Here is a 57,671-nt window from a genome sequence, read left to right as displayed (position 1 = left end):
CGAGGTCACCCGCAGCTTCCGCGACCGGATCGGGCACGTCATCGCGCTCGGGCGGGACGCCGCGGAGGCGGCCGACCGGGCACGGGAGGCCGCGGGAGCCCTGGCCGTGCTCACCGCCGGACCGGAGCCGGTGGCGGTGCCCGCCGACTGAGCCGGGCCCGGAACCGCCACGCAGGTGCCGCCGATCTTCCGCCCGACACTTCCGGCCCGCGACCCGGGCCGGACGTAGTTTTCCGACAGCCGTTGAGAACAATCCCCCCGACACCCCTGGCGGTACGTCATGAGATCCCTCATCACGGGAGACATCCCGGCACCCGAACGAGCGGAGATCCTGCTCTCGGGAACCTCGTCCGACGCGCACACGTGGAACCTCGTCTTCCTCCAGCTGCTGCTGGAGGAGGCGGGGCACCGCGTCGCCAACCTCGGCCCCTGCGTGCCCGCCCCGCTCCTCGTCGAGGAGGCCCTGGAGCTGGCGCCCCGGCTCATCGTCCTGGGCAGCGTCAACGGACACGGCCACCAGGACGGGCTCCAGGCCGTCAGGGCCCTGCGCGCCCGTCCGGAACTGGCCCTGGTCCCCGTGGTGATCGGGGGCAAGCTCGGGGTGAACGGACCCCTCACCGCGGACCGGGTCCGGGAGCTGACGGACGCCGGCTTCGACGAGGTCTTCGGCGACGCCGACATCGGCGCCTTCGTCTCCTACCTGTCCCGCTTCGAGCTCCGGGTCGCGTCGTGACCGCCTCCGCGCCCTTCGGCGCCCGCATCGCGTCCGCCCGCGCCGCCGGAGAGCTCGTGGTCCAGCCCCGCATGGGGTTCGGCGACCCCGGCCTGATGCGGCGGGGCCTGGAGGCCACCCGCGCGGCCCGCGCCGCAACGGTCGGCACGCTCACCCTGGACAGCTACACCCGTGTCGGCGACCACGCGTCCGCCCGGCGGGCCATCGCCGAGGGCGGCGGCGGCCTCAACGGGTACCCGATCGTGGCCCGCGACCGCGACGACACCCGCGCGCTGCTGGGCGGCCTGCACGCCCCGGACTTCCCCGTCCAGGTCAGGCACGGGTCCGCCGCCCCGCAGGACATCTTCCGCGCGCTCATCGAGGTCGGCCTGGACGCCACCGAGGGCGGCCCGGTCTCCTACTGCCTGCCCTACGGCCGGGTCCCGCTGGAGCGGTCCCTGGAGAACTGGCGGGAGAGCACAGAGATCCTCGCCTCCTGCGCCGGCCCCGGCCGCGTCCCGCACCTGGAGAGCTTCGGCGGGTGCATGCTGGGCCAGCTCTGCCCCCCGAGCATGCTCGTGGCCGTCTCCCTCCTGGAAGGGCTCTTCTTCGCCGCCCACGGCATCACCAGCCTGTCCCTGAGCTACGCCCAGCAGACCAGCGCCGAGCAGGACCGCGAAGCCGTCCGCGCGCTGCGCCTCCTGGCCGGCGAGCTGCTGCCCGGGGTGGACTGGCACGTCGTCCTCTACACCTACATGGGCGTGTTCCCCCGGACCGCCGCCGGGGCGTCCGCCCTGCTCGCCCGGTCCGCGCGCACCGCCGTCGCCGCCGGAGCCGAGCGGGTCATCGTCAAGACCGAGGCCGAGGCGCACCGGATCCCCACGATCGAGGAGAACGTGCGCGCCCTGGAGAACGCGGCCCGCGCGGCGCGGGACACCCGGCCGGAGCCGCCCGGAGACGGCGGGGAGACGTACCGCGAGGCGCGCGTCCTGGTCGAGGCGGTCCTGGAGCTGTCCGACGACGTGGGCACCGCCCTGCTCCGCGCCTTCCGCAGGGGCCTGCTGGACATCCCCTACTGCCTGCACCCCGACAACGCCGGGCGGGTCCGCTCCCACATCGACGACACGGGCCGGCTGCGCTGGTCGGACACCGGCTCCCTCCCGCTGCCCGCCGTCGGCGCACCCTCCCGGCGTTCCTCGGTGACCTCCGCGAACCTCCTGGAGACCCTGTCCTACGTCGAGCGCCGCTACGACTCCGCCGTCCGCTGACCCGGGGCCGGCCCACCGAGGCCGCCCGGCACCCACACGAGCACCCCCGACACGAGGAGACCCCGATGGGCCTCGGCGGCACCGCCTACGGAAACGCCTTCACCCCGCACATGGTCACCGCCCGCTGGACCCCCGAGACCGGGTGGACGGAACCCGGGCTCACCCCCTTCGCCCCCATCCCCATGCACCCCGCCATGGTCGGCCTCCACTACGGGCAGGTCGTCTTCGAGGGGCTCAAGGCCCACCGGATGCGGGACGGGTCGGTCGCGCTCTTCCGGCCCCGGGAGAACGCCCGCCGCTTCGGCCACTCGGCCGCCCGGCTGGCCATGCCCGCGCTCCCCGACGACCTCTTCCTGGCCGCCGCCGAGGCCCTGGTGGCCGCCGACGGCGCCCACGTGCCCGAGGACGGCGGCAGCCTCTACCTGAGGCCCCTGATGTTCGCCAGCGAACCCGACCTCATGCTGCGGCCCGCCCGCGAGTACACCTTCCTGCTCATGGCCTTCGCCACCGGCGGCCTGTTCGGCGACGCCGACTCGATCGGCGTGTGGGTCTGCCACGACCAGAGCCGGGCCGTGCCCGGCGGCACCGGCGCCGTCAAGTGCGCGGGCAACTACGCGCCGACTTACCAGGCCCAGCTCCGGGCCCGCGAGCACGGGTGCGACCAGGTGGTCTGGCTCGACCCGGTGGAGCGCCGCTGGGTGGAGGAGGCCGGGGCGATGAGCCTCTTCTTCGTGCGCGGCGGCCCCGGGGCCGCGCGGGTGGTGACCCCCGGGCTCACCGACACGATCCTGCCGTCCGTCACCCGGGCCAGCCTGCTCGACCTGGCCGGCGACCTGGGATACGAGCCCGTCGTGGAACGGGTGTCCCTGGAGCAGTGGCGGAAGGAGTGCGCGTCGGGCGAGATGACCGAGGCGTTCTCCTGCGGCACGGCGGCCGTCGTCACCCCGGTCACCCGGGTGTGCGACCGCGACGGCGACTGGGTGGTCGGCGACGGCACCCCCGGGCCGGTGACCCTGGCCCTGCGCGACGCCCTGCTGGGCGTCCAGACGGGGCGCGCCCCCGACCCCCGCGGATGGACCCGGCCGGTGCCCGCCGCCTGAGGGCCCTCCCCGGCGCCCGGGCACGGCCCGCCCGGCGCCCCCCGACGCACGACCCCGACGCACGACCCCCCAGAACCGGAGGACACCGCCATGACCGTGATCGACGAGACCCGTTCCGCCCACGCCGCCCCCGCCGACGTGCACGACCGCGTGCGCCAGGTCTACGCCCGCGTCGACGCGGGGGACGTCGAGGGCCTGCTCGACCTCTTCAGCGACGACGTCGTCTACGACCGCCCCGGTTACCCCTCCCTGGTGGGGCGGGACGCCTTCGAGCGCTTCTACCGCACCGCCCGGGTGATCAGGGAGGGCGTCCACGTCCCCGACTCGGTCGTGGTGGACGGTGACGGCCGGGTCGCCGTCCAGGGCCGCTTCACCGGCGTGCTCAAGGACGGCCGCGCCGTCGACCTGCGCTACGCGGACTTCTTCCGCGCCGGCGCCGACGGCCGCTTCGACCGGCGCGACACCTACTTCTTCTCGCCGATGGTCTGACCCCCGGGTTCCCCCCGAACTGCCGCCGGGCTGCCGCGACCGCGTGCCGGTCCGGCGGCCCGCGCGTTCCTAGGCTCTCCACGAACCCGTATGAGGTGACCCCCGATGGCGAGGAGCCGTGCGATGTCCCCCGACCGTGCCCAGACCTGGCCGCTGAGCGAATCACAGAAGGGGATCTGGTTCGCCCAGCAGGCGGACCCGCAGACCCCCATGTTCGTCAACGCCGAGTACTACGAGATCGACGGGCCGCTGGACGCCGCGCTCCTCGCCCGGACCGTCGACCGGGTCGTGGCGGAGGCGGACACCCTGCGCCTGCGGTTCACCGAGACCGGGGACGGGCCCGTGCAGCTCCCCGACCCCGCGGCCGGGCCCTCCCTGCGCCTCATCGACCTGCGCGGCGAGGACGACCCGCGCGCCGCGGCCCTGGAGTGGATGCGGCGGGACGTGGCCCGCGCCCCGGACCCGCGCTCCGACGCGCTGTGCGCCTTCGTCCTGTTCCGCACCGGCGAGGAGGGCCACCTCTGGTACACCCGGGCGCACCACCTCATCGTCGACGGCTACACCTTCATGCTCCTGGCCCGGCGGATCGCCGCCGTCTACACGGCGCTGGCGGCCGGGGAGGAGGCCGCCCCGGCCTTCGGCTCCCTGCGCGACCTGGTGGAGGAGGACGTGCGCTACCTGGAGGGCGGGGAGGCCGAGGCCGACCGCGCCCACTGGGCGGAGCGGCTGGCGGGGGCGCCCGCCTCCACCTCGCTGACCGGCCGCACGGCTCCGCCGTCCCACCGGCACCTGCGCTCCAGCTTCGTCGTCCCGCCGGAGGAGTTCGCCCGCATCGAGGCCGCCGCCGCGCGGATCGGCACCGGGTGGAAGCAGGTCCTCATGGCCGTGGCCGCGGTCTTCACCCGCCAGTGGTCCGGCGAGGACGACCTCCTGCTCAGCCTCCCGGTCGCGGCCCGCACCACCCCGCTGAGCCGCCGGACGCCCGGCATGCAGTCCAATGTGGTGCCGCTGCGCTGCCGGACCGCCCCCGACCTCGCCTTCTCCGAGCTGGCCCGGTCCGTGGCCGCCGAGCTGCGCGCCGCCCTGCCCCACCAGCGCCACCCGATCGCCTCGACCCTGCGCCTGCTCGGACAGACCGCGGACGCCCGCCACGAGTGCGGCCCGATCGTCAACATCATGGCGTTCGACGACGACCTCGCCTTCGCCGGGCTGCCGGCCCGGCACCACAACATCTTCCAGGGGCCGATCGAGGAACTGCGGATCGACGTCCTCCAGCGCGGGCGCGGGGGAGCCCTCACCGTCGACTTCGACGCCAACCCGGACGTCTACTCCGAGCGGGAGCTGGAGCGCCACCGCCGGAGCTTCCAGTCCCTGCTCGCCCTGCTGTGCGCCGAGCCCGACACGCTGCTGCGCGACGCCGACGGCATGGACCCGCGGGACCGCTTCCGCCAGATCACGGAGTTCAACGCCACCGGTCCGGGCGTGGTGGACCGGACGGTGGGGGAGGTGTTCGAGGAGCACGTGCGGCGCGACCCGGACGCGGTGGCGGTGGTGACCGGCGACGAGCGGCTGACCTACGCCGAACTGGACGCGCGCGCCAACCGGCTCGCCCACCACCTGGCCGGGGCGGGGGTGCGCCGGGGCGAGGCGGTCGGCGTGCTGCTGGAGCGCGGCGCGGAGCTGGCGGTGGCGGTGGTCGCGGCGGTCAAGGCCGGGTCGCCCTACCTGCTGCTGGACCCCGGTTCCCCGGACGAGCGGCTGCGCGCGCTGGCCGGGAGCGCCGGTGTGCGCACCGTGGTGACCCACGGCCCGTGGGCGGGGCGGGTGCCCGCGCCGGTGCCGCCGGTGCTGGTGGACGACCACGCCGGGGCGGTCGCGGAGCGGCCCGGCGCCGCGCCGCGCGCGGGCGTGGCGCCCGGGGACGGCATGTCCGTGATCTTCACGTCGGGGTCCACCGGCACCCCCAAGGGGGTGGTGGCCTCGCACCGCGCGGTGGTGGCGACGTTCCTGGGCCAGGACTACGCGGACTTCGGCCCCGACCACGTGTGGTTGCAGTGCGCGCCGGTGTCGTGGGACGGGTTCGTGCTGGAGTTCTGGGGCGCGCTGCTGTCCGGCGCCTCCTGCGTGCTCCAGCCGGAGCGCTCGCCCGAGCCGGACCGCATCGCCGAACTCGTGGCGCGCGAGTCCGTGACCACGCTGTGGCTCTCGGCGGGGCTGTTCAACCTGCTCCTGGACGAGCACCCCGGTGTCTACGCGTCGGTGCGCCAGGTCATGACCGGTGGCGAGGCCCCGTCGCCGGAGCACCTGCGCCGTTTCCGGAGCCGGTTCCCGCGGGTGCGGCTGGTCCACGGCTACGGTCCGGCCGAGGCCATGATTTTCACCAACGCCGTGACGGTGGACGGGGTCGGCGAGGGCCGCGTCCCGGTCGGCCCCCCCTTGGCGGGCAAGCGCGTCTACGTGCTGGACGACCTGCTGCGCCCCGTGCCGCCGGGTGTGGCGGGCGAGGTGTACGCGGCCGGGGCGGGGCTGGCCCAGGGGTACCTGGGGCTGCCCGGACTGACCGCGGAGCGGTTCCTGCCCGACCCGTTCGGCGCCGCGGGGGAGCGGATGTACCGGACCGGGGACCTGGCGCGGTGGACCGAGGACGGCGCGCTGGTGGTCGTGGGCCGCGCGGACGGCCAGGTGAAGGTCCGGGGTTTCCGGATCGAGCCCGGCGAGGTGGAGGCGGCCTTCACCGCCCTGCCGCAGGTGGCCGCCGCCGTGGCGGCGGCACGGGGCGCGAAGGTCGGGGAGGCGCTCCTGGTCGCCTACGTGGTCCCGGCCGCGGGCGCGGAGCCGGACCCGGCCGGGCTGCGCTCGGCGGTGGCCGCCGTCCTGCCGGACCACATGGTGCCCGCGGCGGTGGTGGTGCTGGACGCGCTGCCGCTGAACGCCAACGGCAAGGTGGACCGGCGGGCGCTGCCGGAGCCGGACTTCGGCGCGCTGTCGGCGGGGCGCGCCCCGCGCGACGCCCGCGAGGAGATCCTGTGCGGCCTGTTCGCTCAGGTGCTCGGGCTGGAGTCGGTCACCGTCGACGACTCGTTCTTCGACCTGGGCGGGCACTCCCTGCTCGCCGCCCGGCTGCTCGGCCGGATCGAGGCGGTCTTCGGCACCGGGCTCACCCTGCGCGACCTCTTCGCCCTGCCGACGGCGGCCCGGCTGGCCGACCGCCTGGCCGCCGGCGGCGGCACGGGCACGGCCGCGGTGCGCCCGGTCCGGGCGGTCGCGGAGCGCCCGGAGCGGGTACCCCTCTCCAACGCCCAGCGGGGGCTGTGGTTCCTGGACCGGTTGCAGGGCCCGAACACCGCCTACAACATCCCGCTCTCGGTCCGCCTGGACGCGGGGGTGGACGCCGACGCGCTGGCCGAGGCGCTCGCCGACGTGGTGGAACGGCACGAGGCGCTGCGGACGGTGTTCCCCGCCGAGGGCGGTGAGCCGTGGCAGTCGGTGGTGGACCCGGACCCGGCGCGGGCGGCGCTGGTGGTGGAGCGGGTGCGCGCGGGGCAGGGCGAGGGAGTCCCCCTGGCGGAGCACCGGTTCGACCTGACCCGGGAGCTGCCGGTGCGGGCCCGCCTGGTCCAGGACGCCTCCGGCGGCGGGACGCTGCACCTGGTGGTGCACCACATCGCGGGCGACGGGGCGTCGATGGCCCCGCTGCTGCGCGACCTCTCCGAGGCCTACGAGGCGCGGTCGGGCGGCCGGGCCCCCGGGTGGGCGCCCCTGGCGGTCCAGTACGCCGACCACACCCTGTGGCAGCGGGACCTGCTGGAGGGCGGGGACGGGGCGATCGCCCGGCAGGCCGCCTACTGGAGCGGGGCCCTGGCGGGGCTGCCCGACGAGCTGCCCCTGCCCTACGACCGCCTGCGGCCCGCGCGGCCGGACTCCGGCGGCGGGGCCGTCGAGCTGACGGTGGACGCCCCGACGCACGCGGCGCTCCTGGGGCTGGCCCGCGAACACCACGTCACCCTGTTCATGGTGCTCCAGGCCGCGCTGGCCGCGACGCTGACCCGGATGGGCGCGGGCACCGACATCCCGCTGGGCGCCCCCGTGTCCGGGCGCGGCGACGAGGTGCTGGAGGACCTGGTCGGGTTCTTCGTGAACACGCTGGTGATGCGCACCGACACCTCCGGCGACCCCACCTTCGCCGAGCTGCTGGCACGGGTGCGCGAACGCACCCTGACCGACCTCGAACACCGGGACGTCCCCTTCGACCACCTCGTCGAGGTGCTCAGGCCCGCCCGCGCCGCGGGCCGCAACCCCCTCTTCCAGGTGGTGCTCGGGCTGGAGCACGACCTCCTCCACGGGGCCGGGCGGTTCGGCGCCGGGGCGGGGACGGCGCTGGGGGCGGGCTTCGCGTCGGCCAAGTTCGACCTCGACGTGACGTTCGCGCGCCGCTCCGACGACGGGGACCTGCGCGGCCGCATCGGCTACGCCACCGCGCTCTTCGACGAGGAGACGGTGCGCGGCATCGGCGACGCCCTGCTCCGGGTGCTGCGGCGGATGGCCGCCGAGCCCCGGACGGCGCTCTCCGCCGTGGAACTGCTCGACGGGCGGGACCTGCGCCTGCAGGTCGAGGAGTGGAACGCGACCGACCGCGAGGTGCCCGACCTCACCGTCCCGGAGGCCTTCGCCGCCCACGCCGAGCGCGCCCCCGGCGCGGTGGCCGTGGTGTTCGGCGACGAACGGGTCACCTACGGGGAGCTGGAGGCGCGGGCCAACCGGCTGGCCCGGCACCTGGCGGCCTCGGGAGTGGCGCCCGGCGACGTCGTGGGCGTGCTGCTGGACCGGGGCGTGGAGCTGGCGGTGGCGGTGCTGGCCGTGGTGAAGGCCGGCTGCGCCCACCTGCTGCTGGACCCCGGATTCCCCGACGACCGGCTCGCCACCCTGGTGGGGGAGGCGTCCGCGGGCGCGCTGGTCACCACCGAGGACCGGGCGGACCGGATCGCGCTCGCCGGTCCCGTGGTGTGCGTGGACGCCGAGGCGGAGGACGTGGCGGCCCGGTCCGCCGCGCCCCCGGAGGTCGCGGTCGACCCGGGCGACGTGGCGTGCGTGATGTTCACGTCGGGGTCCACCGGCACCCCCAAGGGCGTGCTGGCCCCGCACCGCGCGGTGGTGGGGACCTTCCTGGGCCAGGACTACGTGGACCTGGGGCCGGACCACGTGTGGTTGCAGTGCGCGCCGGTGTCGTGGGACGGGTTCGTGCTGGAGTTCTGGGGGGCGCTGCTGTCCGGCGCGGCCTGCGTGCTCCAGCCGGAGCGCTCGCCCGAGCCCGCGCGCATCGCGGAGCTGGTGGCCGCGCAGGGGGTGACCACGCTGTGGCTCTCGGCCGGGCTGTTCAACTTCCTGGTGGACGAGCACCCCGGGGTGTTCACCGCGGTCCGCCAGGTGATGACGGGCGGCGAGGCCCCCTCGGTGGTGCACCTGGAGCGCTTCCGCGAGCGGTTCCCGCGGGTCCGGCTGGTACACGGGTACGGTCCGGCCGAGTCCATGATCTTCACCAACGCCCGGACCCTCGCCTCGGTCCCCGACGGCCGCATCCCGGTCGGCGGGCCCCTGGCCAACAAGCGCTGCTTCGTCCTGGACGAGCGGCTGCGCCCCGTGCCCGTGGGTATGAGCGGCGAACTGTACGTGGCCGGCGTGGGCCTGGGCCACGGCTACGCGGGCCGGCCGGGCGCCACGGCAGAGAGGTTCGTCGCGGGCCCCTTCGGCGGGCCGGGCGAGCGGATGTACCGGACCGGCGACCTGGCGCGGTGGACCCGCGACGGGGAGCTGGTGCTGGTCGGCCGGGCCGACGACCAGGTCAAGATCCGGGGGTTCCGGATCGAGCCGGGGGAGGTGGAGAAGGCGCTCACCCGGCTGCCGGAGGTCGCGGCCGGGACCGTCGCGGTCCGGGAGGACCGCCCCGGCGACCGGAGGCTGGTCGCCTACGCGGTCCCCGCCGGCGGGGAGCCGGCCGAGCCCGCCGTGCTGCGCGCGGCCCTGGCCGCCGTCCTGCCCGAGCACATGGTGCCGTCGGCGGTGGTGGTCATGGACGCTCTGCCGCTGAACGCCAACGGCAAGGTGGACCGGCGGGCGCTGCCGGAGCCGGACTTCGGCGCGCTGTCGGCGGGGCGCGCCCCGCGCGACGCCCGCGAGGAGACCCTGTGCGGCCTGTTCGCCGAGGTCCTGGGTCTGGAGTCGGTCACCGTCGACGACTCGTTCTTCGACCTGGGCGGGCACTCCCTGCTCGCCGCCCGGCTCACGGCGCGCGTCCGCACGGCGCTGGGGGTCGAGCCGACCCTCAAGGACCTGTTCCGCGCCCCCACCGTCGCGGAGCTGGCCCTCCTGGTCGCCGCCGCGGCGCCGGCCCGCCGGTCCCGGCCCAAGCTCGTCCGGCGGACCCGGGAGGGGACGCTGACCTGACCCCGTCCCCGCCCCGGACCCGGGCGCCCGCACCCCTGCCGGTGCGGGCGCCCTTCCGCGTCCGGACGGCTGCCGCCCAGGCCCGCGGAACTGCCGGAGAGGGTGCCGCTTCACCTGCCTTATGTCCGCTTTGACCGGCTCTAATGTCCTTCTTGACGGAGAAAAAGGACGGACGCCGAAGCGGCGGGATATCAGGTGAAACGGAAAATGATCCCCCTTTCTTACGCACAGCGGAGGTTGTGGTTCCTGGACCGCCTGGAGGGTCCCGGTGCCACCTACAACATCCCGGTGGCCCTGCGTCTGGAGGGCGGCCTGGACCCGGCCGCGCTGGAGTCCGCCCTGGGCGATGTCGTGGAGCGCCACGAGTCGCTGCGCACCGTCTTCCCGTCCGACGAGGGCGACCCGTACCAGCGGATCCTGCCGGCGGAGTCGGCCCGCCCGGTCCTGCGGGTGGAGGAGGTCGCCGGTGACGGCGTCGCCGACCGGGTGGACGGCCTGGCGCGGGAGGCCTTCGACCTGGAGTCGGAGATCCCGCTGCACGCCACCCTGCTGAGGCTGGGGCCGGACGAGCACGTGCTCGTACTGGTGGTCCACCACATCGCCGGCGACGGGTGGTCGATGGCGCCGCTGCTGCGCGACCTGTCCGAGGCCTACCGGGCCCGGCTGGACGGCGGGGCGCCGGGCTGGGAGCCGCTGGCGGTCCAGTACGCCGACTACGCGCTCTGGCAGCAGGACCTCCTCGACGGCGAGGAGGACGGCGAGAGCCTGGCGGCCGAACAGCTCGCCCACTGGAGCGGGGTGCTCGCCGGCCTCCCCGACGTGATCGAGCTGCCGGTCGACCGGGCTCGCCCGGCGCGGCCCTCGCACCGCGGCGGCATGGCGCCGATCTCCCTCCCGGCCGACCTGCACCGCGACCTGCTGGCGCTCGCCCAGGAGCACGACGCCACCCTGTTCATGGTCCTCCAGGCCGCGCTGGCGGCGACGCTGACCCGGATGGGCGCGGGCACCGACGTCCCGCTGGGCACCCCGGTGGCCGGGCGGGGGGACGAGGAGCTGGAGGACCTGGTCGGGTTCTTCGTGAACACGCTGGTGCTGCGCACCGACACCTCCGGCGACCCGACCTTCACGGAGCTGCTGGAGCGCGTCCGCGAGCGCACGCTCGCGGACCTGGAGCACCAGGACGTGCCCTTCGACCGCCTGGTGGAGGTGCTCAACCCGACCCGCTCCACCGCCCACCAGCCCCTGTTCCAGGTGATGGTGGCGCTCCAGAACAACGCCCGCGCCGACCTGGACCTGCCGGGGCTCACCGCCTCCGAGGTGCCCTTCTCCACCGGCACCGCCAAGTTCGACCTCACCTTCATCCTCACCGAGGACTACGGCCCCGACGGCGGGCCCGCGGGCCTGGGCGGCGCCCTGGAGTACGCCGCCGACCTGTTCGACGCCGAGACCGCCGCCGCCCTCGTGGAGCGGCTCGGCCGGGTGCTCACGGCGGTCGCGCACCGCCCCTCGACCCCCATCGGCGACATCGACCTCCTCTCGGAGCAGGAGCGGCACCGGGTCCTGGTGGAGTGGAACGACACCGCGGCGCCGCTGCCGGAGGGGTCGGTCGTGGACCTGTTCCTGGCACAGGCCGCGGCGGCCCCCGACGCCGTCGCGGTGGAGGGCGAGGCCGGATCGCTGACCTACGCGGAGCTGGAGCGCACCTCGGCGGCGGTCGCCGCCGCACTCGCCGACGCCGGGGTGCGCCCCGGCGACCCCGTCGCCCTGGCGATGGAGCGCTCGGTCGACCTGGTGTCGGTGACCCTGGGCGTGCTGCGCGCCGGTGCGCTCTACGCTCCGCTGCACGCCTCGCACCCGGCCGAGCGGCTGGCGCTCATCCTCGACGACTGCGGGGCGCGCGTTCTGGTCGCCGACGCCGCCATGGCCGGCGCCGTCGAGGCCGTCACGGCGGCGGGCGCGGACCTGCCGGTGCTGTGGGCGGCCGAGCTCGTCGCGGGGGACCGGACGGCCCCCGACACGGCCCCCGCGCCCCGGGACTCCGCCTACGTGATGTTCACGTCGGGGTCCACCGGCCGGCCCAAGGGCGTGGTGGTGGGCCACCGCGACGTGGTGGCGCTGGCAGCGGACCGCCGCTGGCGCGGTGGCGCGCACGAGCGGGTGCTCTTCCGCTCGCCGCACGCCTTCGACGCGGCCACCTATGAACTGTGGGTCCCGCTGCTCAACGGGGGCCGGGTGGTCGTGGCCCCCGGCGAGACCGACGTCGCGACGGTGCGGCGGGTGCTGGACCGCCACCGGGTCACGGCCGTGTTCCTGACGACGGCGCTGTTCAACCTGATCTCCGAGGAGGACCCCGCCCTCCTCGCCGGAGTGCGGGCGGTGCTGACCGGCGGCGAGTTCGTGTCGCCGGCCGCCGTGGCGCGGGTGGTCCGGGCCTGCCCGGACACGGCGGTCTCGCACGTCTACGGGCCGACCGAGACGACGACCTTCGCGACCGCCTTCGAGGTGCCCGCCGACCTCGCGGAGGAGGACCGGGTCCCCATCGGCCGCCCGCTGGACAACACGCGCGTCTACGTGCTGGACGAGCGCCTGCGGCCGGTGCCGGTCGGGGTGCCGGGCGAGCTGTACATCGCGGGCCGGGGTGTGGCGCGCGGCTACCTGGGCCGTCCCGACCTGACCGCGGAGCGGTTCCTGCCCGACCCGTTCGGCGCCGCGGGGGACCGGATGTACCGGACCGGCGACCTGGTCTCCTGGGACCGGCAGGGCCGGATCGTGTTCCAGGGCCGGGTGGACGACCAGGTCAAGGTCCGGGGCTTTCGCATCGAGCTCGGCGAGATCGAGGCCGTCACGGCGGCCGCGGACGAGGTCGCCCAGGCCGTCGTCCTCGTCCACCGGGACCCCGCGGGGGAACGCCGCCTGGTCGCCTACGCGGTCCCGGCCGCGGGCGCGGTGATCGACCCCCTCGCGCTGCGCGCCCGCCTGGGGGCGGTGCTGCCCGACTACATGGTGCCCGCGGCGGTGGTGGTGCTGGAGGCGCTGCCGCTGAACGCCAACGCGAAGGTGGACCGGCGGGCGCTGCCGGAGCCGGACTTCGGCGCGCTGTCGGCGGGGCGCGCCCCGCGCGACGCCCGCGAGGAGATCCTGTGCGGCCTGTTCGCTCAGGTGCTCGGGCTGGAGTCGGTCACCATCGACGACTCGTTCTTCGACCTGGGCGGGCACTCCCTGCTCGCCGCCCGGCTCACGGCGCGCGTCCGCACCGCGCTGGGGGCGGAGTTCACCCTCAAGGACCTGTTCCGCGCCCCCACCGTCGCCGAGGCGGCGGCCCTGCTCGCCGCGGCCGAGGGCACGAACGCCGCCGTGGTCCGCCCGCTCGCGGCGGTCGCGGAGCGGCCGGAGCGCGTCCCGCTGTCCTACGCGCAGCGCAGACTGTGGTTCCTGGACCGCCTGGAGGGCCCCGGCGCCACCTACAACATCCCGGTGGCCCTGCGCCTGGAGGGGGACCTGGACCCGGACGCGCTCCGGGCCGCGCTGGACGACGTGGTGGAGCGCCACGAGTCCCTGCGCACCGTCTTCGAGCAGGTCGACGGCGAACCGTATCAGCGGATCCTCCCCGCCCGGGAGTCCGCGGCGGTCCTGGAGACGGCCGCGGTGGACCCGGAGGGGTTCCCCGGTGCCCTGGACCGCGTCGTCACCCGCACCTTCGACCTGGAGTCGGAGCCCCCGCTGCACACGACCCTGCTGAGGCTGGGGCCGGACGAGCACGTGCTGGTCCTGGTCCTGCACCACATCGCCGGCGACGGCTGGTCGATGGCACCGCTGCTGCGCGACCTCTCCGAGGCCTACGCCGCCCGGCTGGGCGGCGGGGCGCCGCGGTGGAGCCCCCTGGCCGTCCAGTACGCCGACTACGCGCTCTGGCAGCGCGACCTCCTGGAGGACGAGCAGGGCCCGGCGGCGGCCCAGGCCGACCACTGGCGCACCTCCCTGGCCGGGATACCGGACGTGGTCGAACTCCCCGTGGACCGGGCGCGCCCGGCCCGGGCCTCGCACCGCGGCGGCATCGCCCCGGTGGAGCTGCCCGCCGGCCTGCACCGCGACCTGCTGGCACTGGCCCGGCGCCACCACGTCACCCTGTTCATGGTGGTGCAGGCGGCGCTGGCCGCCCTCCTGGACCGGATGGGCGCCGGAGACGACGTCCCGCTGGGCACCCCGGTGGCCGGCCGCGGCGACGAGGCGCTGGACGACCTGGTCGGCTTCTTCGTCAACACCCTCGTCCTGCGCACCGACACCTCCGGGGACCCGACCTTCGCCGAGCTGCTGGCGCGGGTCCGGGAGGCCGACCTGGCCGCGTTCGCGCACCAGGACCTGCCCTTCGACCGCCTGGTGGAGGTGCTGAACCCGGTCCGATCGACCGCGCACCAGCCCCTGTTCCAGGTCATGGTGGCACTCCAGAACAACGCCCGCGCCGACCTGGCACTACCCGGGCTGACCGCCTCCGAGGTGCCGTTCTCGACCGGAACGGCCAAGTTCGACCTCACCTTCGTCCTCGCGGAGGAGTACGGGCCCGGCGGAGAACCCGCGGGCCTGGGAGGCGGGCTGGAGTACGCCACCGACCTCTTCGACGCCGGGACCGCCGCCGCCCTGGTGGAGCGGCTCGGCCGGGTGCTGGCCGCCGCGGCGGCCGACCCCGACGCCCGTGTCCGGGACATCCCGCTGCTGTCGGACGACGAACGGGAGGACATCCGCGCCTACAACGACACCGCCTCGCCGCACCGGCCCGGGGCACTGGTCCACGAGCTGTTCGAGGAGCGCGTCCGGGAGACCCCCGACGCGGTCGCCCTGGTCGCCGGCGACGAACGGCTCACCTACGCCGAGCTGGACGGCCGGGCCGACCGGCTGGCCCGACACCTGGTCGCCGCCGGGGCCCTGCCGGAGTCCGCCGTCGCGGTCCTGGTGGACCGCTCCGTGCACCAGCTGGTCGCCACCCTCGCCGTGGTCAAGTGCGGCGCCGCCTACGTGCCCCTGGCCGGGTCGTTCCCGCCCGCCCGGGTGCGGACCATCATGGCCGAGACCGGGGCCGCCGTCCTGGTCACCGACACGGGCTGGAGCACCGGGGAGGTGGCCGCCGGGGAGGCGGCGCACGGCACCGCGGTCGTCGTCGCCGACGACCTGCCCGCCGACCCGCCCGACCACGTCCGCCCCCGCGGAGGGGTCGGGGACCTGGCCCTGCTGTACGTGATGTTCACGTCCGGCTCCACCGGCCGGCCCAAGGGGGTGGCGGTGGACCACCGCAACGTGGTCCACCTCGCCGCCGACCGCTGCTGGGACGGAGACCGCCACGACCGGGTCATGGTCCACTCCGCCTACGGGTTCGACGCCTCCACCTACGAGATCTGGGTGCCGCTGCTGCGCGGCCGCACCCTGGTCCTGGCCCCCAGGACCGACGGCGACGCCCGGGTGCTGGCCGACACCATCCGCGACCACGGCGTGACGGCGGCCTACTTCACCACCGGCCTGTTCAACGTCATGGCCGACGAGTGCGTCGAGGCGCTGGCCCTGCTCAAGGAGGTGTGGACCAGCGGTGACGTCGCCTCCCCGGCCGCGGTGGACCGGGTGCTGCGCCACTGCCCCGGCACCGCGGTCGTCCACGGCTACGGACCGACCGAGACGACCGTCTGGTCCAGCTACCAGACCTTCCCCGTCGTCCCGGGGGACCGGGGAGGCGCCCGCACCCTGGGCGACCTGACCCTGGGCGACCCCATGGACGACACCGCCATGTACGTCCTGGACGACCGGCTGCGGCCGGTCCCCCCGGGCGCCACCGGGGAGCTGTACGTGGGCGGATCCCACGTCGCCCGGGGATACGCGGGCCGCTCGGACCTGACCTCCGAGAGGTTCGTCGCCGACCCCTACGGAGCCGAGGGGAGCCGGATGTACCGCACCGGCGACCTGGTGAGGTGGACCCCCCACAAGGAGGTCCGCTTCCTCGGCCGGGTCGACGGCCAGCTGAAGATCCGGGGCTTTCGCATCGAGCCCGTCGAGGTCGAGGCGGCCCTGGCCGCCAGGCCCGGCATCGGCCGGTGCGCGGTCGTCGTCCGCGAGGACCGCCCCGGCGACAAGCGCCTGGTCGCCTACGTCGTCCCCGAACCCGGGCACGCGCCCGACCCGGCCGCCCTGCGCGAGTCCATGGCGGAGTCCCTGCCCGACTACATGATCCCCTCCCTGTTCGTCACCATGGACGACCTGCCCCTGACCGGCAACGGCAAGCTGGACCGCCGGGCCCTGCCGGCCCCCGACTACGGGGCGCTGGCCCGGAGCCGGGACGCGGTCACCCCGCGCGAGGAGCTCGTGTGCCGCGTCTTCGCCGAGGTGCTGGGACTGGAGCGGGTCGGGGTCGACGACTCCTTCTTCGACCTGGGCGGCCACTCGCTGCTCGCCACCCGCCTGATCGGGCGGATCAACGACGCCACCGGGATGGAGTTGCAGGTCAAGGACCTGTTCCGGGCGCCGACCGTGGCGGGCCTGCTCGGCGGGGAGAGCCGGGTCGGGGCCTGGGACCCGCTGCTGCCGATCCAGCCGGACGGGGACGCGCCGCCCCTGTTCTGCATTCACCCGGCCAGCGGCATGGCGTGGTCCTTCTCCGGACTGCCCCGCCTGCTGGGGCCCGGCCAGCCCGTCCACGGGATGCAGAGCCCCGTCCTGACCGGCGCCGAGCCCGCCGCCGACGTCGAGGCGCTGGCCGCCGACTACCTGGAGCGGATCAGGTCGGTGCGGCCCCGCGGGCCCTACCGGCTCCTGGGCTACTCCTTCGGCGGCATGGTCGCGCACGCCGTGGCGAGCCTGCTCCAGGAGGACGGTGAGGAGGTCGAGTTCCTGGCCCTGGTCGACTCCTACCCCGCCCAGGCGCTGGGACCGGTCACCGCGCCCGACCACGACCAGTTCATGGCGATGCTGCTCGGCCGGGTGCCCGACCCCGGCGCGCCGGGGACCGGCCGGCCGTTCGACCCCGCCGCGGCCGTCCGCGAGCTGCGCGCCGCCGACCCGGTCATGGCCGGGTTCGCCGAGGAGGAGGTCGCCGCCCTGGTGACCGCGGCCGTCGGCCACGTGGACATCGCACAACGCTTCGTCCCGCGCCGCCACGAAGGTGACGTCACCTTTTTCCAGGCGACGCTCGGACGTCCCGAGGGAGCGCCCGAACCGGGTGCGTGGAGCGCGCACGTGGGAGGTGACATCGACGTACACCGGATCGAGGCGACCCACGCCCAGATGACCGAGCCCGGGCCGATCGCGCTGATCGGCCGGGTCCTGGCAGAGAAGTTCGACACGACACGAGACGCCGCACGAGGCGCGATGAGGAGCGAACGATGACCAACCCCTTCGAAGACGACGGCGCCCGTTTCCAGGTCCTGGTCAACGCCGAGGGACAGCACTCCCTGTGGCCCGTCTTCGCCGCCGTTCCGGCGGGCTGGACGGTGGCCAAGGAGGAGGACTCCCGGCAGGCCTGCCTGGAGTACGTCGAGCGGAACTGGACCGACATCCGCCCGCTCAGCCTGGTGCGCTGACACCCGGCCGCTGAACACCGCCCCGGCCCGGCCACGAGCCGGCCCGGGGCAGGACCCGACACGAACGGGTCCGACGCACGACGCACCCGCCACGAGCGGCGGCGCCCCACGGGAACCCCGGCACCGGAGAAGATCCTCCCGGCCGGGGTTCCCGCGCGTGTGCGGGGCGGTTCCCGGACGGGGCCGTGTCCCCTGGCGCGGTACGGCCCCGCGCCCGTCTCCTCGCGGTGGTCGCCCGGCGCCGGGCGACCACCGCGCACCGGCGAGGCGCCGACCGGGATGGACGAGCCGTCGCATGCGGCGTTATGCCGACCCTGGGGATACCGCCGACGCGCACCCGCCAGGGCAGCGAGAGCCACACCACTCGGTGATGCGCCGCCCCGGCCGGCGCCGCCGGGCCCTGCCGTGCGCGCGGCTCCGGGCGGTCGCCCGGCCCTCTTGCATGTGCGGGGCGGTACCCGGGTTCCCGGACGGCTGCCCGGCCCTGCCGTGCGGCCGGTCGCCCGACCCCGATGCGCGCGGCCCAGGGCCCTCGGAACCGCCCACCGGCGGCCCCGGCCCCTCCCGTGCGCGCGGCTCCGGGACGGCCCTCACGACCCGCGCCCGGGCGCCGGGGTCCGCGCCCACCCGCGGGCACGGCCGGCCCGGAGACCGCCGCCGCGACTGCCGGAACGCTGCCGGTGGACCGCCCCCGGGACCGCCGGTGGGACGCCGGTGCCGACCACCGGGCGGCGGTGCCCGCGCTGCCTAGGCTCGGTTCCGTTCACATCCGCGAGGACCCGCCCACCGGGCCTCTGGAAGAGACGGGCAGTCAGATGCAGATGGCGGAAGCCGGCGGCGCCCCCCAGGGCGCACCGCTCCTCACGGACACCGGAGGCGCGGCCACCCTCGGGTTCGGGTCGTCCCGTGTCCACCACGGGGAGATCCTCCAGGGGGTGTTCGAGCACGAGGGCCGCCTGGTCCGCGGCCTCACGACGATGCCCTGCGACCTGTACCACGCCTACGCCGTCTTCGAGCCCTCGGCGATCCCGGTGCTCACCGTCGAGCCGCCGGGCAAGGCCAAGGCCTTCCGGGCCGCCTCGGCCACCCTGTCCGCGCTGGGCAGGTCCCACATCGGGGGACGGCTGTACGTCGTCTCCCAGGTGCCCCTGTCCCGCGGCTTCGGCTCCTCGACCAGCGACGTCATCGCCTCGGTCCTGGCGGTCCACGACGCCTGCGGGCAGCGGGTCGACAGCGGGCGGACCGCGCGCATCGCGGTCCGGGCCGAACAGGCCTCCGACTCCCTGATGTACGACGGCGACGCGGTGCTCTTCGCCCAGCGCGAGGGGAAGGTCATCGAGACGCTCCCCGGCGCGCTGCCGCCCCTGCGGGTGCTGGGCTTCGGCACCAGCCGGGACGGCGCGGGCGTGGAGACCCTGGACATGGGGCCCGCGGTCTACGGGCCCGGGGAGGTCGCCGAGTTCGCCGAGCTGCGGCTCATGCTCCGCGAGGCCGTGGCCGCCGCCGACCCCGGGCTCCTCGGCCGCGTCGCCTCGGCGAGCGCCCGGATCAACCAGCCCCACCTGCCGGTACCCGGCTTCGACGCCCTGGAGGCGCTGGTGCCCCGCTGCGGGGCGGCCGGGCTCCAGGTGGCCCACAGCGGCGACATCGCGGGCCTGGTCTTCGACGGCCGCGACCCCGACATCGACCGGCGCCTGGACCGGGCCCAGCGGGCCCTCGCGGACCTGGGCGTCACGGACTTCTGGCGGTTCTCCGCCGGAGAGCACGAGTGAGGACGACACACGCCATGACCCATCCCCCCGCATCCCCCGCGTCCCCCGCCGCCTTCGACGACATGACGGAGGCCATGGCGCTGCCCCGCGTCGTACGGGTCGGCGAGGGGCTCTACGCCGCCGTGTTCAACCTGATGAAGCTGCTGCCCGCCAAGCACATCATCGAGCGGGCCCGCCAGGGGGGCGCCCTCGCCCCCGGCGCGCCCGTCCTGGAGACCTCCTCCGGGACGTTCGCGCTCGGCCTGGCCCTGGTCTGCCGGCGGCTGGGCCACCCGCTGACCATCGTCGGGGACCCCGCCATCGACACCGACCTGCGCACCCGCCTGGAGATGCTGGGCACCCGGGTGGAGATCGTCGACGACTTCGACGCGCCCGGCGGCATCCAGGGCGCCCGCCTGGCCCGGCTGGAGCAGCTGCGCCGGGAGAGCCCCGAGTCGTTCGTGCCCGGCCAGTACGACAACCCGGGCAACCCCGCCGCCTACCTCCCCGTGGCCGAACTCCTGGCCGGGGCCCTGGGCCGGGTCGACCGCGTCGTCGGACCGGTCGGCTCGGGAGGGTCGACCGGCGGGATCGCCAGCGCGCTGCGCCTGTTCGGCGGGGAGGTCGAACTGGTGGCCGTGGACACGCCGGGAAGCGTCATCTTCGGCCTGGAGAACGGGCCCCGCCCCCTGCGCGGCCTGGGCAGCAGCATCCTGCCCGGCAACGTGGCCCACGAGGCCTACGACACCGTCCACTGGGTGAGCGCCGCCGCGGCCTTCGACGCCACCCGCCGCCTGTTCTCCGAGCACGGCGTCTTCGCCGGACCCACCAGCGGCGCGGCCCACCTCGCCGCGCGCTGGCACGCCGAGCGCGACCCGCACGGCACCACCGTGGTCGTCTTCCCCGACGACGGGTTCCGCTACCGCGACACCGTCTACTCGCGCCCCTGGCTGGAGGCGCAGGGCATGTGGGCACCCGAGCTGCCCGCCGCCCCCCGGCCGGTGGAGCCCCCGCACGGGCTGCACCCCCACTGGTCGGTCGCCTCCTGGGGCCGCCGCCCCAGCCCGGCCGCCGCCGTGCTCAGCGCCTGACCCCGCAGGACCCCGTGGCACCCCGCAGGACCCCGGCGGGCACGGAGCCCGGGGCCGGGGCTCCCCACCCGGAGCCCCGGCCCCGGGGGCCCGGCCCCGCCCCCCACACGTGCACAGCCCCCTGAACCGGAACCCTCCGCCCCGGCCTCCGACCCGGAGCCCCGGTCCGAACCACCCCCCCCACACACACAGCCCCCGACACAGAGAAGGAGAGCCGGGAGATGCGAACCGCCGCCCCCGTCCCCGCCACCGCCGACCTGATGGACACCGACTCCACCGCGGTCAGCGTGCACGCGCCCCTGCGCCACTACGGAGGGAGGACGTTCCTGCACGGCGCGGTGCGCACCGTCCTCTGCCACGAGGACAACGCCCTGGTCCGCTCCCTGGCCGCCGAGCCCGGCCACGGCCGCGTCCTGGTCGTCGACGGCGGCGGCTCCCCCCGGGCGGCGCTGGTCGGCGGCGAGGTGGCCCGCAACGCGGCCGCGAACGGCTGGTCGGGCATCGTGGTCAACGGAGCCGTCCGCGACGTCGCCGAACTGCGGCTCGTGGACCTGTGCGTCCTGGCGCTCACCACCAGCCCCCGCCGGGCCGAGCGCGCCGGCCGGGGCGAGGTGGACGTCCCCGTCGCGTTCGGCGGCGCCGTGATCGTCCCGGGCACGGAGATCGTCGGGGACGAGGACGGCCTCGTGCTGCGGCCGGGGGGAGGGGACCGATGAGCGCCTCCGGCAGGCCCGGCGGCCACTTCCCCCGCTTCCTGGCCGGGAGCCTGGCCAGCAACCTCGCCGACGGCATCATGTTCACGGCCCTGCCCCTGGTCGCGGCCGTGCTCACCAACGACCCCCTGCTGGTGTCCGGGCTGATCGTGGCCCGGTTCCTGCCCTGGCTGCTCTTCGGCCTGGTCGCGGGGGTCCTGGTGGACCGGCTCGACCGCGGCGTCCTCCTGGTCGGCGCCAACCTGGTCCGCGCCACCGCCCTGGTGGCCCTGGCCGCCCTCGTCGCCACCGGGCACGCCTCGATCCCGGTCCTGTACGCGGTGATGTTCACGGTGATGACCTGCGAGGTCTTCTACGACCTGGCGGGCCGGGCGATCCTGCCCCGCCTGGTCCCCGTCGAGGGGCTGGACCGCGCCAACGGGCGGATCGTGGGGGGCAAGACGGTCCTGGAGGACTTCGCCGGCGCGCCGCTGGCCGGCCTGCTGTTCGCGGTCGCGGCCTTCCTGCCGCTGGCGGTGAACGCCGGGGCCTACCTGCTGGGCGCGCTCGTCCTGCTCGGCCTGCCGCTGGCGGTGCGCCGCACGGCGCCCCCCGCGCCGCAGGACGACGCCCCGGCCCGTCCCTCCGTGCTCGCCGAGCTGCGCGCCGGGCTGGCGCTGGTGTTCGGCGACCGCGCCATGCGCTCCCCGGTCCTGCTCAACATCGCCGCGAACGCCGCGTTCATGGCGCAGGCCGGCGTCCTGGTCCTCATCGTGCGGGAGCACTTCGGGGTGCCCGAGGCGCTGTACGGGGTGTTCCTCGCCTCCTCCGCGGTCGGCGCGCTGGCCGGCGCCCTCCTCGCGGCCCGGGTCTCCTCCCTGCTGGGGCGGTTCGGGAGCGTGGCGTGGGGCTTCGCGGCGATGGGGCTGGCCTGTGCGGCCTTCGGACTGGCCCCCAACGCCTACCTGGCCGCGCTGGCCTGGTCCGTCCTGGGGGCGGCCATGTCCGTCTCCAACATCGTGATGATCGGCTGCGTCCAGACGATCGTCCCGGCCACCCACCTGGGCCGGGTGCTGTCCTGCGTCCAGGTGCTCGGGTTCGGACTCGCCCCGGTGGGCGCCGTGCTCGGCGGCCTGCTGGGCCGGGTCGAGCTGTTCTTCGTGCCGGTCGCGGCGGGCGCGGTGATCCTGCTCGCGCTGCTCTTCGCGGCCCCCGGCCTGCGGCGCCTGACGCGCCGCGCCGACGAGGCCGCGGCCCTCGTGCAGGGGGTGCCCGCCGGATGACGGCCGACGCGCGGCGGGGAGGGGGCGCACCCCCTGTCCCGCCGCTCACCCGTCGGCGTGGAACCTGCGCCACGTGAGCAGCAGCCCGTACACGCCGAGGGTGAAGACGTCGACGAACCCGCGCCGGCCGGACGCCGCCCCCTCGGCCCGGCCCGTCACCACGACCGTCGACTCCCGGGCGACGATGCGCTCCGGCCGGTGCGGGCCCTGCCCGTCCAGACAGGCGAAGACCAGGGCGGCCACCTCGTCCGGTCCGCGGGCGGTCCCGCCTGAGGGGTGGGTGAGGACGGCGTTCTCGTCCACCAGGGAGGCGTACCCGTCGGAGTCGCCCGCGTCCAGGTAGTGGTAGGCGAGGCGGACGTGGTCCACCCCGATCTGCGCGCCCGGGAGCGGAGCGCGCTCGACCGTTGTTCTCTCCGTGTTGCGGGGCATGGTCACCCTCCTCGGGTGTGATGGGGGCCGGCATCTTCCACCACCCTGCGACCGGGCGTCATCGCGGCCCTATCATCCGCCTATCGCGGACTCCCCGGGCCCCGGACGGGGTTTCCGGGGCCGGTCCGGAGAATTTCCGGAAAGAATCCCCGGCGCGGTGTCGATCCGGGGCGCCCCCGTTCGACGAAGTCATGAGAGCGGGGGGAAGGACCCCCACACCGCACGGAGGGTGAACACCATGCGCTACATGATGTCGATCATGTCCGACCCGCAGGCCGAGGCGGACACCGAGATGACCCCGGAGATCTTCGAGGCCATGGCCGCCTACAACGAGGAGCTGGTCAAGGCCGGCGTGCTGCTGGCCGGGGACGGCCTGGCGCCCTCCGCCGAGGCCGTCCGGGTGACCTTCTCCAACGGTGTGAGCCGGGTGACCGACGGCCCCTTCGCCGAGGCCAAGGAGTTCATCGCCGGGTACTGGATCATCGAGGTGTCCTCGCGGGAGGAGGCCGTGGAGTGGGCCAGGCGGGTCCCCCACCCGCCGGCGGGCGACACGTCCGAGATGAGCCTGGTCCTGCGCCGGATCATGGGCACCGACGACTTCGGCGACGAGATGCCCGCCGAGCTCAAGGAGCGCGAGCGCGAGCTGCGCGGGGGGAACGCCCACGAGGGCGGCCGGGGCTGACCCTGGCCGGGTTGCGGTGACGCGGCTCACGGTGCTCTCATAAGGCCCGTGAGCCACACCGATACCCGGCGCGCGGTGGAGGCGGTCTGGCGCATCGAATCGGCCCGCCTCGTCGCCGCGCTCACCCGCATGGTCGGCGACGTCGGCCTCGCCGAGGAGTTCGCCCAGGACGCGCTGGTCAGCGCCCTGGAGAAGTGGCCGGCGGAGGGGGTGCCCGACAGCCCCGGCGCCTGGCTGACCACCGTCGCCAAACGCCGCGTCGTCGACCGCTGGCGGCGCGACGAGCGCTTCCAGGACCGCATGGCCGAACTCGGCCGCCGCATCGCCGAGGACGACGGGCGGGACGGGTTCGACGCCGTCCTGGAGGAGGACTACGGCGACGACCTGCTCCGACTCATGTTCGTGTGCTGCCACCCGGTGCTGTCCACCCAGGCCCGGGTGGCCCTGACCCTGCGGATGCTGGGCGGGCTGGCCACCGACGAGATCGCCCGCGCGTTCCTGGTGCCCGAGTCCACCGTCGCCCAGCGCATCGTCCGCGCCAAGCGCACCCTGGCCGAGCGCAGGGTGCCGTTCGAGGTGCCGGCGGGGGAGGACCGCGACGCCCGGGTGGCCTCCGTGCTGGAGGTCGTCTACCTGGTCTTCAACGAGGGCTACACGGCGACCTCGGGCGACGACCTCATCCGGCCCGAGCTGTGCGAGGAGGCCGTGCGGCTGGGCCGGGTGCTCGCCGGGCTGCTCCCCGGGGAGCGCGAGGTGCACGGGCTGCTCGCGCTCATGGAGCTGCACGCCTCCCGGTTCCGCGCCCGGGTGGCCCCGGACGGGTCCGCGGTGCCGCTCGCCGAGCAGGACCGCTCCCGCTGGGACCGGATGCTCATCACCCGGGGCATGGCGTCGCTGCTGCGGTCCCTGCCGCCCGACCCGTCGCTGCCGCGCGGGCCCTACGCCCTCCAGGCGGCGATCGCGGCCGAGCACGCCCGGGCGCCGACCGCCGCGGACACCGACTGGACCGTCATCGCCGCCCTCTACCTGGCGCTGGTCCGGGAGACGGGCTCCCCGGTGGTGGAGCTCAACCGCGCGGTGGCGGTGTCGATGGCCGACGGGCCGGCGGCCGCCCTGGAGATCGTCGACTCCCTGAACGGGGCCCTGGACGGCTACCACCCGCTGCCCTCGGTCCGCGGCGACCTGCTGGAGCGCCTGGGGCGGGGCGAGGAGGCCGCGGCGGAGTTCCGCCGCGCCGCGGCCCTGACCCGCAACGGGCGCGAGCGCGCCCTGCTCCTGGACCGCGCCGCCCGCGCCGCCCCCTGACCCCGGCCGCACCTGCGCATCTTGATGCGGCCGGGACAGGATTCGCCGAGATGCGGGACGGGTTCGCGACCTGTCCGATCACGCAGGGCGGCCTTGCCCGGATGATGATCCGCCGGGGTGAGAGCGCCGACACGGTCCTCCGCGTGATCGCGGCCCTGGAAGCGGATTCCCGCCATGAGTTCCGGCCGGACGAGGTGTCTCACCCGGCCGCCGACTTCCACGGGGTCATCGGCCACCGGCAGGTGACCGACTCCTATCCGGCCCGGCTCGCCCGGGCCGACTGCGGACGGTCGGCCGCGTTCGACCAGGGACTCGCCGAGCTCCATGACGACGCCGCGGACCCGGTGGCGACCGCACCCCCGGCGTGAGCGGATTCTGCCGGTGGCAGTAGCCCCTGGCGCACCGCGGCCGTGCCGGGCCAGACTGCTGGGCATGAGACTTCTGGTGTTGGGCGGGACGGAGTTCGTCGGACGGACCGTCGTGGAGGACGCGCTGGAGCGCGGGTGGGACGTCACGGTGTTCCACCGCGGGACGCGGGACGCGCCGGCGGGGGCGGCCGTGCTGCACGGCGACCGGCTGGCCCCGGGCGGCCTGGAGGCGCTGGCGGAGGGCGGGTGGGACGCCGTCGTCGACACGTGGTCGGCGGCGCCCCGGGCGGTGGGGGAGGCCGCCCGCCTGCTGGCGGACCGGGTCGGCCGCTACGCCTACGTCTCCAGCTGTTCGGTGTACGCCTTCCCCTCGGCACCGGGCTCGGACGAGGACTGGCCGACGGTGGACGCCGATCCCGGGTCCGGGGGCACCGACTACGCGGCCGACAAGCGCGGCGGCGAGCTGGCCGGTGAGGCGGTCTTCGGCGACCGGTTCCTGTCCGTGCGGGCCGGGCTCATCCTCGGTCCCTACGAGAACATCGGCCGCCTGCCCTGGTGGCTGGGCCGGATCGCCCGCGGCGGACGCTTCCCCGCCCCCGGACCGGCCGACCTGCCGATCCAGTACGTGGACGCCCGCGACCTGGCCGCCTGGACCCTGGACGCCGTCGCGGCCGGGCTGTCCGGGCCGTTCAACCTGGTGAGCCCGCCCGGGCACGCCACCTTCGGCGCGCTGGTCGGGGCCTGCACCGCCGCCACCGGCTCCGGTGCCGAGCCCGTGTGGCTCACCCCCGAGCAGGTGGCGTCGGTCGGCGCGGAGCCGTGGTCGCAGCTGCCGGTGTGGATCCCGCCGGGCGAGCTGCACGCGTCCCTGCACGGCAACGACGTGTCCCGCGCGGTGGCCGCCGGGCTGCGCTGCCGCCCGGTCGCCGAGACCGTTGCCGACACCTGGGAGTGGCTGGTGTCCATCGGCGGCACCGCCCCCCTGCGCCCCGGCCGCCCCGCCGTCGGCCTGCCCGACGGCCTGGAGGAGCGCCTGCTCGCCGCCGCCGACCGCTGACGGCCCGGGGCCCCGCCGGTCACGGCGGCCGGGGGGCCGACACCGCTCCGCTCCCGCCCGGCGCTCCCCGTGGCGCCCATGTCAGGCGGGCTCGCCCCCCGGGAGCGGAGCGCCCCGCGGCTTCCACCGCCCCCGCGGCGGGTCGGGTTCCCGCAGGCGCGCGCACGGCCGGAACCCCCGCGGCCCCGCGGCGGCCTCGCCGCCACGGCCATGGCGCGCCCCCGGGGCCGAGGCGTCCGGCGTGGCGCGGTCGGCGCCGTCCCGCCCGTGGCCTACCTGGTTCCCGGCGTGCCCGCCTCCGCGGTCCGACCCCCCGCCCCCAGGCGGGCGGCGGTCAGGCACAGCGCCAGCGGCAGCCGCCCGCAGCCGTCGGCCAGGTCGGGTCCCGACACCGATGCCAGCGCGCGCGGACCGGCCACACGGAGCAGCAGTTCCAGCGACGACTCCTCCGACAGCACGTCCAGCGCCAGCCGGCGGGCGCCCCGCAGCGCCACCATCGGCACCAGCCCGCTGCGGCTGGTGACCACCACGGCGCTGCCCCGGCCGCCGGGCAGCAGCGGGGTCACCTGCTCGGCGCAGGCGGCGTCGTCGAACACGAACAGCAGCCTCAGGTCGGCGGTGATCGACCGGAACAGCTTGGCCGGGTCCGTCGCGCCCGCGGGCGGTCGCCGGGGGTCCACCCCCAGGCTGCGCAGCATCTGGCGGAGTGCCTCCCGGGGGTCCACCGGGCGTTCGGACCCGCCCAGGTCCATGTAGAGCTGGCCGTCGGGGAAGCGGTCGCGCACCGTGTGCGCCCAGTGCAGGGCCAGGGCGGTCTTGCCGACCCCGGAGACCCCGGTGATCAGCAGGAGCGCGTCGGGGGAGCGGTCCAGCAGCCCGTCCAACGTGCGCACCTCCCGCTCGCGGCCCACGAGTTCCCGCAGGCCGTGGGGCAGTTCGGCGGGGCGCACCGCGGGCCGGGGGGCGGGCCGCCCGGAGTCCGCGGGCACGGGCGCGCGGTCGGTGGTGAGCAGCTCCAGATGCAGGCGGCGCAGGCATTCCCCGGGTTCGATGCCCATGCGCTCGCGCAGCAGGGTCCGCAGCGCCTCGTACGCCTCCAGCGCCTCGCCGGTGCGGCCGGTGCCGTGCAGCGCCGACATCAGCAGCCCGGTGAAGCGCTCCCGGGTGGGGTGCGCGGCGCACAGGGTGCGCAGCTCGGGGAGGACGGCCCCGAACCGGCCGCACCGCAGCTCCGCGTCGTGCAGCTCCTCCAGGGCGCCCAGGCGGGCCTCCTCCAGCTCGGGGCGGGCCCGGTCGGCGAGGGCGGGTTCGACGCCGTTGAGGGCGGGCCCGGTCCACAGGGCCAGGGCGGTGCGCAGCGTCCGGACGACCGCGTCGGGTTCGCCCCGGTCGTGTTCGGCGCGGGCCCGGCGGCGCAGCGCGGCGAAGGCCCGTACGTCGGTCGCCCCGTCGGGCACCGCGGCACGGTAGCCGTGCCCGCAGCGGACGATGGTGCCGGCGCCCAACCGCTTGCGCAGCTCGTGCACGTGCCCCTGGAGCCGGGACCGCGCGTTGGCGGGCGGGTCCTCCCCCCACAGCAGGTCGACGAGGAGGTCGTCCGGCACGGAGGTGTTCTGCCGGAGCAGGAGCGCGGCCAGCACGGTGCGGCGCTTGGACCCCCCGAGGCCGACGCGCACGTTCCCGTGGTGGGCGTCGACGGAACCGAGCAACCGGTATCGCACCCGTGTCGTGTCGGTTTCCATCCTGCGGTCCCCTGTCCGCTAAAGAATCCTTCATAGGGCGACAGGCGGAGCGTAGAACAATCCGGTTCGGAGAGTCCACCGATATCGGGTACCGGAGAACGGCGGGGACCCGGAACCGCTGGTGTCGGATTTCGGGCGTGCCCTTTCCCGGTCCGGTGGTCTGCGCACAGCCGCGAGGGGCGGCACCGGGATCCCGGAACCGCCCCTCGCCGGGTGTCAGCCGCAGTTGGTCCCGCGGTCTCCGCCCTCGGTGCCGCTGATCCGGCCCATCCAGGAGACGCACCGGCCCGCCGCGTTCAGGTACACGGGCCCGGCGTAGCTGGTGAAGTAGTCGCCTTCGTACGCGTCCCAGTGGTTGCCCTCGGGGTAGATGCTCAGCCCCACCTCGATGAGCACGGCGGAGCCGGCGCTGTTGCGCTTGGCCACCGCACAGTTGTTGCCGTTGGAGTTGTTGTAGGTGAGGAACACCGTGCCCAGGCTCCCGATGGGGGCGGAGTTGACCACCCCGTAGCCGCTGCCGCACTCGCCCCCGTAGGTGGCCGCCGCGGCGGGGGCGGCGGTGCCGAGCACTCCGCCCGCCCCCAGGCCCAGGGCCAGGGCGATGGACGCGGCCTTCCTGCCGATCCTCATGAGTTCCCTTTCCTGTCGTCGCCCGCGGATCAGCCGCAGTTGGTCTCGTCCTCGGTGAGCGTGGCCGTGCCGATGGTGCCGCCCCAGTCCACGCACCGGCCCGCCGCGCTCAGGTACACGGGCCCGGCGTAGGTGGTGTAGTTCCCCGGGTCGTCCTCCCAGCCGGAGGTGCCCGTGATCCGGATGAACGCGTCCATCGGTGCGGCGGCGCCCGGGACGGTCCGGATGGTCACGACACAGTTGTTGCCGTTGGAGTTGTTGTAGGTGAGGAACGTGGTGCCCCGGTCGTTGGGAAAGCCGATCGAGTTGACCACCCCGTAGCCGCTGCCGCACTGGCCGCCGTAGACCGCGGCGGACGCGGGCGCGGCCAGGCCGGCGACGCAGACGCCGACGGCGGACGCCAGGACGGCGGCCCTCTTCAGGAACGTGTGCATGGTCCTCCTGCCGGTGCGGCGGTCAGCCGCAGTTGGTCTCGTTCCGGTTGGCGTTGGTCCCGTCGATGGAGCCGAACCAGTCGATGCACTGCCCGGCCGCGTGGAGGTAGACCGGCCCCGCGTACGAGTAGAAGAGGTCCTCCTCCTGCACGGCCTCGGAGGGCGCGTCGTTCGTCCGCTTGATGCCGACCGCGATCCAGACGCGGTCACCGCCTCCCGCTCGGACGGTGACGGCGCAGTTGTTGCCGTTGGCGTTGTTGTAGGTGACGTATACGGTGCCCTTGGTACCGACGTTCTCGAAGTTGACGACGCCGTAGCCGCTTCCGCAGACGCCGTTGTAGGCCACCACCGGGTCGTCGGCCGCCGCGGGGGACGCGAGTCCGATGGTCGTCATGGCGACGGCCGCGGCGATCAGCGCGGCCGGCCGGAACCTGTTGAACATGGGGTTTCCCCGTCCTGGGTCGGTGTGCCCGCACATGACGGACACCGTCGAGAATGCTCGCACCGACCGCTCAGAACCCGCTGGGAATCCGCTTGGTTCCGCCTCGCCCGCTCCCGGACGTGCGGTGGGGGGCCGCCGGCCTGTTCCGTCCGCGGGGCGCGGCGCCGGGTCCCGGACACGCGGAAGGGGCCGCCCACGGTGTGGGCGGCCCCTGCGCGTCATCCCGGTGCTAGCCGGCCGGGCTGCCGATCGGGCGGGCCGTCACGACCAGGCTGTCGGCGGCGTCGTTGACGTCCACCACGACCGTGTCCCCCTCGGCCAGCCGGCCCGACAGCAGCTCGCGGGCGAGCGGGTCGCCGATCGAGGACTGCACCAGGCGGCGCAGCGGCCGGGCACCGTAGTTGGGGTCGTAGCCGGTCATCGCCAGCCACTCCCGCGCCCCCGGGGTCACGTCCAGGTGCAGGCGCCGGTCGGCCAGCCGGCGGGCCAGCCTGTCCACCTGCAGGTCCACGATCCGCGTCAGGTCCTCGATGGACAGCGCGTCGAACATGATGACGTCGTCGAGCCGGTTGAGGAACTCGGGCTTGAACGTCGCCCGCACCACGTCCATCACCCGCTGCCCGCGGGTCGCCTCGTCCAGGGTCTGGTCCACCAGGAACTGCGAGCCCAGGTTGGAGGTGAGGATGAGGATCGTGTTGCGAAAGTCCACCACCCGCCCCTGGCCGTCGGTCAGCCGGCCGTCGTCCAGGACCTGGAGCAGGGTGTCGAACACCTCGATGTGGGCCTTCTCCACCTCGTCCAGCAGCACCACCGTGTACGGGCGGCGGCGCACCGCCTCGGTGAGCTGGCCGCCCTCCTCGTAGCCGACGTACCCGGGGGGCGCGCCGACCAGGCGGGACACCGAGTGCTTCTCGGAGTACTCGCTCATGTCGATCCGCACGATCGCCCGCTCGTCGTCGAACAGGAAGTCCGCCAGCGCCTTGGCCAGCTCGGTCTTGCCGACGCCGGTCGGCCCCAGGAACAGGAACGAGCCGGTCGGCCGGTCGGGGTCGGAGATGCCCGCGCGGGCCCGGCGCACCGCGTCCGCCACGGCCACCACCGCGTCGCGCTGGCCGATGAGCCGCCTGCCCAGCTCGTCCTCCATGCGCAGCAGCTTGGAGGTCTCGCCCTCCATCATCCGCCCCACGGGGATGCCGGTCCAGGACGACACCACCTCGGCGACCTCGTCGGCGCCCACCTCGTCCTTGACCATGGTGTCGGTCTCGGGGCCGGTGGACTCCTCGGCCTGGGCGGCCTCCTCCAGCTGCTTCTCCAGCTGCGGGATCTCCCCGTACATCAGCCGGGACGCCGTGGTGAAGTCGCCCTCGCGCTCGGCCAGCTCGGCCCGGGTGCGCAGCTCGTCCAGCCGGCCCTTGAGCTCGCCGACCCGGTTCAGGCCCGCCTTCTCCTGCTCCCAGCGGGCGACCAGGCCGTTGAGGCGCTCCTGGCGGTCGGCCAGGTCCGAGCGCAGCCGCTCCAGCCGCTGCCGGGACGCGGTGTCCGACTCCTTGTCGAGCGCCATCTCCTCCATCTTGAGGCGGTCGACGGTGCGGCGCAGCTCGTCGATCTCCACCGGGCTGGAGTCGATCTCCATGCGCAGCCGGGACGCGGCCTCGTCGATGAGGTCGATGGCCTTGTCCGGCAGGAAGCGCGCGGTGATGTACCGGTCGGACAGGGTCGCGGCGGCCACCAGGGCCGAGTCGGAGATCTGCACCTTGTGGTGCGCCTCGTAGCGCCCCTTGAGCCCGCGCAGGATCGCGATGGTGTCGGTGGCCGACGGCTCGCCCACGAACACCTGCTGGAACCGGCGCTCCAGCGCGGGGTCCTTCTCGATGCGCTCCCGGTACTCGTCCAGGGTGGTCGCGCCGACCATGCGCAGCTCGCCGCGGGCCAGCATCGGCTTCAGCATGTTCCCGGCGTCCATGGAGCCGTCCCCGGAGGCCCCGGCGCCGACCATGGTGTGCAGCTCGTCGATGAACGTGATGACCTGGCCGTCGGAGTCCTTGATCTCCTGGAGCACCGCCTTGAGGCGCTCCTCGAACTCGCCCCGGTACTTGGCGCCCGCCACCATCGCCGACAGGTCCAGGCTGATCAGCTTCTTGCCGAGCAGGGACTGCGGCACGTCGCCCGCGACGATCCGCTGGGCCAGGCCCTCCACCACGGCGGTTTTGCCGACGCCGGGCTCGCCGATGAGGACCGGGTTGTTCTTGGTGCGGCGGCTGAGCACCTGGATGACCCGCCGGATCTCCCCGTCGCGGCCGATCACCGGGTCCACCTTGCCCTCGCGGGCCCGCTCGGTCAGGTCGACGCCGTACTTCTCCAGCGCCTGGTAGGTCTCCTCGGGGTTCTCCGTGGTGATCCTCCCCTTGCCGCGCACCCGCTCGAACGCGTCGAGCAGCGCCTCGGGGGCGGCCCCGGCGTCCTTGAGCAGCCGGGCGGCCTCGCCGCCGTCGGCGGCCAGGCCCACCAGCAGGTGCTCGGTCGAGACGTACTCGTCCTCCATCTGCTTGGCGCGCTGGGCGGCGGTGTTGATGGAGACGATGAGCTGCCGGGAGGAGCTGGGCGACGCGGTCGTGGACCCGGACACCTTGGGCAGCGCGCCGATGGCGGCGTCCACCCTGTCCTTGAGGCGGTCGGGGTCGGCGCCGACCTCCTTGAGCAGCGGGCGGGTGATCCCCTCGGCCTGGTCCAGCAGCGCGGCCAGCAGGTGCACCGGCTCGGTCTGCGGGTTGCCGTCCGTGGTGGCCCGCCGGATGGCCACCGACAGGGCCTCCTGGCTCTTCTGCGTGAGCTTGTAGTTCATGTGCGGTGACTCCTTTCGCAAGTCTGGTGACGAAGAGTGGTGGTGTGCGGTCCGCGGGTCCCCCGTGCCGCCGTGCGGACCCCGGCGGGCCGTCAGGCCTCGTCGCCCGCGGCGCGGTCGGGGCCCTTCGGCCCGGGGTCCTTGCGCGGGCCGTCGTCCTCGGCGGTGTTGAAGATCGTCACGCGGGTGCGCCGGACCAGTTCGCCGCGTACCGCGGACCCGCTCTCGGTGTGGGGAGGGCGCGCCCGGCGCGCCACCGCCCGGCGCGCCGCCTCCAGCTCGTTCGCCAGGTGGAACACGTGCTCGCGCAGCTCCTCCACCTCGTGCTCCAGCTCCAGGATCCGCTTGATCCCGGCCAGGTTGATGCCCTCCTCCTGCGACAGCCGCTGCACCTCGCGCAGCGTTTGCACGTCGCGCATGGAGTAGCGCCTGCCGCGTCCGGAGGTCCGGCCCGGGGACACGATCCCCAGCCGGTCGTACTGCCGCAGCGTCTGCGGGTGCATGCCGGCCAGCTCGGCCGCCACGGATATGACGTAGACCGGGGCGTCGACGCCGAAGGAGTCGCTCATCGGACTCACGCGCCCTTCGCCCGCGCTTCGAGGCCGTCGCGCGGGTCGAAGTCGGACGTCGCCGCGCGGAACTTCTCCAGGGCCTCGCGGGCGTCGCCGTTGAGATCCCGGGGCACGGAGACCTCCAGGGTGACGATCATGTCGCCGGCGGTGCCGTCCTTGCGGGTCGCCCCCTTGCCGCGCACCCGCAGCTTGTGGCCGTTCTGCGTGCCCGGCGGCACCTTCACGGTCACGGGGAAGCCGGTCAGCGTCGGGATGCGGACGTCGGCGCCGAGCACCGCCTCGGGGAAGGTGACCGGGACGGTGATCGTCACGTTGTCGCCGCTCCTGCCGAACACCGGGTGCTCCTTCACGTGGACGACGACGTACAGGTCACCCGCGGGGCCGCCGTTCTCTCCCGGCGCGCCCTTGCCCTTGATGCGGATGCGCTGGCCGTCGGCCACCCCGCCGGGGATGCGCGTCTGGATGGTGCGGGTGCTCTTGCCGCGCCCGCTGCCGTTGCAGGTGGCGCAGGGGTCGTCGACGACGAGGCCGCGCCCCTTGCACTCGCTGCACGGCTCCGACAGCGAGAAGCCGCCGAGGTTGGTGTTCTCGTGCCCGGTGCCCGAGCACTTGGGGCACATCCGCGGGGCGGTGCCCGCCTTGGCCCCGGTCCCCTTGCAGGTGGGACAGGGGGCGTCGCTGGCCAGCTGGAAGGAGCGGGTCGCCCCGTCCGCGGCCTCGCGGAAGGTCAGGGTGGTCTCGGTCTCCACGTCGGAGCCGCGTCTGCTGCGCGTCCCCGTGCCGCCGCGGCCCCGGCCGCCGAACAGGCCGCCGAACAGGTCGCTGAGGCGCTCGCCGCCGCCGGTGGTGCCGCCCGCCGTGCCGCCGCCCTGCCCGAACAGGTCGCTCATGTCGAACCCGCCGGGGCCGGTCCCGCCGCCGCCGGGCCGGTAGGAGCCGCCGAACAGGGACCGCGCGTCGTCGTACTCCTTGCGGCGTTTGTCGTCCGACAGGACGTTGTACGCCTCGGAGATCTCCTTGAAGCGGTCCTCCGCCTTGGGGTCGCCCGTGTTGGCGTCGGGGTGGTTCTCACGCGCCAGCTTGCGGTAGGACGACTTGATCTCGTCCTTGGAGGCGGTCTTTGAGACTCCGAGGACCTTGTAGTAGTCCTTCTCCAGGTAGTCCTTGGTGCTCATCGACTGGGTGCCTTCTCCCGCTGCTCAGATCGCGTCCGATGTTGCCAGGTCGTCCCGGGCCGCGCGGGCCCGGGGTCGGCCCCGGCCGCACCCGCGGGGGTGCGGCCGGGGCCCTGCGGGGTCGTCCCGCTACTTCTCGTCCGCGTCCCCGGTCTCGGTGTCCCCGGTCCCGGACGCCTCGCCGGCCCCGTCGACGGGGTCGCCGACGACCACGCGGGCCGGGCGCAGGACGCGCTCACCGATCCGGTACCCCGGCTGGAACACCTCCACCACCGTCTGGACGGTGATGTCGGGGACCGGGATCAGCGTCAGCGCCTCGTGCACGGTCGGGTCGAACGCGTCGCCCTTCTCCGCGAACCGCTCCAGGCCCAGCTTGGCGACCGCGCCCTCCAGGGACTCGCCCACCGCCTTGAACCCGCCGTTGAGCTCGTCGTGGTCGCGGGCCCGGCCGATGTCGTCCAGGATCGGCAGGAGTTCGCCGAGCACCTGGGCGGTGGCGACCTCGCGGACGGCCACCCGGTCCCGCTCGACGCGCTTGCGGTAGTTGGAGTACTCCGCCTGCACGCGCTTGATGTCGTTGGTGAGCTCCACGACCCGCTCGTCGGCGTTGATCGCCTCGGAGACCACCTGCTCGGGGGTGTCCGGGACCTCGAAGCCCTCGACACCCTCCTCGCCGGCGTCGTCGGCCGCGGTGTCCTCGACCGCCTCCTCCGCGTCCCCGGCGGTCTCCTCCGCCTGCGGCTCGCGGACCTCCCCGGTCTCCGGGTCGATGCGGCGGTTGTCGCGGATCACCGGACCCCGGCGCTCCTCACCGTCACCGGCGGTGCCGTTGGTGTTGTCAGACAGCGCCATCTGGGATACGCCCTCCTTCCTCTCGGCCGAAGCGGGTCAGGACCGGTCGTTCTTGTTGTCCTCGTCGACGATCTCGGCGTCCACGACGTCGGAGTCGTCGGCGGCGGAGTCCGCGGCGGGCTCGCCGTCGGCGGCGGCGCCGTCGGAGCTCTGCTGGCCCTGGCTGTAGATGGCCGAGCCGATCTTCTGGCTGGCGAGCGCGACCTTCTCGCTCGCGGTGCGGATCGTGTCGACGTCCGAGCCCTCCAGGGCGGTCTTCAGGTCGCCCAGGGCCGCCTCGGTCTCCGAGCGCACGTCCGCCGGGATCTTGTCCTCGTTGTCCTTGATGACCTTCTCGGTCTGGAACACGAGGGACTCGGCGTTGTTGCGGACCTCGGCGCTCTCGCGGCGCTTGCGGTCCTCCTCGGCGTACTGCTCGGCGTCGCGGACCATCTTGTCGATGTCGTCCTTGGACATCGCCGAGCCGCCCGAGATGGTGACCGACTGCTCGCGGCCGGTGCCCAGGTCCTTGGCGGTGACGTTGACGATGCCGTTGGCGTCGATGTCGAAGGCCACCTCGATCTGCGGGACGCCGCGCGGCGCCGGGGGCAGGCCGGTCAGGTCGAAGACGCCCAGCTTCTTGTTGTCGCGGGCCATCTCGCGCTCGCCCTGGTAGACCTGGATCTGCACGGACGGCTGGTTGTCGTCGGCCGTCGTGAAGATCTCGGAGCGCTTGGTCGGGATGGTGGTGTTGCGCTCGATGAGCTTGGTGAACACCCCGCCCTTGGTCTCGATGCCCAGCGACAGCGGGGTGACGTCCAGCAGCAGGACGTCCTTGACCTCGCCCTTGAGGACGCCGGCCTGGAGCGCGGCGCCGATGGCCACGACCTCGTCGGGGTTGACGCCCTTGTTGGGCTCCTTGCCCCCGGTCAGCTCCTTGACCAGCTCGACGATGGCGGGCATGCGGGTGGAGCCGCCGACCATCACCACGTGCTCGATCTCGCTGAGGCTGATCCCGGCGTCCTTGATGACCTGCTGGAACGGGATCTTGGTGCGCTCGACCAGGTCCGAGGTCAGGCGCTGGAACTCGGCGCGCGTGAGCTTCTCGTCCAGGTGCAGCGGGCCCTCCGCCGAAGCGGTGATGTAGGGCAGGTTGATCTGCGTTTCGCTGGAGGAGGACAGCTCGATCTTGGCCTTCTCCGCGGCCTCGCGCAGGCGCTGGAGCGCCATCTTGTCCTTGGCCAGGTCCACGCCGTTGGAGTTCTTGAACTTCTCCACCAGCCAGTCCACGACGGCCTGGTCCCAGTCGTCGCCGCCCAGGTGGTTGTCGCCGTTGGTGGCCTTGACCTCCACCACGCCGTCGCCGACCTCCAGCAGGGAGACGTCGAAGGTGCCGCCGCCGAGGTCGTAGACCAGGATGGTGGCCTCGTCCTCCTTCTCCAGGTGGTAGGCGAGGGCGGCCGAGGTGGGCTCGTTGATGATGCGCAGGACGTTGAGGCCCGCGATCGTGCCGGCCTCCTTGGTGGCCTGGCGCTGGGAGTCGCTGAAGTAGGCGGGGACGGTGATGACCGCGTCGGCCACGTCCTCGCCGAGGTAGGCCTCGGCGTCGCGCTTGAGCTTCTGCAGGATGAAGGCGCTGATCTGCTGGGGGTTGAAGGTCTTGTCGTCGATCTTCACCGACCAGTCGGTGCCGATGTGGCGCTTGACCGACCGGATGGTGCGGTCGACGTTGGTGACCGCCTGGCGCTTGGCGACCTCTCCGACGAGGACCTCGCCGTTCTTGGCGAAGGCGACCACGGACGGGGTGGTGCGCGACCCCTCGGCGTTGGTGATGACCGTGGGCTCGCCGCCCTCCAGGACCGCGACACAGGAGTTCGTCGTACCGAGGTCGATTCCGACCGCACGTGCCATGTTGCTTCCTCCGTCAAAGTTGAGTCGTTCGGGCGTAAGTTTGCTTCGTCCGGCGAGGGATGTCAAGTCAGTTGAGTCGACCCGACTCAAGTTACTTTCTACGACCTGACAACGAGCGACCCTGCGAGGTTGTTCCCGACTTCGGGGGTTTTCACGAGGAAGATGGCGCAACCCCGGGGGAACCCGGGGGGATCCTTGACCGGGCCTCGGGGTCGACCCCGACGAGAACGGGGGACGGGCCCGCGGGTGGTGCGCGCACCACCTCCGATACGGGGGGCGGCGGCCCCGGAGAGGGGTGCGCGCGGCCCCGACGGGACCGGGGCCGCGGGCCTACCGTCGGGGCATGGACGCACAGACCCTCCCCCGACTGACCTCCCGGCTCCTCGCCGACACCCGGTACGCGCTCCTCGGCCTGCCCCTCGCCGTGGTCTCCTTCTCGCTGGTCCTCACCGGGCTGGCCGCGGGCCTGGGCTCCGCGGTCGCCGGGGTGGGGCTGTTCCTGCTGGCGGGCACCCTGTACGCCGCCCGCGGGCTCGCGCACGCGGAGCGCGTCCGCCTCGCGGACCTGACCGGCGGACCCGTGTTGCGCGCCCCCTACCGGGCCCCCGCCCCCGGGGCCGGGCCGCTGCGCCGGGCGCTGGCCCCGCTCGGCTGCGGCCGCAGCCGGCTGGAGGCGCTGCACGCGGTGGTGCGCCTCCCGGTCTCGCTGGTCTCCTTCGTCTTCACGGCGGTGTGGTGGGCGGGGGCCCTGGCCGGACTGCTCTCCCCGCTCTGGGGCTGGTCGCTGTACACCGTTCCGGGCTACACCGACGCCGGCTCGCTGGTGTCGGCCGAGCACCCGCTGGTGGCCACCACCCTGCTGCACATGGCCGCGGGGGCGCTGTTCCTGGTGTCGCTGCCCCCGGTGGTGCACGCCTGCGCGCACGCCGAGGCCCTCCTCGGCCGGATGCTGCTGCTCGCGCCGCAGGACCCCCGGGTGCGCGTGTACACCGCCCCCGAGGCCCGCGTCCCCGCCGGGGTCTGAGCCCCCGCGCGCAGGCCCCGGGGGACCCCCGGCGGTGGAGGTCGAGCCCCCGGGTGCGCCGGCCCCGGGCGCCGCATCGGGCCCTCCCGGCGATCAGGCCGCCTGAGCCCCCGCGCGCGGCGGCCCGGCCCGGTCCGCTTCCTCTGTACCGCTCGGTCTGGAACACTCGGGAGGGCCCGCCGCACCGCGACCGAAAGAGGCGACACCGATGACGCTGCACGCCGGGGACATCTCGGAGAGGACCGGGGCGCCGCTCCTGGCCGAGGACGTCCTCCTCGTTCTGTTCCAGCCCGACTCGGGCACGATCGCGGGCGAGAACACGCTGTTCTACGTGCTCGGGGGAGCCGTGCTCACGGAGTTGGGCATCGAGGGCAACGTGGAGATCGGCGAGCACCGGCTCGGCGGCGCGCAGGTCCGGGCGGTGCAGGGCAACGCCCCGGACGACGAGCTCCTGCGGTCCGGCTGGGACTACGTCTCGGACAAGCCGCGCAACGCCCAGACGGTCCTGGCGGCCGTCGGTCCCGGGCTGCGCGGCCCCCTGCTGGACCGGCTCGTCGGGCGCGGTGACATCCGCCGCGAGAAGCGCAGGGCCCTCGGGTTGTTCACCACGACGGCCCTGGAGGACGGCAGTGGGCGCCGGGCGGGGCTGGTGGAGAGCGTCCGCGCCGTCCTGGAGGACGGGGAGCCGCCGGAGCCGCGGGTGGCCGCGCTCGCCGCGCTGGTCTCGGCCAGCGGCTCGCTGCCGCAGCTGCACAAGGAGATCCCCTGGAACTCGGACGTCATCACCCGCGCCAAGGCGCTCGAACAGGGTGACTGGGGAGCGGGGGCCGCCGCCGAGGCGGTCACGCGCACCACGACCGCGATCGTCGTCAACGCGACGGTCAGCGCCATGGTCGCCGCCAACGTGATCTCCCCCCAGGGCTGAGCCGCGCCCTCCCCGAAGACCCCGGGCCCGCCGCGACCGGGCCGCCGGCGCGCGGGGGCGCCCGCGGGCCCGGTTCCGCCCGTCGCGAGTCGACCCGGCTCGGGCGGGCGGTGCGCCGACGCTCCGCGCCCCGGCCGGGTCGCGGGGGAGGCGGCCCGTGTGCGCTCCGGCGGGGGCCGCGCCGTGACCCCCCGGCGCAGGAGCGGTGCGCGGGCCTGCGTCCGTGTTCCGGTCGGGTCGCGGAGGCGCCCGCGTGCGCGTCGGCGGGGGCCGCGCCGGCACCCCCGGTGCGGGCGGTGCGCCGGTGCGCCGGGCCCGCCGCCGGTGGGATGACCGATGCCGGGCGGCACGGGGGAGCGGTGGAATGGCGGGTGCGGGGCGCCCGCGGGTGCGCCGGGGCGGCGCGTGTCACGGGATGATCAGGGTGGGCCCCCGTGGTTTCGTTGCCGCAGGAGTCACTAGCGTTGCCCCTGCGCGGTCGCGGCTCCCCGCAGAGCCGGTGGCCACCGCATGATTACCCGCTAGTAACATAGTCTCGACCGCCGGTGTGTGGCGCACCGGCCGACGCAGCAGGATGGGAGGCCACGGGCGATGCTGTACCTCACACTGGGCATCATCACCTCGGTCCTCGCCGTGGTCGCCTTCACCATGTTCGGTCTGGCCATCCGCCAGATCGTGCGGACCGTGAACGTGGGCCGACCGGTGGAGGCAGAGCGCAAGGGACCGTTCGGGCAACGGCTGACCATGGCGGTCGTCGAGATCGTCGGCCACGGCCGGATGCTCAAGCGGCCGTGGGTGGGCGTGGCCCACTGGTTCGTGATGGTCTCCTTCCCCCTGCTCGTCTTCACCGTCATCGAGGCCCAGGGCGAGGTCTTCGACCCGCACTTCCACCTGCCGTTCATCCACGACTGGACGGTCTACGGGCTGGCCATCGAGTTCATCGCCGGGACCAGCCTCGTCGGCATCCTGGGGCTGACCGCGTACCGGCTGCTCAACAGCCCCGCGCGCAAGGGCCGCGCCTCGCGCTTCATGTACTCCAAGGCCTGGACCGCCTACTACGTCGAGGCGTACATCATCGGCCTGCTCTTCGCGATCTTCGCGATCCGCGGGTTCAAGGTCGCCTCCGACACCTTCCCCTTCCCGGTGTGGGCCACCCCGATCTCCCACGCGGTCGGCGCGGTCCTGCCCGGCGAGGCCGCGGTCGCCGACCCGGCCATCGCCCTGATCGCCGCGTTCAAGCTGGTCATCAGCTACGCGTTCTTCATCGTCCTGGCCAGGCAGCTGACCATGGGCGTGGGCTGGCACCGCTTCCTGGCCCCGGTCAACATCTACTTCAAGCGCAACGCCGACGGCGCCCCGACGCTGGGCGCCGCCAAGCAGATGATGGACAAGGACGGCAGCGCGCCCCTGGACTTCGAGGAGGCCGACCCCGACGAGGACCCGTTCGGCGCCGGCAAGATCGAGGACTTCACCTGGAAGGGCCTGCTCGACTTCTCCACCTGCACCGAGTGCGGCCGCTGCCAGTCCCAGTGCCCGGCCTGGAACACCGGCAAGCCCCTCTCGCCCAAGAAGGTCATCCTCGACCTCCAGCGGCACGCCTACGAGAAGGCCCCGTACCTGCTCCAGGGGATCAACGCCGAGACCCTCGCCGAGAAGCCCGACGACAGCCACGCCGGCGTCGACGTGCTGGCCCTCCTGGAGAAGCCGCTGGTCGGCACCGAGGAGGAGGGCGGGGTCATCCACCCCGACGAGCTGTGGGCCTGCACCAACTGCGGCGCCTGCGTCGAGCAGTGCCCGGTGGACATCGAGCACATCGACCACATCCTCGACATGCGCCGCTACCAGGTCATGGTCGAGTCCAACTTCCCGTCCGAGGCCAACACCCTCCTGAAGAACCTGGAGAACAAGGCCAACCCGTGGGGCATGTCCGAGGACAAGCGCATGGACTGGATCGAGGAGCTGGCCTCCCAGGAGAACCCGGTCGAGGTGCAGGTCGTCGACGACAAGCTCGACGCGGACACCGAGTACCTGTTCTGGGTGGGCTGCGCGGGCGCGCTGGAGGACCGGGCCAAGAAGACCACCAAGGCCATCGCCGAGCTGCTGGACATCGCGGGCGTCAAGTTCGCCGTCCTAGGCGGCATGGAGGCGTGCACCGGCGACCCGGCGCGCCGCCTGGGCATGGAGTACGTGTTCCAGATGCTGGCCCAGCAGAACGTCGAGACCCTCAACGAGGCCGGCGTCACCAAGATCGTCGCCAGCTGCCCGCACTGCTTCAACACGCTGGCCAACGAGTACCCGCAGCTGGGCGGCACCTACGAGGTCGTGCACCACAGCCAGCTGCTGGCCAAGCTGGTGGACGAGGGCAGGCTGACCCCCGTCGAGTCCATCGACGAGAACATCACCTACCACGACCCGTGCTTCCTGGGCCGCCACAACAAGGTGTACACGCCGCCGCGCGACATCATGGCCAAGGTGCCCGGCATCAAGACGCAGGAGATGCACCGCCACAAGGAGCGGGGCTTCTGCTGCGGCGCCGGCGGCGCCCGCATGTGGATGGAGGAGCGGATCGGCAAGCGCATCAACACCGAGCGGGTGGACGAGGCGCTGACGACGAACCCCGACACCGTGTCCACGGCGTGCCCGTTCTGCCAGGTCATGCTGGGCGACGCGATCAACGAGAAGAAGTCCCAGGGCGAGGCCAAGGAGACTCTGGAGGTCGTCGACGTCTCCCAGCTGCTGCTGCGCTCGGTCCGGGGCGCCGGTGCCGGGGAGGCGGCCGAGCCCGCCCAGGCGTGAGCCGGACCGCGGGGCGGCGGGCCCGGCCCGCCGCCCCGCGGACGGGGGCGGTCACCGTACGGTGGCCGCCCCCGCGGTCTTCTCGGAGCGGAGCAGGAGCAGGGCCAGCACGGTGGTCCAGGCGAACCCGGCCAGCAGCGCGGCCCGCTGGTAGAGGCCGCCCACGGCGACCAGCTCCGGGTTCTGCTGGAACCCCGCCCCCGCCCACAGGAAGCAGGCGAAGAACACCACGAGGGTGAGCACGGAGTACCCGGCCGGCACCCACGCGCGCCGCGCCAGGCAGCGCAGCGCGAAGACCGTGAAGGCCAGCGGCAGGCCGAAGAAGAACAGCAGGGACGCCGCGTCGTGCAGGGCCCCCAGCGGTGTGTAGACCAGCTCGTGGGGGGTGCCCGGCGGGTACCCGCTCACCGGGTCGGCGCGGAAGAGCCCGGCGCCGATCAGGCCGGCCCCGGCCAGGCCCAGCAGCCAGGGGAGGGGCCCCGGGCCGCCGCCGCGGCCCAGCTCCCGGTGCGCGCCGACCGCGAAGGCCGTCAGCAGGGCGCCGGCGACCAGGAAGTTCGCCACCTGGACACCGCCGGAGCCGGTGAGCGACAGCGAGCTGACCGGATGGCGGGCGAGGGAGTATTCGGGACGCAGGGCGCCCGCCAGGGTGGAAACCGCGAGGAAGAGGGGACCTGCGGCGACCCCGCACCACAGGAGTCCGCGGTTGGGTGACATGGACATCCTTCGTCGTTGGAGATGGGGACCACCTTAGGTTCAGTCCCGTTGGTCCGGAAAGTCCGGTGACGGCCGCCTTTCGGCGCGCACGGGGAACCGGGCTCCCGCGCGGGCCGCGCACCGGCCGCGCGTCGGCAGGGCCCGCCCGGAAGGGAACGGCCGTTTTCCGCCGCCGGTGCCCGAGGCCGGACGGGGCCGCGCCGCCCGGCGGGACGCCGTCCCCGCGCGGAGGGGGAGCGCCGGCGGGGCCGCCGGTCCGGACCGGGAACTCCAAATAACGGTCGGTTTACGTTGCGCCCCCGGCCGGGTCCGTATATGAGGAACTGCGGAAAGGCCCAAAAGGGCTCCGCGGACACCCCTGCGCCGTAGCTTTTGCTCTGTTGTGCACGGGTTTCCTGCTGTTCGTCCCGCCCCCTTCTCCCGGGGATATCACCCGTGGAATATTGCTTCCCGAGAAAGGATCGGGAGGGCTCCGAGAAGGAGGGAGAACGTCCCCCGCGGCCCCCGCTTTTCGTGTAGAACTCTTATCAACACCCCCCGGGGGCGCCGGGCGTCCTCCCGGGGTGTCGCCGCCCGCACGCGGTGAGGAAGGGGCGCGTGCGGGCGGCGCCTTCTCCCCGGCGGCCCGGCCCTGTGACATCTGTCATCGTCGGCCCCGGTGGATTCCCACATCCGATCGGTGACAACGGCGTCTGTGGCCCCGGTCCCGATTCCGGGAACCTGGACGCATGACGACGACGAGCACCGCATCCCTCCCCGACCGCACCGGCCCCGACGGCCCGGCGGTGGTCGTCCGCGATCTCCACCAGCACTACGGCTCCTTCGAGGCGGTCCGGGGGATCTCCTTCGAGGTCCGCCCCGGCGAGCTGTTCGCCCTGCTGGGCACCAACGGCGCGGGCAAGACCACCACCATCGAGACGCTGGAGGGCTTCCGCCGCCCCAGCTCCGGGACCCTGCGGGTGTTCGGCACCGACCCCTACGGCCAGCCCGCGGCCCTGCGCGGCCGCACCGGCGCCGTCCTCCAGGGCAACGGCCTCATGGAGGACCTGACGGTCCGCGAGTCCATCGTGCTCGCCCACGACCTGGTCTCCCTCGCCCGCGACGTCGACGAGCTGCTGGAGCTGGTCGACCTCTCGGACAAGGCCTCCGTCCCCGTCCGCCAGCTCTCCGGCGGCCAGAAGCGCCGCCTCATCCTCGCCCAGGCCCTGGTCGCCCGGCCCGAGGTCCTCTACCTCGACGAGCCCACCACCGGCATGGACCCCGAGGCCCGCCACACCACCTGGCGGATCATCTCCGACCTCAAGCGGCAGGGCGTCGCGGTCCTGCTCACCACCCACTACCTGGAGGAGGCCGAGCGCCTGGCGGACCGGCTCGCCATCATGCACCGCGGCGAGATCCGGGTCGAGGGGACGCTGGAGGGGGTCCTCGCCTCCTGGGGCGACCGCATCACCTTCCGGCTGCCCGAGGAGGTCGGCACCGACGACCTGCCGAAGCCGCCGGGGGCCGAGTCCGCGGTGCAGACCCGCGACGGCCGGCTCTGGGCCACCTACACCGTCACCGGCGCCGACGTCGAGTCCCGGGCGTACCGGGTGGTCGCCGCGCTCGTCTCCTGGGCCGCCGAGCGCGGGGTCGTCCTGCGCAACCTCCAGGTGCGCGGCGCCTCGCTGGAGGACGTCTTCCTCCAGGTGGCCGGCGCCACCGGACTCACCGGGGAGTGACCCCGGCCGCCGCACCGACCCTCCCAGCCGACCCACCCCTCCTGGAGCGCACACCATGACCACCACCGCCACCGAGGCGCCCGCCGTCGCCCGCCCGCCCGCCATGAGCCCGCTGCGCCAGACCCTGCGGCTGACGCGCACCGAGTTCACCCTGTTCGTCCGCTACAAGACCGCCTGGATGTTCCTCGCCCTGGCGCTGTTCATGTTCGTCATCCCGATGAACATGCCCAACGAACCCGTCGTGGGCGACGTCGGCAGCGCCGACCTCGCCATGATCGCGGCGATGGGCAGCATCGGGCTGATCATCGGCATCGGCCACCCCTCGAACGTGTTCACCGCGCGCCGCGAGTCCCTGGTCCTCAAGCAGATGCGGGTCAGCGGGGTCACCCAGGGCGCGCTGTTCGGCGCGGTCACCCTGCTGGTGGTCGTCATGTCCCTGCTCATCTCGGTGCTGGGCGTGGGCCTGATCTACGCCAACTCCGGAGCGCTGCCGGGGGACCCGGTCATGCTGGCGCTGGCGATCGCGCTGAGCGCCGTCTCCATGAGCTTCCTGGGCCTGTGCGTCTCGCCGATGGCGCGCACCGCCGAGTCCGCCCAGATGGCCGCGATGGTGCCGATGATGTTCCTGCTGTTCACGGGCGGCGGGGTCATCCCCACCGCCATGTTCCCGGACGCGTTCGTCGAGGTGCTGAGCTACCTGCCCTCCACCGCCGCGGGCCAGCTCGCCCAGGCCGCCTACACCGGCCACGACGTCTTCTCCGGCTACGAGAACGCCGCTCCGGCCGGTTTCCTGGAGCTGTGGGTCTCCGCCCTGCCCGCCATCGGGCTGCTGCTCCTGTGGACGCTCCTGTTCGCCGTACTGGCCCTGCGCATCTTCCGCTGGGACCCCCGCCAGCCCTGACGCCCGGCGTCCCGCGCGCCCGCCCCGGCCGGGGCGGGCGTTCGCCATGAGGGAGACTCGAACGATGGACCGGGACACTTCCGCCTTGACCGCCGCGCAGCGCCGCCACGTGCGGACCGCGCGCGCCATGACCGTGTACAGCGTGTGCGCGACGCCCGTGATCGTGGTCCTGTGGCCGCTGGCCGAGATGGCCCAGACACACGGCAACGGGAACCCGCTGTGGCCGCAGACCGTGTCCCTGGTGCTCCTCCTGGCCTCGTGCGCGTGCATGGGGCCGCTCATCGCCGCCCGTATGCGGGGCGAGGGTGTCCCGGACCCGCGCCTGTACGCCGCCTCCGTGCTCCTGGCCTGGACGGGTGCGCTGTTCCTGAGGGAGGAGACCTACATGGTCTGCGCCCTGGCCTCCTGGCTGTCGGTGATGACGCACCTGCACCGCGGCGCCCGGTATCCGGCGGTGCTGGGGGCGGCGACCGGACTCCTGCCGTGGATCGCCTGGCCGTTCCTCCACCCGGACTCACCCTTCGCGGCGCTGCTGTTCGTGTGGCTGGTCGGCGCCCTCCTGTGGGGCCTCTTCTACCTGGGGTGCGCCGTCTCCTTCCGGCTGTGGGACATCGTGCGCGAGGCCTTCTCCGCCCAGGAGGCCAAGGCCCGGCTCGCGGTCGCCGTGGAGCGGCTGCGGTTCACCCGCGACCTCCAGGACCTGTTGGGCCAGGACCTGAACGTGCTCGCGGTCCGGGCCGCCCGTGCCGGGCGCAACGTCTCCCGCGACCCGGAGCAGGCCCGCGCGGAGGCCGCCGAGGTCCACGCCCTGGCCCGCGACGCGCTGCGCCGGATCCGCACCGCGGTCAGCGGATACCGCGAGCTGGAACTCGCCGGGGAGGTGCGCTCGGTGACGGCGGTACTGGCGGCCGGCGGGGTGCGGACCTCCGTGGCGGGGCTGGCGGACCTGGACCCCTCCCCGGCGGAGGCGTCCCTCGCCGCGTGGACGGTGCGCGAGGGAGGTGCCCGCCTGCTGCGGCACGGCACCGCCGCGCACTGCCGGATCTCCTTCTCCCGGGACCCCGCGACGGGGCGGGCCGTGGTGGAGCTGTCCGGCGACCGGGCCCGGCCCGGCGCGGACCCCGAGCCCGGCGGGGCGGACGGGTTCGCCGACCGGGTGCGCCGGGAGGGCGGCGCGCTGACGGCCGGGCGCACACCGGAGGGCGGCCTCCTGCTCCGCGTCCGCCTGCCCCTCGACGGTTCCCCGTCGCCCGCCGGGGAGGCGCGCTGATGCCCGGTACCGACGAGGTCGAACGCACCATGCGCTTCGGGCGCCTGGTCATCATGGTCACGATGGGGATGCTGGCGGTGCTGCTGGCGGGCATCCCGGTCTTCGAGGTCGTCCTGAGCGGGCCCCGGGACGACGCCTGGCGCCCGCTCGCGGCCCTGGGCGCGTCGGTGCCCCTGGCGGTCCTGGTGCTGTTCCTGGTGCGCGACCGGATCGACGGCCGCCGGATCCCGGACCCCCGCTTCTACTGGGGGTCGCTCGCCCTGCTCGGCCTCACCGCCGCCCTGGTGCGGGACCCGGTGCTGACGATGGGCCTGTTCGCCACCTGGTGGTCCGCCGGGGTGTTCACCGCCCCGCGCCGGCGCGGGGCCGTCGTCACCCTGGTGCTGCTGGCGGCCCCGTGGCCGTTCGTCCTCGTCGGGGGCGGGGAGGTCCCGCTCCCCCTCCAGTTCGTGTTCTGGGTCGGGTCCATCCTGTGGGCGCTGGTGATGGCCTCCAGCACCGTGGCCACCATCTGGCTGTGGGACATCACCCGGCAGGCGGTCGAGGGCCAGCGGGCCCGGGCCCGGCTGGCGGTCACCGAGGAGCGGCTGCGGTTCTCCCGCGACATGCACGACCTGCTCGGGCACAGCCTGTCGGCGCTGGCGGTCAAGGCCGAGCTGGCGGGCCGGCTCGTCGACCGGGCGCCCGAGCGCGCGGAGAAGGAGCTGGGCGAGGTCCACGACCTGGCCCGGGAGGCCCTGGGTCAGGTGCGCGCGGCGGTCGGCGGCTACCGGGAGCCGGACCCGGCCGAGGAGGCCGCCGCGGTGCGCGGGGTCCTGGAAACGGTCGGGACGCGGGTCGAGATCACCGGGCTGGAGGGCCTGGACGTGCCCGCGCGCGTGTCCGGGACGGCCGCCTGGGTGGTGCGCGAGGGCGGGACCAACGTGCTGCGGCACAGCGAGGCCGCCCGCTGCCGGATCGACTTCTCCCTGGTGGAGGGGGAGGGCGGCCGGGCCCTGGTGGTGGAGGTGTCCAACGACGGCGTCCACGGGGAGGGCGGCGGGCGGGGCAACGGCCTGACCGGCCTGGCGGAGCGGGTGGCGGCGGCCGGCGGCGGGCTGACGGCGACGCGGACGCGCGGCGACGGGTTCCTGCTGCGCGCCGTGCTGCCCTTCTGAGCGGGTCGGCCGCGGCGCCCCGCCGGAACCGGCCCCCGGAACCCGCCCGCGCACGGACCCGCCGCACGGGGGCGGGCGGTCCGCCTTGCGGTCCGGGGCGCGGTCCCACCGGTCCTGTCCCGTCCGCGCGTGCACGCGCGCGGCGGACCCGGCCACGCGCTCCGGCCGGGGCGGGCGCGCCGCGGCGGCCGGCTGTGCCGTCCCCCGGGAGGGGGTCAGCCGGGTTCGGGCGCGGTGATCAGCCCCAGCACCCGGTCCAGCTCCTCCATGGCCAGGCGGCGGTCCGCGTGGGCGGCGGCGACGAGCACCTCCGCGTACAGCTCGATCTCGTCGAGGGCGACGTGGTCGTGCAGCGTGCCGGGCCGGTGCGGTCCGTATTCCACACGCGTTCACCCCCCGGGGAGTACAGGGCCGTCCTGGACGCGAGCGGTCCCCGGTGGAGCGGACGGGGGAGGGCGTGATGACCCGTCCGGAGGACCCGGAACCAGGTTACGCGGCGCCCTGCGGGGCCCGCATGACCCGTGAGGACCAGTACCGGTCTGACCCGGTCCGACCAGGTCGGTGCACCTCCCGGTCCACCCGTCACACCCTCACCACCGACCGCTCCCACCCCACGCCCGCCCCGCTCAGCGCCAGGTGACCCCGGAGTGCTCCCGGGCCAGCTCGGCGTAGTGGACGGAGGTGTACTCCAGGACGGCCCGGTCGTCGTCGTTGAGATCGCGCACGACCTTGCCGGGGACGCCCGCCCACAGGGTGTCCGGCGGCACCGTCTTGCCCGGGGGCACCAGCGCCCCCGCGGCCACGAACGCTCCCCTGCCCACCCGGGCCCCGCCCAGCACGATCGCGCCGATGCCGATCAGCGCGCCCTCCTCCACGACCGCCCCGTGCACCATCGCTTTGTGGCCCAGGCTGACGCCGTCGTGCAGCTCCACCGGCTGGCCGGGGTCGGCGTGCAGCCCGCACTGGTCCTGGATGTTCACGCGCTCGCCCACCGCGATGTCCTCCGTGTCGGCCCGCAGGACCGACCCGTACCAGACGCTGCTGTGCGCGCCCAGCCGGACGCGGCCGACCACGACGGCGCCCGGGGCGATCCAGGCGTCGGGGTGGATCTCCGGTGTGCCGAAGCCGGCCTCGCCGACCAGGGGCCGCCCGGCCCCCGTCCCGCGGCCTTCGATCCCACTGCCCATGTCGTGGTCCTCCCTCTCGGTGGGGTGTGCTCGCGCCGTCGCCCCCGCGGGGGAGGAGGGGAAGTTGACCGCTCCGCCCCCGCGCGGGGATGATCGCGCATACCTTAGTAAGAACGTGATCGGAGGCGGCACGCCGATGTCCCCCCGGCGGGACTCTTGACGGGACATCACGGCGTGTGCCTACCGTGGTCGTTCGGTCGTCCACTGCGTGACGCTCCGCGCCCGGTCGTTCCCCTCGTGCGATCGCGGATGCGGTGAAAAAGGACACCCGCCCACAGGCCATGCTTTACGAAGGCTTGCGGGTGTTCACCGGACAATTGGGTACGGGGCAACTCTCACCTGCTGCGATGTGCAGCCACTGACGGTGTACTTAGGACATGAAAGGCACATGAGCGATATGTTGCCGGGTAGCGGACTGCAACAGGACATGTTCCCGACGGTGCGCAAGGGCGGCTATGACAAGGCGTCGGTCGACGAGCGCTTCATCCGTCTGAACAACGACAACCAGAGCCTGCGCCAGCGCCTCAACCAGATGGACGACGAGCTGGAGCAGTACAAGCGCGATCTGGCGGTCGCCCGGGAGAAGGCCCAGACCAAGCCCGAGCACGAGCAGATCAGCGAGCGCATGGCCGAGATCCTCCGCATCGCGGAGGAGGAGGCCAGCGAGCGCCGCGGCAAGGTGGACGCCGAGGTCCAGGAGTCCAAGAAGCGCTCCCAGGAGGAGATCGCCAAGCTCCGCAAGGAGGCCGAGGACCACGCCGAGCGGATCATCTCCTCCGCGCGGTCGGAGGCCAACGAGATGGTCACCGGCGCGAAGAAGGAGTCGGAGCAGCTCCGCGAGCAGGCCAAGCAGGAGGGCGAGCGCCGCCTGGGCGAGGCCGAGGCGCGGGCCAAGAAGATCCACGACACCGCGGACCGCAGGCTCGCCACGCTGACCGCGACCCACTCCGAGGCACTGCGCCGCCTGCGCGACATGCACGGCACGCTGGCCGACCTGGTCTCGGCCGAGGACAAGGCGGGCGCGCTGGAGACCGGGCTCACCCGCGAGGAGACCGTCTCCGCGGAGCCGGCCCGGCCCGAGCCCGCGGCCAAGGCCCCGGTGCGGCCGGAGCCCAAGCCCCAGCCGGCCGCGGCGGCCAAGGCCCCGGAGCCGGTCAGGCCCGAGCCGGCCAAGCCGGAGCCGGCCAAGCCCGAGGCCGCCAAGGCCCCGGAGCCGGTGAAGCCGGAGTCCAAGCCCGAGCCCGCGGCTCCGGCCCCGGACGAGGCCACCATCCGGATCACCTCGCTGCCCGAGGCGCCGGACGAGTCCACGGTGCGGATCAAGCCCAACCCGAGGCCGCAGGGCCAGGGGTCGGGCCCGCAGGGTCCGGGCCCGCAGGCCGAGGCCGCGCGTCCGCCGCAGGGCGCCCGGTTCACCGGTCCCGCACCGGCGGGCCCGCAGGCGCCCCAGGGCACGGGTCCGCAGGCCCCGCACGGTACGGGTCCGCAGGCCCCGCACGGCCCCGGCCCCCGGCCCCCGCAAGGCACGGGGCCGCAGGCCCCGCACGGCACGGGACCGCAGGCGCCCCAGGGCGCCGGCCCCCAGGCCCCGCAGGGCACGGGTCCGCAGGCGTCCCAGGCTCCGGACGAGGCCGGCGGTGACCCCGGCATCACGGGGATCTACCGGCGTCCGGAGGGCGGCCGTCCGCCGTCGGGCGAGGAGGGCGTGCGGGTCATCCGCAAGCCGTAGCGTCGCTGTCGGACACGACGATTCCGGGGTGGGGACCGAGGTCCCCACCCCTGGTGTTTTATGTCCGGTTGTGGGGTGAAGTCCGCCTTGTCGCGGGAGGTCGGCTACGATTCCGGAAGCCATGATTATCCGCGCGGCCATCCGGTCCGACCTCGGTGCGATTCTGCGTCTCCTCCGCGAACTCGGCGATACGACCCACACGCAGAGCGCTCACGTCCGCATGTCCTCGGCCGCCGTGCGCGCCTGGACCCGGATGGAGAACGACCCCGACCGCACGGTCCTGGTGGCCGAGCAGCGGGGCCAGATCATCGGCACCCTCGACCTGCTGGTGGTCGCCAACCTCACCCACGACGCCCAGCCCTGGGCGGTGGCCGACAACCTCGTCGTCGACCCCGTCCTGCGCCGCCGCGGCATCGGCCGGGCCCTCATGGAGGACGCGCTGGACCGCGCCTCGCGGGCCGGGTGCTACAAGGTGGAGCTGCTCTCCCACGAGAGCAGGACCGGCGCCCACGAGTTCTACAAGGCGCTCGGCTTCTCCGACTCCGCCGAGGGCTTCCGCCGCTACCTCTAGCCCGCGCGCTCCCGGGACCTCCGCCGCGCTCGGGCCCGGGACCTCCCGCCGGCCGCCCGCGACGCTCACGCCATCGCCGGCCGCGGCCGTCCGCCCGTCACCGCCCCCGACGGACGGCCCGCGGACGCCTCCCCGGCTCACGGGCGGCCTGCGGCCGCGGGTCTGCCGGTGGCGGACGGCCCGCGGGCACGGTCCTCTCCGCGAAGACCCCTCCGCACGCGCCCCCGCGCCCCCGGCGGCCCGGGCGGGCGTTCACGGCCGGGACGGGTCCGCCACGGGTGCGGCGGGCCGGGGCTCGGGGCCGCCCCGCAGCGGGGCGGCCGGCATGAACGCCACCGCGACCAGCCCCAGCACGGCCACGGGGATGCCCACCAGGAACACGCCCTGCATCGCCTGGTCGAACGCCCCCACGATCACCTCGCGCACCGGGCCCGGCAGCGCGTGCACCACCTCGGGCGACCCCTGGGCCGCCCGGCCCGCGCCCGCCAGCGCCTCGGAGAGCGCCGCCGCCCCGGAGTCGGTCCCGGCCGCGGCGTCGGCCGCCGCCCGCTCCCGGGCCGCCGCCACCGCGGCCCCCAGCTCGGAGTTGAGGCGTCCCACCATCACCGCGCCGAACGCGGCCACGCCGGTGGCCCCGCCCAGGTTGCGGAAGAACACCACCGAGGCGGTGCCCGCCGCCATGTCCGCGGTGGGCAGCGAACTCTGCGTCGCCAGCAGCAGGAGCTGCATGTTCAGGCCGAAGCCCAGCCCCACCAGGGCCTGGCCGGCGACCACCGCGGTCAGCCCGGGGTCCAGGTGCGCCGCGGACAGCAGCACGAACCCGACCACGCACAGCACCATGCCCACGACCGGGTAGGCCTTCCACCGGCCGGTGCCGCTCACCGCGTACCCGGAGCCGATCGAGGTGACCAGGAACGACGCCACCAGCGGCAGCGTCATCATCCCCGACACCGTGGGGCTCATCCCGTGCACCATCTGGAGGTACTGCGGCATGTAGATGATGAGGCCGAACATCATCATGCCCACGCACACCGACGCCGCCGACGACATCACGAAGGTCCGGTCCCGGAACAGCCGCGCCGGGATGATGGCCTCGCGGGCCCGCCGCTCCACGACCACCGCGCCCGCCGTCAGCAGCACCGCGCCGACCCCCAGCCCGATCGCCAGGGGCGAGGACCAGGCGATCTGGGTGCCGCCCAGGCTGAGCAGCACGATCACGGTGCTGGCCGCCCCGAAGATCAGCGCCGCCCCGGTGCGGTCGACCGGGGCGTCCCGGCGGGGTGTGAACGGCATGGTGAACATGAACTGGATGACCACGAAGGCGAACACCGCCAGCGGCACCGTGATGAGGAAGCACCAGCGCCACCCCAGCGGGCTGTCCACCAGGAACCCGCCGACCAGCGGGCCCAGCACCGTGGACACGCCGAACACCATGCCGATCAGGCCGCTGTAGCGGCCGCGCTCGCGCGGGGACACCACGTCGCCCAGGATGATGTTGGGCAGCGTGGCGAGCCCGCCCACGCCCAGCCCCTGGAGGGCGCGGGCGGCGATGAGCCAGTTGATGTCCTGCGCCATCCCCGCCGCCAGCGACGCCACGATGAAGATGCCCAGGGAGATCTGGAACAGCGGCTTGCGGCCCCAGATGTCGGACAGCTTGCCCCACACGGGGGTCGAGGCGGTCATGGTGAGCAGGGCGGCGGTCGCCACCCAGGCCAGCCGGTCCTGCCCGCCCAGCTCGCCCATGATCGTCGGCAGCGCGGTGCCGACGATGGAGTTGGTGAGCATCGAGGTGAGCATCGCCAGGACGAGGCCGACCATGATGCGCCGGACCGCCCTGCGGGAGGGGAGGACCTGCGCGTGGGGGTCGGGGGGTTCGGAGGTACGGGTGACGGTCTTCCTGCGCACTGCCTGTTCCAACGAGATCCCTCATCCCGGACACACACGAAAGGCCCCGCGGCGCACTGCCGGGGGCGGGATGTCCTCCCCCTGGTATATGTAAACGCTGTTGACCTTGTCAAGTCGGTATCGCTGCGCCCGTTTCGGTAGGCGAACCGGCATCAGGGGTGCAAACCTGGAATCGGCATAGTCAGAGCAGGTCCGCCGAAAGGTGTGGAGATGGACGGTACGGACGGAACCGGAAGCGGTGCCGGGCCCGCCCGCGGCCGCGAGGCGACCAGGGCGCGCATCCTGGCCAGTGCTCGCGAGCTCTTCACCGAAGAGGGCTACGGGGCGGTGTCCTCGCGCAAGATCGCGGCCCACGCCGGGGTCAACGTCGCCCTGATCAACCGCTACTTCGGGGCCAAGCGCGGCCTGCTCACCGAGATCCTGCGCGAGGACGGCGTCTTCCCGGGCCTGATCGAGGGGGAGCGGGACACGCTCACCCGGCGGCTGGCCGAGCACGCGGTGAGCCGCCTGCACGGCGAGAGCAGCGCGCTCCAGCGCGCCCTGGACCACTCCGCGGGGGACCCGGACCTCCAGGCCGTCTACCAGGGCCGCATCACCAGCGCCCTGATCGACCCGCTGGAGGCCTACCTCGGCGGCGGCACCGACTCCCGCGCCCACGCCTCCCTGGTCACCGCGCTGATGCTCGGCCTCACCCGGGTCCGCCAGGTGGAGGGGGCCACGGCGCTGCGCGCCCAGGGGCGCGAGGACCTCACCCGCCGCATCGCGGCGCTGCTCGACCTGTGCCTGGCGGACTTCGGGGAGGACTGACCGCCGCCGACCGCCCCGCTTTTGCCGGAACGGCAAAGGAACTCGCCCCGGGGCGCGCCACCGGCGAGGCTGGTCGCGGAGGTGGTCCACGATGACCGATGAGCACTACCCGGACGCGCCCCCGCCGGAGATGTTCCGCGCGGAGTACTGGGACGAGCGCTTCTCCGCCCCGGAGCGCATCTGGAGCGGGAACCCCAACCTCGTGCTGGTGGCCGAGGTGCGGGGGCTGGCCCCGGGTCGGGCGCTGGAGGTCGGCAGCGGCGAGGGCGACGACGCCCGCTGGCTGGCCGAGCAGGGCTGGGAGGTGACCGCCACGGACATCTCCGCGGTGGCCCTGGAGAAGGCGGCCGCCCGGGTCGCCGAGCAGGCTCCCGGCGCCGCGGCGCGGATCACCTGGCGGCGGGCCGACAGCGACGGGTGGACCCCGCCGGAGGGCGCCTACGACCTGGTGACCTCGCACTACCTGCCGCTGCGCCCGGAGCGCCGGACGGCGGTGTTCTCCGGACTGGCCGCCGCGGTCGCGCCCGGCGGGACGCTGCTGCTGGTGTCCCACGCCCTGCGCGACCTGGAGGACGGGCTGCCGCGCCCGCCGTGGCCGGAGCTGTTCCCGACCCTGGAGGAGATGGCGGACCTGGTACCGGGACGGGACTGGGAGACGGCGGTGCTGGAGGAGCGGCCGCGCCCGGCCGTCTACGACGGGACCGAGTACACCATCCACGACGTGGTCCTGCGCGCCCGCCGCCGGGACTGAGCGCGGGGGAGCCCCCGGCCGCCGTTCGCGCGAACGGCGGCCGGGGGCTCCGCGGTCGTGCGGGGCCGTCAGTCGCGCAGCTTGGCGACGACGTCGATCTCCACCAGGATGTCGGCGAGGTCGGAACCCACGGTGGTGCGCACGGGGTAGGGGGCGGTGAAGTGCTGCTCGTACACCGCGTTGTACTCGGGGAAGTCGCTCTTGAGGTTCTCCAGGTGCACCGTCGCCTTGACGACGTCGTCCAGGGTCAGGCCGTGCTCGGCCAGCACCGCGGACACGTTGGCCAGGACCTGGCGGGTCTGCTCCCCGACGGTGGGGGCGACCTCGCCGGTCTCCGGGTCCTGCGGGCCGAAGCCCGCGGTGAACAGGAACCCGCCGGCCACGATCCCCTGGCTGTAGGCACCGGCCGGGGCGGGGGCGCCGTCCGTGCGGACCGCCTTCTTCGACATCCGTGATCTCCTTGTGGTCGGGTCTCGCGTGCAGGGCCCGCCTCGTCGATAATGCCTGTACCGGCGAGCATGCGGATGCACATGCCGATGCGCACACCGGTGCACATTCCGCACGGCGGGCGGCCTGGGTCACGCTTATTGGCAACAAAGTTATCAATTTTGTTCCCGGCAGCGTATCTTGGTCCGCACCGACACCCGGCCGACGACACACCCGGCCGGTCGGCCCCCTGAACGGAGGAACAGTGCAGTCCGAGACCGTATTGGCCGGGGGACGGGTGGTCGACGGCACCGGCGGACCCTCCAGACCCGCCGACGTCGTGCTGCGCGGTGACCGCATCGTCCACATCGTCCCACCCGGAGCGGGCCACCGGATGACCGGGATCGGCGGAGCCGGGCCCGCCGAGGTCGTCGACGTCTCCGGGCTCGTCCTCGCCCCCGGCTTCATCGACATGCACTCCCACTCCGACCTCGCCGTCCTGGCCGACCCCGGGCACGAGGCCAAGGTCCTCCAGGGCGTCACCCTGGAGGTCGTCGGGCAGGACGGCCTGGGCTACGCCCCCGTCACCGACGACACGGTCGAAGAGCTGCGCGCCCAGCTCGCGGGCTGGAACGGCACCCCCGACCTGGACCACGCCTGGCGCGGGATCGGCGGGTACCTCGACCGGGTCGACGCCGGGGCGCCCGTCAACGTCGCCCACCTGGTCCCGCAGGGCAACGTGCGCATGGCCGTCCTGGGCGGCGAGGACCGCGCCCCCACCGGCGCCGAACTCGACCGGATGCGGGCCATCGTCGCCCGCGGCATGGAGGACGGGGCGCACGGCCTCTCCGCCGGGCTCACCTACACCCCCGGCATGTACGCGACCGACGACGAGATCGTCGCTCTGCTGTCCCCCGTCCACGAGGCGGGCGGCTACTACTGCCCCCACCACCGCAACTACGGCTCCCGGGTCGTGGAGTCCTACCGGGAGTGCCTGGACGTCGCCCGGCGCGCCCAGGTGGCCCTGCACCTGGCGCACTGCCACGTCAACTTCCCGCGGAACCGGGGCCGGGCCCCCGAGGTGCTGGACGCCATCGACGAGGCCACCGTCCACCACGGCCTCGACGTCACCCTCGACTCCTACCCCTACGGGGCCAGCGCCACCTACCTCGGCGCACCGCTGCCGAGCTGGGCGCAGACCGGCGGTACCGCCGCCACCCTGGAGCGCCTGCGCGACCCCGGGACCCGCGCCCGCATCCTCCACGAGATCGAGGTGGAGGGCACCGACGGCAACCACGGCATCCCCATGGACTGGTCCGCCATCGTCGTCACCGGCACCGCCGATCCCGCACTGTCCTGGGCGGTCGGCGCGTCCGTCGCCGAACTCGCCGCCCGCCGCGGCCGGGAGCCGGGCGACCTGTACATGGAGCTGCTCATCGGGGACGAGCTGCGCAGCGGCTGCCTGCTCCAGGTCGGCAACGAGGAGAACATCCGCACCATCATGCGGCACAGCTCCCACACCGCGGGCAGCGACGGCATCCTCGTCGGCGCCAAGCCCCACCCCCGGGGCTGGGGCACCTTCCCCCGCTACCTCGGCCACTACGTGCGCGAACTCGGGGTGCTCAGCCTGGAGGAGTGCGTCCGCCACCTCACCTCGCGCCCCGCGCGCCGCCTCGGCCTGAGCGGGCGCGGCACGGTCCACCTCGGCGCGGTCGCGGACCTGGTGGTGTTCGACCCCGACACCGTCGACGCCCGCGCCACCTACGACGAGCCCCGGCTCACCCCGGTCGGCATCGAGCACGTGCTGGTCGCCGGGGAGTTCACCGTCCGGGACGGGCGCCGCACCGACCGCCTGCCCGGCCGCTCCGTCCGAAGGGAACGGCGATGAGCGACACCTCCCCCCGCCCGCCGCTCGACGCCGTCTGCGTCGGCGAGACCATGGCCGTGCTGCACAGCGCCGACCCGCTCGCCGCGGGCGCGAGCCTCACCCTGGGCACCGGCGGCGCGGAGTCCAACGTCGCCGTCGCCCTGGCCCGCCTGGGGCACACCGCGGCCTGGGTGAGCCGGGTGGGCGACGACCCCTTCGGCCGGATCGTCACCGACGCCGTGTCCCGGTGGGGCGTGGACGTGGAGGGCGTGGCCGTGGACCCCGACCGCCCCACCGGCATGTACGTCAAGGACACCGCCCCCGGCGGGGCCGGCGTCCTGTACTACCGCTCCGGCTCGGCCGCCTCGGCGCTGTCCGCCGCCGACGCCGAGCGGGTGTGGTCGCGCCGGGCCCGGCTGGTCCACCTGTCCGGGATCACCCCCGCGCTGTCCGCCCGCGCCGCGGCGCTGGTCGAGCACCTGCTGGCCGGGCGCGCCGACGGCGACGCACTGCGCTCCTTCGACGTCAACCACCGGCCCGCGCTCTGGCCCGCCCGGGTCGCCGCCCCGGTCCTGCTGGACCTGGCCCGGCGCGCCGACATCGTGTTCGTGGGCCGGGACGAGGCCGAGCGGCTGTGGGGCACGCCGACCGCCGAGGACGTGCGCGCGGTCCTGCCGGAGGTCGCGGCCCTGGTGGTCAAGGACGCCGAGCACGGGGCGACCTGCTTCTCCGGGGCGTCGGCGGTGTTCGAGCCCTCCCCCGGGGTGGAGGTGGTGGAGGCCGTCGGCGCGGGCGACGCGTTCGCCGCCGGGTTCCTGTCCGGGCTGCTGGACGGCCTGCCGGTGGGACGGCGGCTGCGCCTGGGCCACGCCGCGGCCGGGGCGGTGCTGCGCTCGCGCGGCGACACCCTGGAGACCCCGCCCGGTGACGTGGCGGAGATCCGTTCGGGCGGCCCCGTCAGCCGATGACGATGGCGCCGGCCAGGACGGGGTCGCCGAAGCTGACGCTGCCGTGCCCGGAGGCCAGGGCGCGGCTGCCCTGGCAGCTGGTCCCCGAGAAGAGCGCGAACTTGACCTTGGCCTCGGTGGAGATCGCGGTGACCCCGCCCTGGCCG

Annotated in this window: 45 protein-coding genes (2 of these 45 cut by a window edge); 29 read left to right on the top strand and 16 right to left on the bottom strand. The window is 74.5% G+C overall.

All coding sequences use genetic code 11. The features are described 5' to 3' along the window. From BUE45_RS18420 to BUE45_RS18365, 12 genes are all read left to right on the top strand, one after another. On the top strand, window positions 1-151 hold the 3' end of the coding sequence (locus BUE45_RS18420; RefSeq protein WP_073380592.1) for an ATP-grasp domain-containing protein. It extends 1,109 nt beyond the left edge of the window; only the last 151 of its 1,260 coding nucleotides appear in the window; its start codon lies off the left edge, out of view; the stop codon is at window positions 149-151. A 129-nt stretch (window positions 152-280) separates the two neighbouring features. Then, window positions 281-733 carry a cobalamin B12-binding domain-containing protein gene (locus BUE45_RS18415; protein ID WP_073380591.1) on the top strand — a complete coding sequence of 151 codons (453 nt, stop codon included), beginning with the start codon at window positions 281-283 and terminating at the stop codon, window positions 731-733. Further along, on the top strand, window positions 730-1,980 hold the full coding sequence (locus tag BUE45_RS18410) for a methylaspartate mutase (protein WP_073380590.1): 1,251 nt from the start codon (window positions 730-732) through the stop codon (window positions 1,978-1,980). The genes BUE45_RS18415 and BUE45_RS18410 overlap by 4 nt, the downstream gene beginning before the upstream one ends. Window positions 1,981-2,045: 65 nt before the next feature. Further along, the gene (locus tag BUE45_RS18405) at window positions 2,046-3,080 is read left to right on the top strand and encodes a branched-chain amino acid aminotransferase (protein ID WP_073380589.1); all 1,035 of its coding nucleotides are present in this window, start codon (window positions 2,046-2,048) and stop codon (window positions 3,078-3,080) included. A 90-nt stretch (window positions 3,081-3,170) separates the two neighbouring features. Beyond that, entirely contained in the window at window positions 3,171-3,569 is a 399-nt protein-coding gene (locus tag BUE45_RS18400) for a nuclear transport factor 2 family protein (RefSeq protein WP_073380588.1), read from the top strand. Window positions 3,570-3,692: 123 nt separating this feature from the next. Beyond that, window positions 3,693-10,010: a non-ribosomal peptide synthetase gene (locus tag BUE45_RS18395; RefSeq protein ID WP_073380587.1), complete on the top strand. Its 6,318-nt coding sequence runs from the start codon at window positions 3,693-3,695 to the stop codon at window positions 10,008-10,010. 207 nt (window positions 10,011-10,217) lie between these two features. Then, window positions 10,218-17,372, top strand: coding sequence for an amino acid adenylation domain-containing protein (locus tag BUE45_RS18390; RefSeq protein WP_073380586.1), 7,155 nt, complete (start codon window positions 10,218-10,220; stop codon window positions 17,370-17,372). Beyond that, on the top strand, window positions 17,369-17,566 hold the full coding sequence (locus BUE45_RS18385; protein WP_073380585.1) for an MbtH family protein: 198 nt from the start codon (window positions 17,369-17,371) through the stop codon (window positions 17,564-17,566). The genes BUE45_RS18390 and BUE45_RS18385 overlap by 4 nt, the downstream gene beginning before the upstream one ends. Window positions 17,567-18,381: 815 nt before the next feature. Further along, window positions 18,382-19,338 carry a GHMP family kinase ATP-binding protein gene (locus BUE45_RS18380; RefSeq protein ID WP_218619567.1) on the top strand — a complete coding sequence of 319 codons (957 nt, stop codon included), beginning with the start codon at window positions 18,382-18,384 and terminating at the stop codon, window positions 19,336-19,338. A gap of 14 nt (window positions 19,339-19,352) precedes the next feature. Then, window positions 19,353-20,408: a PLP-dependent cysteine synthase family protein gene (locus tag BUE45_RS18375; protein ID WP_143173403.1), complete on the top strand. Its 1,056-nt coding sequence runs from the start codon at window positions 19,353-19,355 to the stop codon at window positions 20,406-20,408. A 221-nt stretch (window positions 20,409-20,629) separates the two neighbouring features. Beyond that, on the top strand, window positions 20,630-21,124 hold the full coding sequence (rraA, locus tag BUE45_RS18370; protein ID WP_073380584.1) for a ribonuclease E activity regulator RraA: 495 nt from the start codon (window positions 20,630-20,632) through the stop codon (window positions 21,122-21,124). Further along, window positions 21,121-22,383 (top strand): MFS transporter, encoded by a 1,263-nt coding sequence (locus BUE45_RS18365; RefSeq protein ID WP_073380583.1) that lies wholly within the window; start codon window positions 21,121-21,123, stop codon window positions 22,381-22,383. The genes rraA and BUE45_RS18365 overlap by 4 nt, the downstream gene beginning before the upstream one ends. 45 nt (window positions 22,384-22,428) lie before the next feature. Here BUE45_RS18365 and BUE45_RS18360 read toward each other — a convergent pair whose 3' ends face one another. Beyond that, window positions 22,429-22,815, bottom strand: coding sequence for a nuclear transport factor 2 family protein (locus BUE45_RS18360; protein WP_073380582.1), 387 nt, complete (start codon window positions 22,813-22,815; stop codon window positions 22,429-22,431). Window positions 22,816-23,053: 238 nt separating this feature from the next. Here BUE45_RS18360 and BUE45_RS18355 point away from each other — a divergent pair, with 238 nt between their 5' ends. The 4 genes from BUE45_RS18355 to BUE45_RS18340 all read left to right on the top strand — a co-directional run bounded on the left by BUE45_RS18355 (window position 23,054) and on the right by BUE45_RS18340 (window position 26,227). Beyond that, window positions 23,054-23,497: a YciI family protein gene (locus BUE45_RS18355; protein ID WP_073380689.1), complete on the top strand. Its 444-nt coding sequence runs from the start codon at window positions 23,054-23,056 to the stop codon at window positions 23,495-23,497. Between the two features lie 48 nt (window positions 23,498-23,545). Further along, window positions 23,546-24,802, top strand: coding sequence for an RNA polymerase sigma factor (locus BUE45_RS18350; RefSeq protein WP_073380581.1), 1,257 nt, complete (start codon window positions 23,546-23,548; stop codon window positions 24,800-24,802). Between the two features lie 50 nt (window positions 24,803-24,852). Then, on the top strand, window positions 24,853-25,170 hold the full coding sequence (locus tag BUE45_RS18345) for a PIN domain-containing protein (RefSeq protein WP_073380580.1): 318 nt from the start codon (window positions 24,853-24,855) through the stop codon (window positions 25,168-25,170). 64 nt (window positions 25,171-25,234) lie between these two features. Beyond that, window positions 25,235-26,227 carry an NAD-dependent epimerase/dehydratase family protein gene (locus tag BUE45_RS18340; RefSeq protein WP_073380579.1) on the top strand — a complete coding sequence of 331 codons (993 nt, stop codon included), beginning with the start codon at window positions 25,235-25,237 and terminating at the stop codon, window positions 26,225-26,227. 272 nt (window positions 26,228-26,499) lie between these two features. Here BUE45_RS18340 and BUE45_RS18335 read toward each other — a convergent pair whose 3' ends face one another. From BUE45_RS18335 to dnaK, 9 genes are all read right to left on the bottom strand, one after another. After that, window positions 26,500-27,936 (bottom strand): AfsR/SARP family transcriptional regulator, encoded by a 1,437-nt coding sequence (locus tag BUE45_RS18335; protein WP_084737465.1) that lies wholly within the window; start codon window positions 27,934-27,936, stop codon window positions 26,500-26,502. Between the two features lie 249 nt (window positions 27,937-28,185). Next, the gene (locus tag BUE45_RS18330) at window positions 28,186-28,599 is read right to left on the bottom strand and encodes a spore-associated protein A (protein WP_073380578.1); all 414 of its coding nucleotides are present in this window, start codon (window positions 28,597-28,599) and stop codon (window positions 28,186-28,188) included. A gap of 29 nt (window positions 28,600-28,628) precedes the next feature. Then, on the bottom strand, window positions 28,629-29,033 hold the full coding sequence (locus tag BUE45_RS18325; protein ID WP_073380577.1) for a spore-associated protein A: 405 nt from the start codon (window positions 29,031-29,033) through the stop codon (window positions 28,629-28,631). Between the two features lie 22 nt (window positions 29,034-29,055). Next, window positions 29,056-29,475 (bottom strand): spore-associated protein A, encoded by a 420-nt coding sequence (locus tag BUE45_RS18320; RefSeq protein ID WP_073380576.1) that lies wholly within the window; start codon window positions 29,473-29,475, stop codon window positions 29,056-29,058. A gap of 229 nt (window positions 29,476-29,704) precedes the next feature. Further along, window positions 29,705-32,317, bottom strand: coding sequence for an ATP-dependent chaperone ClpB (gene clpB / locus BUE45_RS18315; RefSeq protein ID WP_073380575.1), 2,613 nt, complete (start codon window positions 32,315-32,317; stop codon window positions 29,705-29,707). Between the two features lie 92 nt (window positions 32,318-32,409). After that, window positions 32,410-32,886, bottom strand: a complete 477-nt coding sequence (locus BUE45_RS18310; protein WP_178378570.1) for a heat shock protein transcriptional repressor HspR — start codon at window positions 32,884-32,886, stop codon at window positions 32,410-32,412. A gap of 5 nt (window positions 32,887-32,891) precedes the next feature. Continuing rightward, window positions 32,892-34,064 carry a molecular chaperone DnaJ gene (dnaJ, locus tag BUE45_RS18305; protein WP_073380573.1) on the bottom strand — a complete coding sequence of 391 codons (1,173 nt, stop codon included), beginning with the start codon at window positions 34,062-34,064 and terminating at the stop codon, window positions 32,892-32,894. A 129-nt stretch (window positions 34,065-34,193) separates the two neighbouring features. Next, window positions 34,194-34,916, bottom strand: a complete 723-nt coding sequence (gene grpE, locus BUE45_RS18300) for a nucleotide exchange factor GrpE (RefSeq protein WP_073380572.1) — start codon at window positions 34,914-34,916, stop codon at window positions 34,194-34,196. A gap of 36 nt (window positions 34,917-34,952) precedes the next feature. Beyond that, complete coding sequence (gene dnaK, locus BUE45_RS18295) at window positions 34,953-36,806, bottom strand: molecular chaperone DnaK (protein ID WP_073380571.1); 1,854 nt, start codon at window positions 36,804-36,806, stop codon at window positions 34,953-34,955. A 343-nt stretch (window positions 36,807-37,149) separates the two neighbouring features. Between dnaK and BUE45_RS18290 the strand changes: the two genes are divergently transcribed. The 3 genes from BUE45_RS18290 to BUE45_RS18280 all read left to right on the top strand — a co-directional run bounded on the left by BUE45_RS18290 (window position 37,150) and on the right by BUE45_RS18280 (window position 41,551). Continuing rightward, entirely contained in the window at window positions 37,150-37,830 is a 681-nt protein-coding gene (locus BUE45_RS18290; RefSeq protein WP_073380570.1) for a sensor domain-containing protein, read from the top strand. Window positions 37,831-38,038: 208 nt separating this feature from the next. Then, window positions 38,039-38,755 (top strand): GOLPH3/VPS74 family protein, encoded by a 717-nt coding sequence (locus tag BUE45_RS18285; RefSeq protein ID WP_073380569.1) that lies wholly within the window; start codon window positions 38,039-38,041, stop codon window positions 38,753-38,755. Between the two features lie 591 nt (window positions 38,756-39,346). Further along, the gene (locus BUE45_RS18280; protein WP_178378569.1) at window positions 39,347-41,551 is read left to right on the top strand and encodes a (Fe-S)-binding protein; all 2,205 of its coding nucleotides are present in this window, start codon (window positions 39,347-39,349) and stop codon (window positions 41,549-41,551) included. A 51-nt stretch (window positions 41,552-41,602) separates the two neighbouring features. Here BUE45_RS18280 and BUE45_RS18275 read toward each other — a convergent pair whose 3' ends face one another. After that, the gene (locus BUE45_RS18275; RefSeq protein WP_245833338.1) at window positions 41,603-42,268 is read right to left on the bottom strand and encodes a DUF998 domain-containing protein; all 666 of its coding nucleotides are present in this window, start codon (window positions 42,266-42,268) and stop codon (window positions 41,603-41,605) included. A 728-nt stretch (window positions 42,269-42,996) separates the two neighbouring features. Between BUE45_RS18275 and BUE45_RS18270 the strand changes: the two genes are divergently transcribed. From BUE45_RS18270 to BUE45_RS18255, 4 genes are all read left to right on the top strand, one after another. Continuing rightward, window positions 42,997-43,986 carry an ABC transporter ATP-binding protein gene (locus BUE45_RS18270; protein ID WP_073380567.1) on the top strand — a complete coding sequence of 330 codons (990 nt, stop codon included), beginning with the start codon at window positions 42,997-42,999 and terminating at the stop codon, window positions 43,984-43,986. A gap of 55 nt (window positions 43,987-44,041) precedes the next feature. Further along, window positions 44,042-44,887, top strand: a complete 846-nt coding sequence (locus BUE45_RS18265; RefSeq protein ID WP_073380566.1) for an ABC transporter permease — start codon at window positions 44,042-44,044, stop codon at window positions 44,885-44,887. Between the two features lie 85 nt (window positions 44,888-44,972). Beyond that, complete coding sequence (locus BUE45_RS18260; RefSeq protein WP_178378568.1) at window positions 44,973-46,157, top strand: sensor histidine kinase; 1,185 nt, start codon at window positions 44,973-44,975, stop codon at window positions 46,155-46,157. Further along, window positions 46,157-47,314: a sensor histidine kinase gene (locus tag BUE45_RS18255; protein WP_073380564.1), complete on the top strand. Its 1,158-nt coding sequence runs from the start codon at window positions 46,157-46,159 to the stop codon at window positions 47,312-47,314. Before BUE45_RS18260 ends, BUE45_RS18255 begins: the two co-directional genes overlap by 1 nt. Before the next feature lie 215 nt (window positions 47,315-47,529). Here BUE45_RS18255 and BUE45_RS32570 read toward each other — a convergent pair whose 3' ends face one another. Both BUE45_RS32570 and BUE45_RS18250 read right to left on the bottom strand, forming a co-directional pair. Continuing rightward, window positions 47,530-47,697 carry a hypothetical protein gene (locus BUE45_RS32570; RefSeq protein WP_178378567.1) on the bottom strand — a complete coding sequence of 56 codons (168 nt, stop codon included), beginning with the start codon at window positions 47,695-47,697 and terminating at the stop codon, window positions 47,530-47,532. Window positions 47,698-47,940: 243 nt separating this feature from the next. Continuing rightward, complete coding sequence (locus BUE45_RS18250) at window positions 47,941-48,501, bottom strand: gamma carbonic anhydrase family protein (protein WP_073380563.1); 561 nt, start codon at window positions 48,499-48,501, stop codon at window positions 47,941-47,943. A gap of 397 nt (window positions 48,502-48,898) precedes the next feature. On the opposite strand from BUE45_RS18250, the gene BUE45_RS18245 reads away from it, so the two are divergent. Together BUE45_RS18245 and BUE45_RS18240 are read left to right on the top strand one after the other, a co-directional pair. After that, on the top strand, window positions 48,899-50,230 hold the full coding sequence (locus BUE45_RS18245) for an ATP synthase F0 subunit B (protein ID WP_073380562.1): 1,332 nt from the start codon (window positions 48,899-48,901) through the stop codon (window positions 50,228-50,230). 121 nt (window positions 50,231-50,351) lie between these two features. Next, a complete protein-coding gene (locus BUE45_RS18240) occupies window positions 50,352-50,801 on the top strand; it encodes a GNAT family N-acetyltransferase (protein WP_073380561.1) in 450 nt (149 codons plus the stop codon). A gap of 252 nt (window positions 50,802-51,053) precedes the next feature. On the opposite strand, the gene BUE45_RS18235 is transcribed toward BUE45_RS18240, so the two are convergent. After that, entirely contained in the window at window positions 51,054-52,619 is a 1,566-nt protein-coding gene (locus tag BUE45_RS18235) for an MDR family MFS transporter (RefSeq protein ID WP_084737489.1), read from the bottom strand. Window positions 52,620-52,916: 297 nt separating this feature from the next. Between BUE45_RS18235 and BUE45_RS18230 the strand changes: the two genes are divergently transcribed. Continuing rightward, a complete protein-coding gene (locus tag BUE45_RS18230) occupies window positions 52,917-53,513 on the top strand; it encodes a TetR/AcrR family transcriptional regulator (RefSeq protein WP_073380686.1) in 597 nt (198 codons plus the stop codon). Between the two features lie 91 nt (window positions 53,514-53,604). Then, complete coding sequence (locus BUE45_RS18225; RefSeq protein WP_073380559.1) at window positions 53,605-54,264, top strand: class I SAM-dependent methyltransferase; 660 nt, start codon at window positions 53,605-53,607, stop codon at window positions 54,262-54,264. A gap of 68 nt (window positions 54,265-54,332) precedes the next feature. Here BUE45_RS18225 and BUE45_RS18220 read toward each other — a convergent pair whose 3' ends face one another. Next, complete coding sequence (locus BUE45_RS18220; protein WP_073380558.1) at window positions 54,333-54,713, bottom strand: RidA family protein; 381 nt, start codon at window positions 54,711-54,713, stop codon at window positions 54,333-54,335. Window positions 54,714-54,955: 242 nt separating this feature from the next. Between BUE45_RS18220 and BUE45_RS18215 the strand changes: the two genes are divergently transcribed. Both BUE45_RS18215 and BUE45_RS18210 read left to right on the top strand, forming a co-directional pair. After that, a complete protein-coding gene (locus BUE45_RS18215) occupies window positions 54,956-56,578 on the top strand; it encodes an N-acyl-D-amino-acid deacylase family protein (RefSeq protein ID WP_073380557.1) in 1,623 nt (540 codons plus the stop codon). Next, entirely contained in the window at window positions 56,575-57,525 is a 951-nt protein-coding gene (locus tag BUE45_RS18210; protein ID WP_073380556.1) for a sugar kinase, read from the top strand. Before BUE45_RS18215 ends, BUE45_RS18210 begins: the two co-directional genes overlap by 4 nt. Here the strand turns inward: BUE45_RS18210 and BUE45_RS18205 are convergent. Then, window positions 57,515-57,671, bottom strand: partial view of a hypothetical protein gene (locus tag BUE45_RS18205; RefSeq protein ID WP_073380685.1) — the end only. It continues 161 nt past the right edge of the window; only the last 157 of its 318 coding nucleotides appear in the window; its start codon lies off the right edge, out of view — the gene reads right to left on this strand; its stop codon occupies window positions 57,515-57,517. The two genes, BUE45_RS18210 and BUE45_RS18205, sit on opposite strands and share 11 nt — an antisense overlap.

Origin of the sequence: Nocardiopsis flavescens, from assembly GCF_900141985.1 — a bacterium.
Classification (GTDB): domain Bacteria; phylum Actinomycetota; class Actinomycetes; order Streptosporangiales; family Streptosporangiaceae; genus Nocardiopsis; species Nocardiopsis flavescens.
The sequence above is the reverse complement of the archived record's forward strand: the minus strand, read 5'-3'. Positions and strand labels throughout refer to the sequence as shown.

Excerpts from the sequence above, each read along its gene's own strand:
- BUE45_RS18240 (WP_073380561.1), top strand. The coding sequence starts at position 50,352 with ATGATTATCCGCGCGGCCATCCGGTCCGACCTCGGTGCGATTCTGCGT.
- BUE45_RS18340 (WP_073380579.1), top strand. The coding sequence starts at position 25,235 with ATGAGACTTCTGGTGTTGGGCGGGACGGAGTTCGTCGGACGGACCGTC.
- BUE45_RS18325 (WP_073380577.1), bottom strand. The coding sequence starts at position 29,033 with ATGCACACGTTCCTGAAGAGGGCCGCCGTCCTGGCGTCCGCCGTCGGC.
- BUE45_RS18395 (WP_073380587.1), top strand. The coding sequence starts at position 3,693 with ATGTCCCCCGACCGTGCCCAGACCTGGCCGCTGAGCGAATCACAGAAG.
- BUE45_RS18320 (WP_073380576.1), bottom strand. The coding sequence starts at position 29,475 with ATGTTCAACAGGTTCCGGCCGGCCGCGCTGATCGCCGCGGCCGTCGCC.
- BUE45_RS18275 (WP_245833338.1), bottom strand. The coding sequence starts at position 42,268 with ATGTCACCCAACCGCGGACTCCTGTGGTGCGGGGTCGCCGCAGGTCCC.
- BUE45_RS18345 (WP_073380580.1), top strand. The coding sequence starts at position 24,853 with ATGCGGGACGGGTTCGCGACCTGTCCGATCACGCAGGGCGGCCTTGCC.
- dnaK (WP_073380571.1), bottom strand. The coding sequence starts at position 36,806 with ATGGCACGTGCGGTCGGAATCGACCTCGGTACGACGAACTCCTGTGTC.
- BUE45_RS18225 (WP_073380559.1), top strand. The coding sequence starts at position 53,605 with ATGACCGATGAGCACTACCCGGACGCGCCCCCGCCGGAGATGTTCCGC.
- BUE45_RS18280 (WP_178378569.1), top strand. The coding sequence starts at position 39,347 with ATGCTGTACCTCACACTGGGCATCATCACCTCGGTCCTCGCCGTGGTC.
- BUE45_RS18355 (WP_073380689.1), top strand. The coding sequence starts at position 23,054 with ATGCGCTACATGATGTCGATCATGTCCGACCCGCAGGCCGAGGCGGAC.
- clpB (WP_073380575.1), bottom strand. The coding sequence starts at position 32,317 with ATGAACTACAAGCTCACGCAGAAGAGCCAGGAGGCCCTGTCGGTGGCC.
- BUE45_RS18230 (WP_073380686.1), top strand. The coding sequence starts at position 52,917 with ATGGACGGTACGGACGGAACCGGAAGCGGTGCCGGGCCCGCCCGCGGC.
- BUE45_RS18380 (WP_218619567.1), top strand. The coding sequence starts at position 18,382 with ATGCAGATGGCGGAAGCCGGCGGCGCCCCCCAGGGCGCACCGCTCCTC.
- BUE45_RS18290 (WP_073380570.1), top strand. The coding sequence starts at position 37,150 with ATGGACGCACAGACCCTCCCCCGACTGACCTCCCGGCTCCTCGCCGAC.
- BUE45_RS18285 (WP_073380569.1), top strand. The coding sequence starts at position 38,039 with ATGACGCTGCACGCCGGGGACATCTCGGAGAGGACCGGGGCGCCGCTC.
- BUE45_RS18400 (WP_073380588.1), top strand. The coding sequence starts at position 3,171 with ATGACCGTGATCGACGAGACCCGTTCCGCCCACGCCGCCCCCGCCGAC.
- rraA (WP_073380584.1), top strand. The coding sequence starts at position 20,630 with ATGCGAACCGCCGCCCCCGTCCCCGCCACCGCCGACCTGATGGACACC.
- BUE45_RS18415 (WP_073380591.1), top strand. The coding sequence starts at position 281 with ATGAGATCCCTCATCACGGGAGACATCCCGGCACCCGAACGAGCGGAG.
- BUE45_RS18265 (WP_073380566.1), top strand. The coding sequence starts at position 44,042 with ATGACCACCACCGCCACCGAGGCGCCCGCCGTCGCCCGCCCGCCCGCC.
- BUE45_RS18220 (WP_073380558.1), bottom strand. The coding sequence starts at position 54,713 with ATGTCGAAGAAGGCGGTCCGCACGGACGGCGCCCCCGCCCCGGCCGGT.
- BUE45_RS18270 (WP_073380567.1), top strand. The coding sequence starts at position 42,997 with ATGACGACGACGAGCACCGCATCCCTCCCCGACCGCACCGGCCCCGAC.
- BUE45_RS18405 (WP_073380589.1), top strand. The coding sequence starts at position 2,046 with ATGGGCCTCGGCGGCACCGCCTACGGAAACGCCTTCACCCCGCACATG.
- BUE45_RS18310 (WP_178378570.1), bottom strand. The coding sequence starts at position 32,886 with ATGAGCGACTCCTTCGGCGTCGACGCCCCGGTCTACGTCATATCCGTG.
- BUE45_RS18330 (WP_073380578.1), bottom strand. The coding sequence starts at position 28,599 with ATGAGGATCGGCAGGAAGGCCGCGTCCATCGCCCTGGCCCTGGGCCTG.
- BUE45_RS18250 (WP_073380563.1), bottom strand. The coding sequence starts at position 48,501 with ATGGGCAGTGGGATCGAAGGCCGCGGGACGGGGGCCGGGCGGCCCCTG.
- BUE45_RS18365 (WP_073380583.1), top strand. The coding sequence starts at position 21,121 with ATGAGCGCCTCCGGCAGGCCCGGCGGCCACTTCCCCCGCTTCCTGGCC.
- BUE45_RS18235 (WP_084737489.1), bottom strand. The coding sequence starts at position 52,619 with ATGGTCGGCCTCGTCCTGGCGATGCTCACCTCGATGCTCACCAACTCC.
- BUE45_RS18360 (WP_073380582.1), bottom strand. The coding sequence starts at position 22,815 with ATGCCCCGCAACACGGAGAGAACAACGGTCGAGCGCGCTCCGCTCCCG.
- dnaJ (WP_073380573.1), bottom strand. The coding sequence starts at position 34,064 with ATGAGCACCAAGGACTACCTGGAGAAGGACTACTACAAGGTCCTCGGA.
- BUE45_RS18245 (WP_073380562.1), top strand. The coding sequence starts at position 48,899 with ATGTTGCCGGGTAGCGGACTGCAACAGGACATGTTCCCGACGGTGCGC.
- BUE45_RS18385 (WP_073380585.1), top strand. The coding sequence starts at position 17,369 with ATGACCAACCCCTTCGAAGACGACGGCGCCCGTTTCCAGGTCCTGGTC.
- grpE (WP_073380572.1), bottom strand. The coding sequence starts at position 34,916 with ATGGCGCTGTCTGACAACACCAACGGCACCGCCGGTGACGGTGAGGAG.
- BUE45_RS18255 (WP_073380564.1), top strand. The coding sequence starts at position 46,157 with ATGCCCGGTACCGACGAGGTCGAACGCACCATGCGCTTCGGGCGCCTG.
- BUE45_RS18375 (WP_143173403.1), top strand. The coding sequence starts at position 19,353 with ATGACCCATCCCCCCGCATCCCCCGCGTCCCCCGCCGCCTTCGACGAC.
- BUE45_RS18390 (WP_073380586.1), top strand. The coding sequence starts at position 10,218 with ATGATCCCCCTTTCTTACGCACAGCGGAGGTTGTGGTTCCTGGACCGC.
- BUE45_RS18210 (WP_073380556.1), top strand. The coding sequence starts at position 56,575 with ATGAGCGACACCTCCCCCCGCCCGCCGCTCGACGCCGTCTGCGTCGGC.